Genomic DNA, 54,193 nt, shown 5'->3' with positions numbered 1-54,193 from the left:
TCCACGCTGCTGCTGGTGGGCCGGCGGGCGCGGATGGCCTCGCAGATCCGGGTGACGACGTATGTCGGCGGGGCGGTCGTCGGGCTGCTGATGTTCGGCTCGCTGGCCGTGCTCTCGGTGGAACGGGACTCACCGAACGGGAACATCCGCACACTGGGTGACGCGGTGTGGTGGTCCTTCACGACGATGACGACGGTCGGCTACGGCGACCACGCCCCGACCACCGGCCTGGGCCGCATGATCGCGGTGGGCCTGATGCTCTCCGGTATCGCCCTTCTCGGTGTCGTGACCGCGAACATCGCGGCGTGGTTCATCGAGCGCTTCGAGAAGGACGACGTGGAGGAACGCCAGCAGACGGAGGCGATCCTGGCCCTGACGGAGGAGGTCCGGGCGCTTCGCGCGGAGGTGGCGGCCCTGCGCAAGACGTCCGTCGGCGGCTGACGAACACCCCACCGGCCTGGGAACGTGAGCGGGCCCCCGGTCGTCCCAGCGAGCCAACCGCAGACGATCGCGACCGGGCCGAGGATGATGCCCAGTACGAAGAAACCGGCGATCGCGCCGATACCGACCCCTCTGGGGGACGCCCCCAGACCCCGGCGATGATTCCGAGCGTCGCGCGATCCGTCCCGCTCCGTGACCACCCCAGTCCCGGAGCCCCGCACAGCCGTCGGCAGACATGAGGCGGGCCCCCGGTCGTCCCACCGGGGGCCCTTCCCTCACGCGCCCCGGGTCAGTACAGACCGATGCCCGGGGTGGCCGCTCCCGCGATGGCGATGATCGCCAGGAGCGTGTCGATGGCGCCCAGTACGAAGGCGACCAGAGCGGGCCAGGCACGGTTGGCGCCCGACCAGGTGCGGCCCATGGCGAGCCAGCCGCAGACCATCGCGACGGGGCCCAGGATGATGCTCAGTACGAAGAGGCCCGCGACCGCGCAGATGGCTCCGACGATTCCGAGCGTCGCGCGATCCGGCCCGGTCCGTGACCACGTCCGGCCACGTGATCGGGGGTACCTGCGCGTTCCGTGTCCGAAGCCCGCCATCATCAACTCCCTGACACCCTAGGTTGGTTGGGTTCGTCTCGGGTTCAACGATGCGAGTACCCCGGGTTCCGGGGTTAATCCTCCGGCCTTGCGGCGCGCCGCCCCCCTCCGGCAGCGCGCCGCAGCGCCGTCCGCCCTCCGCGGCGTACGAGCTTGCCGTGCGGAGGACTTGACTTACTGTGACCTGCGGCGCGTACCGGGTGCGAGAAATCTTTAGCCTCTTCACCCTGATAGGGGAAGAACGCTGAAAACGCGTCAGGGGGAGGTCCCGTCAGATGTGGCCCACGCCCGCGCCCGCCTCCGCGTTCGCACCGCGCTTGGTGAACAGGGCGACCAGGATCGCGAACGCGGCGACCCCCGCGGCGACCAGGGACGCGAGGCTCATCCCGGAGATGAACGTGTCGTGGGCCACGTCGGTGATCTTCGCCGCGATCTCCGCCGGGGTCCCCTTGGCGACCGGGGCCACGCCCACCTGGACCGCCTCCGACGCCTGGTCCAGCTGAGCCGGCGTGAGCGGGGGCAGACCCGCGTCCTTCCAGTTGGCCGGGAGGTCGCCGTCCACCTTGGAGGCCATCACGGCGCCGAGGACGGCCGTACCGAGGCTGCCGCCGATCTGCATCGCGGCCTGCTGGAGACCGCCGGCCACACCGGAGAGCTCCATGGGCGCGTTGCCCACGATGACCTCGGTGGCACCGACCATGACCGGCGCGAGGCCGAGGCCGAGCAGGGCGAACCAGAGGGACATCAGGGCGCTGCCGGTGTCCGTCTGAAGCGTGGACATGCCGTACATGGCGATCGCGGTGGCCGCCATGCCGCCCGCCAGCGGGATCCGCGGGCCGAGCTTGGTGATGAGCGCGCCCGCGAGCGGGGAGCCGACGATCATCATCCCGGTGAGCGGGAGCAGGTGGAGACCGGCGTCGATCGGGCTCATGCCGTGCACGTTCTGGAGGTAGAAGGTCACGAAGAACAGGCCGCCCATGAACGCGATCGCCATGAGGACCATGAGGACCACACCCGCCGACAGCGCCACCGAGCGGAACAGCCCGAGCGGGATCAGCGGCTCCTTGACTTTCGTCTCCCACAGCGCGAACAGCGCGAAGCCCACGACGGACGCGGCGATGAAGGTCCAGGTCAGTCCGTCGCCCCAGCCCCAGGTGGGGGCCTTGATGAGCGCCCACACCAGGCAGAACATGGCGGCCGACAGCAGGGCTATGCCCAGCAGGTCGAAGGAGCGCGGGGCGTTCTCGGCACGGTGGTCGAGGAGGATCAGCACACCGAGGACGAGGGCGAGGGCACCCACCGGCACGTTGATGAAGAACACCGACTGCCAGTTGACGTGCTCGACGAGGACACCGCCGAGGATCGGGCCGCCGGCGGTGGACGCGCCGATGACCATGCCCCAGATGCCGATGGCCATGTTGAGCTTCTCGGCCGGGAAGGTGGCCCGCAGCAGACCGAGCGCGGCCGGCATCAGCAGGGCGCCGAACAGGCCCTGCAGGACGCGGAAGGTGACGACCGCGGCGATGCTGCTGGACAGCCCGATCGCGCCCGAGGCGGCGGCGAAGCCGACGACCCCGATCAGGAAGGTCTGGCGGTGGCCGAAGCGGTCACCGAGTTTGCCCGCGGTGATCAGGGCGACCGCCAGCGCGAGGAAGTAGCCGTTGGTGATCCACTGGACGTCGGCGAAGCTCGCCTTGAGGTCGGCCTGGATGGCCGGGTTGGCGATGGCCACGATGGTGCCGTCGAGGGCCACCATCATGACGCCGACGGCCACGGTCAGCAGGGTGAGCCAGGGGTGGCCGCGCAGCCCGGAGGCGGGCGGCTGATCCGACGGGGACTGTGACGCCCGGTCCCCCGGCCCCGTCGTGTCGATGGTGGTCTGACTAGTCATGTGTTCGAGGCTAGTGACAGCCGCTGACATTTGACAAACCAATTCACAAGTCGGTAACTGACACCAATGGAAACACTGCGCGAACGCAAGAAGCAGCGCACCCGTGAGGCACTGCTGCGGGTCGCGATCGAGTCGTTCACCACCCGGGGCTACGAGCAGACGACCGTCGACGACATCGCCGACGCCGTCGGCGTCTCGCAGCGCACCTTCTTCCGGTACTTCGCCGGCAAGGAGGACGCCGCGCTCGCGCTCGACGAGATGACGGTGGCCCACTTCGTCGACGCCGTACGCGCGCGTCCGGCGCACGAGCCGCCGTTGGAGGCGCTGCGCCAGGCCGTGCTCCAGGGGTGGGACACCCTGCACGAGGTGGTCGAGTCGGTGGTGTCGGTGGAGCGGTTCCTGCGCATGTACCGGGTGATCGAGTCGACGCCCGTGCTGCTCGCCGCGCATCTGCGGCGCTCCCTGGAGTCCGAGGAGGTCCTCGCGCGCGTGCTCGCCGAACGCGAGGGACTCGATCCGGAGGCCGACCCACGCCCCAGGCTGACGGTGGCCGCCTTCGGCGCGGTGATGCGGGTGACCGAGCGCCAGTGGCTGGCGGACGGGGACTTCAGCCTGGAGGCCATGCGGGAGCTGACCGTCTCCCACCTGGAACTGCTGGGGCCCGCTCTGGCGGGCAAGTGGCCCCCCTACACCAAAACGTGATCCCCGTCACTCGATTAACCCGAGACCGTCTCGTTCTCCTAGTGTGTCCTTTCAGTGACTTCCTTCGACACCTCCCCGCAACTCAACGTCTGGCGCGCACTGCTCGCGCTGGCCGTCGTGTTCGTGATGCTGGCGACCACCGGCTGGACCGCTCTGCGCAACCAGAGGGAGGCCACCCCGCTCCAGGCCTCGCTCGAGTCCTGGGCGCACGGGCGCCTCCACGGACACCGGCTGCCGGACCCGGACACCTCCCCCGCCCAGCTCACGCGATTCTTCGCCGCGCTCACCTCCCAGGACCGCGTCCGTCTCGCCCAGCGCTACCCGCTCGCGGTCGGCAACATGAACGGCGCCCCCGTCGGGCTGCGCTACCAGGCCAACCGTCTCGCGCTGCTCCAGGCCAGCGGTGTCGAGCGCACACGGATGCACGATCCCCGGCTCACGCCCGCCGGCCAGCAGGAGGCGGGCCGCCGTATGCACCGCTTCGAGTCGCTGACGGCCCCGGAGCGCCACATCCTCGCCTTCGACCCCGACGGCTCCGGCCGGGTCGCCGAGGTGTTCGGCGATCTCGGCACGGCGCGGCGGATCTCCGTCGTCGTGCCCGGCGTCGACACCGACGTGCTCACCTTCCAGCGCACCAACCGCAGTTGGTCCGCGCCGGTCGGCATGGCCAAGTCCCTCTACCAGGCCGAGCGCGAGGCGAGCCCGTCCACGCGTACGGCCGTGATCGCCTGGGCCGACTACACCGCGCCCGCCGGCCTCGGCATCGACTCGGCCACCGCGATGCGCGCCGAGAACGGCGCCGTCCGGCTGAACGCGCTGGTGCGCGCGCTGCCCGGCGCCTCGCCGGTCTCCCTGTTCTGCCACAGCTACGGCTCCGTGGTGTGCGGGGTGGCCGCGCACGCGCTGCCCGGCCGGGTGGCCGACATCGCGGTGGCCGGCAGCCCGGGGATGCGGGTCGCCAACGCCTCCCACCTGCGCACCACCGCGCGGGTGTGGGCGATGCGGGACGCCGACGACTGGATCCAGGACGTGCCGTACCTGGAGGTCGGCGGACTCGGCCACGGCGCCGACCCGGTGTCCTCCGCGTTCGGCGCACGGGTGCTGTCCGCACGGGGTGCCGACGGGCACGCCGGTTACTTCGAGCCCGGAACGGAGAGTCTGCTCAACTTCGCCGAGATCGGCATTGGCGCGTACCGCTCGGTGCACTGCGCCCACGAGGACGAAGCCTGCCGCGCCGGTTTGTCCGGCACGGCCACGGCCGGACGCGCGTAGAGACCGCAGGAACCGCGGTCTGCGCGAGGAGGGGACGAAGAAGCTCGTGCCGCATACGATGACCCGCATGGGTGACGTACTGGCCGGATTTCATGCCGCCTGGGAGTTCGAGTCCGACTCCGTGCTCATCCGCTACGAACGGGGGATTCGCACACCGAAGCTCTTCCAGGCACTGGGGGAACGGCGGATCCCCCTGGAAGCGGTCTCCGGGGTGACGCTGACTCCCGGCAAGCGGGGCACGGTGGTGCTGCGCGCCGAGCCGAGGCCCGGTGCGGACCCGCTCATGGAGGCGGCGGCGGGACAGCTGAAGGAAGGGTGCGATCCGTACCGGCTGGTGCTGCCTGCCGACAAGGAGACGCTCGCCGAGTACTACGCGGACGAGCTGCGCGCGCTGCTGAAGGAGGACGACGAACCGGCGGAACGTTTCCTGGTGCCGGCGCCCGAGGTGCCGTTGCAGTTCAAGGCGTACGACGGGAAGGCGTCCTTCGACGGGCGTTCCGTGCAGTTCCGGTGGTTCTGGACGGGAGCGTCCTCGGCGAAGTGGAAGGCCGGCGACCAGAGTTTCCCGGTGTCCGAGCTGACGGGCGTCGAGTGGCGGTCACCGGAGGTCTTCGAGGGGCATCTGCGGCTCCTCCGCGGGGAGCCGGGGCCGGTGCAGGCCGACCAGGATCCGGCGGCGGTGGTGTTCGGGCTGGGGTACGGACCCGTGCATGAGTCGTTGCCGTTCGCGGCGGCGGTCCTGGCGGCGGTACGGCAACGGGGGCCGGCGGCAGCGGTCCCGGCGGCGAGCGTGCCGCGCCGGGACCCTGCGGATATCGCCGAACGGATTCGTCATCTGGGGGAACTTCATCAGGCCGGGCTGGTCACCGATGAGGAGTTTTCCGTGAAGAAGGCGGAGTTGCTGGCGGAGTTGTAGGTGCGTTTTCGGCTTTCCGCCGGTGGGGGCTGGTCGCGCAGTTCCCCGCGCCCCTAGGTGAGTTCACTCGCGCCCTGCTGATGAGAACCGCATGTCCGCGTAACGGTCGCCCGCCACCTGACCGGCTATCGGCTCCAGCAGCTCCAGCTCCTCCTTCGTGAGCTCGATGCGCGTCGCCGTCGCGTTCTCCTCCACCCTGCTCGGCTTGCGGGTGCCCGGGATCGGGACGACCGGGAGGTCGTGGACCGTGGTCTGCTGCTGGACCCAGGCCAGGGCGATCTGGCCCAGGGAGACCCCATGCGCCTCGGCGACCGTGCGGATCGGTTCCAGCAGGGCCGCGTTCGCCGTCGCGTTGTCGCCCGTGAAGCGGGGCTGCTGGCGGCGGAAGTCGTCGGCGGTGAGGTCCTTGTCGGCGTTGGTGAAGGAGCCGGTGAGGAAGCCGCGGCCGAGCGGGGAGTACGGGACGAGCGCCACGCCCAGTTCGCGGGCCGCCGGGACCACCTGGGCCTCGATGTCCCGGCTGAACAGGGACCACTCCGACTGCACGGCGGCGATGGGGTGCACGGCCTGCGCCGCGCGCAGCTCCGCCGCGGTGACCTCGCTCAGGCCCAGGTGCTTGACCTTGCCCTCGCGCACCAGCTCGGCCATGGTGCCGACGGACTCCTCGATCGGCACGTTCACATCGCGCCGGTGCATGTAGTAGAGGTCGATCGCGTCGACGTCCAGGCGCTTCAGGCTCGCCTCGACCGCCTGGCGGATGTACGGCGGGTCGTTGCGGATGATCCGCCGGGTCGGGTCGTCCGGGGGTATCGACAGGGCGAACTTGGTGGCGATCACGACCTGGTCGCGGTGGGCCTTGAAGAACGGGGACAGGAACTTCTCGTTCTCCCCCTGGCCGTAGGCGTCCGCCGTGTCGTAGAGCGTGATGCCGAGCTCCAGGGCCCGCTCCAGGGTGGCCCGCGACGCCTCCGCGTCCACGGGGCCGTACGCGAAGCTCATGCCCATGCAGCCGAGTCCCTGGACGCCGACCTCGGGACCGGTGTCGCCGAGCCGGGCGGTGGGGATCGTGCTGTCCGTCATCCTGCCTTCTCCGTTTCGTAGGTGCGACCGGCTCCCGCGTAGAAGCTGATCTTCCGGTCGAGCACGGCGAGCGTGTCCTGGAGCTCCGCGATCCGGGACAGGACGTCCCGGCGGGTCGACTCCAGGAGCTCGAACCGGTCGGTGAACGTGTGGTCGCCCTCCCGCACCAGTTCCGCGTACCGGACCATGTCGGCGACCGGCATGCCGGTGAGCCGGAGCTTGCCGACGAAGTCGAGCCAGTCGAGGTCGCGGTTGCTGTAGCGGCGCTGGCCGGTGTGCGAGCGGTCGATGTGCGGCATCAGGCCGATGCGCTCGTACCAGCGCAGGGTGTGCGCGGTCAGGCCGGTGAAGGCGACGACCTCGCTGATCGTGTAGCTGTCCTGGCCCGCCGGACGCCGGTGGGGGTGCGGCGGGGCGGCGCAGCTGTCGGTCCTGGTACCCGTGGTCTCCATCACCGTCATGACCCCCACGCTATGACCTTGGAGTGCACTCCAAGCAAGCGTGACCGGTAAGAAATCGGCAGGACGCGAAACAGGTGCGGTCGCTAGCGTGCGGCCCATGAGTCTCGTACGCCGTGCCACGACCGAGGACGCCGGGGAAGTGCTGCGTCTGCGCCAGGTGATGATCGACGCGCTGCCCGGCGGGGACGCCTCCACAGCCTGGCACACGGAGGCGCTGCCGTCGCTGCGGAGGAAGCTCGGTGAGGCCGACGGGGACTTCGCGGCGTTCGTCGTCGACGATCCGGACCGGCCGGGGGCGCTGGCCGCCCTGGTCGTCGGGACGGTGGACTACCGGATCGGCAAGGCGGGCAACCCGCACGGGCTCGCCGGGTACGTCTTCAGCGTCGCCACCGACCCGGGCGCGCGTCGGCGCGGGTACGCACGCGCGTGCATGGACGAACTGCTGGCGTGGTTCCGCGGGCGGGGCGCCGGACAGGTCATGCTGACCGCGTCCCCGGAGGCCGAGCCGCTCTACGCCTCCCTCGGCTTCGTCCACAAGCCGGACCCCACGATGATGCTGAGGCTCTGAGCGGCTTACTCTCGACGGCATGTCCCTGCAGAGCCTCGCGTTGATCGAAAACTGGCCGGTTCCCACCGCTGCGGCGGGGGTGGTGCGCGCCGACGGCACGGTCCTCGGCACCCACGGTCCTGCCGGCCACCGCTTCCCGCTGGCCTCGGTCACCAAGCCGCTCGCCGCGTACGCCGTGCTGGTCGCGTACGAGGAGGGGGCGATCGAGCTCGACGAGCCGGCCGGGCCGAGCGGATCGACGGTGCGGCACCTGCTCGCGCACACCTCGGGGCTGGCCTTCGACGAGCACCGGGTGACGGCTGCCCCCGGTGAGCGGCGGCTGTACTCGAACGCGGGCTTCGAGCAGCTCGGTGACCATGTCACCAAGGCGACGGACATCCCGTTCGGGGAGTATCTGCGCCAGGCGGTCCTTGAGCCGCTGGGCATGGCGTCGACGTCCCTGGAGGGCTCCCCCGCGAAGGACGGCGTGTCGACGGTCGGGGACCTGCTGCGGTTCGCGGCGGAGGTGCAGGCACCGAGGCTGCTGGACCCGCGTACGGTCGCGGACGCGATGACGGTCCAGTACCCGGGCACCAAGGGCGTGCTGCCCGGCTACGGCCTCCAGAACCCCAACGACTGGGGCCTCGGCTTCGAGATCCGCGACGGCAAGTCCCCGCACTGGACGGGGAGTTCCTCGTCGCCTCGCACCCTCGGGCACTTCGGCCAGTCCGGCACGTTCCTGTGGGTCGACCCGGACGCGGGGGCGGCCTGCGTGGCGCTGACGGACCGCGCCTTCGGGCCGTGGGCGATCGAGGCGTGGCCGGCGTTCACCGACGCCGTCCTGGCCGAGCTCTAGGACATCTCCCACACCAGCAGTTCGGCCGGGGTCGCCGCCACCGCCTCCAGCTCCTTGGCGTCGGTGACCCGGGCCGCGTCTCCGGGCCCCAACTCCTCGCCGTCCAGCTCCACTTCGCCGCGCACGACATGGACGTACAGGTACCGCCCGTCCGGCACCGCGGTCCGCTCCCCCGCGGCCAGCCGCCGCACATGGAGCAGCGCGCCCGCCTCCGGGATCGCGTACGGCGTCGAGTCGGCGATCCCGCGCACGATCTCGTACGACGGCTCGCCGCCCGGCTCCAGGGGCGCCAGCCAGGTCTGCACGAAGGTCAGCGGGGCCTCGGCGTCGTTGCGCTCCACGTGCCGGACGCCCGCGGCGGCGCTGAGCCGCTGGACGTCACCGGCCCGTACGACCGTCTCGTGCCCCGTCGAGTCCCGGTGCGTCAACTCCCCCTCGACCACCCACGTGACGATCTCGGTGTGGCTGTGCGGATGCTCGTCGAACCCGGCCCCGGGCGCCAGCCGCTCCTCGTTGCAGGCGATCAGCGCGCCGAACCGGAGGTTGCCGGGGTCGTAGTGCGGCCCGAACGAGAAGGCGTGCCACGACTCGATCCCGGCTCCGGGGTCCCCGCCTGGGTAGCGCTGCGCCGCGCGCCGTACGTCCGTCACGGGACCACGGTAGCCGCGCGGCCACGTGTCGGGCGGCGACCGGACCGTCAAGCACAACCCCGGCGGCGCGCACTGACGTCCGGATAAGGCAGTCTTGTCCACGTGCCCGAACCCGAACACCGCAAGTCCGACCCCGACGCGCCCCGCGTCCACGCCCATGCCGCGACACTGAAGCGGCTGGTGAAGTCGTCCGGGTCGCTCGCGCAGCAGGCCATCGCGCGCATGGACGAGACGCTGCCGTGGTACCGGGCGATGCCCCCGGAGAACCGTTCCTGGATCGGGCTGGTCGCCCAGGCCGGTATCGCGGCCTTCACCGAGTGGTTCCGGCATCCGGACGCCCCGCAGGCCATCTCGACGGACGTGTTCGGGACGGCGCCCCGTGAGCTGACCCGGGCCATCACGCTGCGGCAGACCGTGGAGATGGTGCGGACGACCATCGAGGTCATGGAGTCGGCCATCGACGAGGTCGCCGCCCCCGGTGACGAGTCCGTGCTGCGTGAGGCCCTGCTCGTGTACGCCCGCGAGATCGCCTTCGCCACCGCGCAGGTCTACGCCCAGGCCGCCGAGGCACGCGGTGCCTGGGACGCCCGGCTGGAGTCCCTGGTCGTGAACGCCGTGCTCAGCGGGGAGGCCGACGAAGGGGCCGTGAGCAGGGCGGCGGCGCTCGGGTGGAACGCTCCCGAGCATGTGTGCGTCATCCTCGGAGCGGCTCCCGACGGTGACTCCGAGCTGACCGTCGAGGCCATCCGCCGGGCCGCCCGGCACGCCAAGCTCCAAGTGCTGACCGGGGTGCTCGGGACCCGGCTCGTCGTCATCGCGGGCGGCAGCGACGACCCGCTCGCCGTGGCGAAGTCGCTGATCGGGCCCTATGCGGCCGGGCCGGTGGTCGCCGGGCCCGTCGTACCCGATCTGCAGGCCGCGACCCGGTCCGCTCAGGCGGCCGCCGCCGGGCTCAAGGCGTGTTCCGCCTGGCAGGACGCCCCGCGCCCGGTGCTGGCGGACGACCTGCTTCCGGAACGTGCGATGGCCGGTGATCCCAGCGCGCGCGATCAGTTGGTGGAGGAGATCTACAGACCGCTGGAGGAGGCCGGTTCCGCGCTCCTGGAGACGCTCTCCGTCTACCTCGAACAGGCGTCCAGTCTGGAGGGTGCGGCCCGGATGCTCTTCGTGCATCCCAACACCGTGCGCTACCGGCTTCGACGTGTGACTGACGTCACCGGCTGGTCGCCCTCCGATGTACGTTCGGCGTTCACCCTGCGGATCGCGCTCATCCTGGGGCGTCTGGCCGACGGGGATCCCCAGCCCTAGGCTTTTGTCGGGGCCCCACAAAACCCCTCCATGTTCTTCGTCCCTGTCCCCACGGGCGGCTTGGGCCGCCCTCAAGAGAGAGTGTGAGAGTGCTCGTACTCGTCGCTCCCGGCCAGGGCGCCCAGACGCCCGGCTTCCTGACCCCCTGGCTCGAACTCCCCGGTGCCGCCGACCGCGTCGCCGCGTGGTCCGACGCCATCGGACTGGACCTCGCCCACTACGGCACACAGGCCGACGCGGACGCCATCCGCGACACCTCGGTGGCCCAGCCGCTGCTGGTCGCGGCCGGGATCCTGTCCGCCGCGGCACTCGGTGACATGGCCACGATCGCACCGGGCGCCGTCGCGGGCCACTCCGTCGGCGAGATCACCGCCGCCGCCTTCGCGGGCGTCCTTGACGACACCGCCGCCCTCACCCTCGTACGCAAGCGGGGTCTGGCCATGGCCGACGCCGCCGCGATCACCGAGACGGGCATGTCCGCGCTGCTCGGCGGCGACCCGGAGGTCTCCGTCGCGCACCTGGAGAAGCTGGGCCTGACCCCGGCGAACGTCAACGGCGCCGGACAGATCGTCGCCGCGGGCACGCTGGAGCAGCTCGCCGTCCTGAACGACGACAAGCCCGAGGGCGTCCGCAAGGTCGTCCCGCTCAAGGTCGCCGGCGCCTTCCACACGCACCACATGGCCCCCGCGGTCGACGCGCTGGCCAAGGCCGCCGCCGATCTGACGCCGGCCGACCCGAGCGTCACCTACGTCTCGAACAAGGACGGCCAGACCGTCGCCGGCGGCGCCGAGGTGCTGGAGCGACTGGTCGGCCAGGTCGCCAACCCGGTCCGCTGGGACCTGTGCATGGAGACCTTCAAGGAGCTCGGCGCCACCGCGCTCATCGAGGTCTCCCCCGGCGGCACGCTGGTCGGCCTCGCCAAGCGCGCGCTGCCCGGTGTGCAGACCCTCGCGCTGAAGACCCCCGACGACCTCGACGCCGCTCGCGAGCTCATCGCTGAGCACAGCGCCTGAAAAGGAGCACAAGAGCAATGTCGAAGATCAGGCCCAGCAAGGGCGCCCCGTACGCGCGCATCCTCGGGGTCGGCGGCTACCGCCCGACCCGGGTCGTGCCGAACGAGGTGATCCTCGAGACGATCGACTCGTCCGACGAGTGGATCCGCTCGCGCTCCGGCATCCAGACCCGGCACTGGGCGAACGCCGAGGAGACCGTCGCCGCGATGTCGATCGAGGCGTCCGGCAAGGCGATCGCCGACGCCGGGATCTCCGCCGAGCAGATCGGCGGCGTGATCGTCTCGACCGTCTCGCACTTCAAGCAGACCCCGGCCGTGGCGACGGAGATCGCCGACAAGCTGGGCACGAACAAGGCCGCCGCCTTCGACATCTCGGCGGGCTGCGCGGGCTTCGGCTACGGCCTCACCCTCGCCAAGGGCATGATCGTCGAGGGCTCGGCGGAGTACGTCCTTGTCATCGGCGTGGAGCGGCTGTCGGACCTGACCGACCTGGAGGACCGGGCCACGGCCTTCCTGTTCGGGGACGGCGCCGGCGCGGTCGTCGTGGGCCCCTCCCAGGAGCCGGCGATCGGCCCCACGGTCTGGGGCTCCGAGGGCGACAAGTCCGAGACCATCAAGCAGACCGTCGCGTGGACCGAGTACGACTCCACGGGCAAGTTCCCTGCGATCACGCAGGAGGGCCAGGCGGTGTTCCGCTGGGCCGTGTTCGAGATGGCGAAGGTCGCCCAGCAGGCGCTGGACGCGGCCGGGATCAGCCCGGACGAGCTGGACGTCTTCATTCCCCACCAGGCCAACGAGCGCATCATCGACTCGATGGTGAAGACGCTGAAGCTGCCGGAGCACGTCACGGTCGCGCGTGACGTGCGCACCACCGGCAACACCTCGGCCGCCTCGATCCCGCTCGCCATGGAGCGGCTTCTGGCGACCGGCGAGGCGAAGAGCGGCGACACCGCGCTCGTCATCGGATTCGGGGCGGGTCTCGTCTACGCCGCCACTGTCGTTACCCTCCCCTAGGCACTCCGTGCCGGATCAACCGGTCCGGGACGGGAAGCACTGCCAACCCTCTGGATAAGAAAACGAAGGAGCGCCAACATGGCCGCCACTCAGGAAGAGATCGTCGCCGGTCTCGCCGACATCGTGAACGAGATCGCCGGCATCCCGGTTGAGGACGTCCAGCTGGACAAGTCCTTCACCGACGACCTGGACGTCGACTCGCTGTCCATGGTCGAGGTCGTCGTCGCCGCCGAAGAGCGCTTCGACGTCAAGATCCCGGACGACGACGTCAAGAACCTCAAGACCGTCGGCGACGCGACCGACTACATCCTCAAGAACCAGGCCTGAGTCCACCGGGCTCCGCCAGGAGCCCCCAGGCCGGATGTTCCCGGCCCCGCCACCCGGCGGTGGCGCCGCTTAATCCTCGTAACGTTGGAGAAAGATTTCCCGTGAGCCCGACCAATCGCACCGTGGTCGTCACCGGTATCGGCGCAACCACACCGCTGGGTGGCGACGCAGCCTCTACCTGGGAGGGCCTCGTCGCCGGCAAGTCCGGCGTCAAGCCCCTCGAGCAGGAGTGGGCCGCCGAGCAGGCGGTCCGCATCGCAGCGCAGATCGCGGTCGAGCCGACCGAGGTCATCCCCCGGCCGCAGGCCCGCCGCCTCGACCGCTCGGCGCAGTTCGCGCTGATCGCGGCCAAGGAGGCGTGGGCCGACGCCGGTTTCGAGGGGAAGGCCGGTGAGGACGGCTCGGTCGGCGAGGTCGACCCCGACCGTCTCGGCGCCGTCATCGCCTCCGGCATCGGCGGTGTCACGACCCTGCTCGACCAGTACGACGTGCTCAAGGAGAAGGGCGTCCGCCGCGTCTCCCCGCACACCGTGCCGATGCTGATGCCGAACGGCCCGTCCGCCAACGTGGGTCTGCTCGTCGGCGCCCGCGCGGGTGTGCACACCCCGGTCTCCGCCTGCGCCTCGGGCGCCGAGGCCATCGGCTACGCCATCGAGATGATCCGCACCGGCCGCGCCGACGTCGTCGTCGCCGGTGGTACGGAGGCGGCGATCCACCCGCTGCCCATCGCCGCGTTCGGCAACATGATGGCGATGTCCAAGAACAACGAGAACCCCGAGGGCGCCTCGCGTCCCTACGACGTCGCCCGGGACGGTTTCGTCCTCGGCGAGGGTGCCGGTGTCGTCGTCCTGGAGTCCGCCGAGCACGCCGCCGCGCGCGGTGCGCGGGTGTACGCCGAGGCGGTCGGGCAGGGCATCTCGGCCGACGCCCACGACATCGTCCAGCCGGAGCCGGAGGGCCGCGGTATCTCGCACGCCCTGCAGCACCTGCTGGAGAGCACCGACCTGGACCCGGCGGAGATCGTGCACGTCAACGCGCACGCCACGTCGACCCCGGCCGGTGACATCGCCGAGCTCAAGGCGCTGCGGAAGGTCTTCGGGGACGACACCGACCACATGGCCGTGTCCGCCACCAAGTCGATGACCGGTCACCTGCTCGGTGGCGCGGGCGGCGTGGAGACGGTCGCGACGGTGCTCGCCCTGTACCACCGGGTGGCACCGCCGACCATCAACGTCGAGAACCTCGACCCGGAGGCGGAGGCCAACGCCGACGTCGTCCGCGGCGAGGCGCGCAAGCTGCCCGTGGAGGGCCGTATCGCCGCGCTGAACGACTCGTTCGGGTTCGGCGGCCACAACGTCGTACTGGCGTTCCGCACGGTCTGAGGCACGGTCTGAGAACCGTCTGTACGCAACGGAAGGGCCCCCACCGGTCGGTGGGGGCCCTTCCCGCGTACGGAGACGTCAGACGACCTGGTGCAGCCAGCGGACCGGGGCGCCCTCGCCCGCGTACCTGAAGGGCTCCAGTTCGTCGTCCCAGGGCTTGCCGAGGAGCTTCGCGAGCTCCGCCTCCAGGTCCGTCTCGCCGCGCTGCGAGCGGGTCAGGGCCGCCCGCAGGCGGTCCTCCGGGATCAGGATGTCGCCGTGGATGCCGGTGACGGCGTGGAAGATGCCGAGCTCGGGGGTGCAGCTGTAGCGCTCGCCCTCCGCGGTGGGGCAGGGCTCGGCGGTGACCTCGAAGCGCAGCAGGTGCCAGCCTCTGAGGGCGGAGGCGAGCTTGGACGCGGTGCCGACCTCGCCCTTCCAGGAGAACTCCGAGCGCCAGGTGCCCGGCGCGGCCGGCTGCCGGATCCAGTCGAGGCTGACGCGCGTGCCGAGCACCCCGGCGACGGCCCACTCGACGTGCGGGCACAGCGCGCGCGGCGCGGAGTGCACGTACAGAACTCCACGTGTCGTCACCGGGACCTCCGGGCAGAGCGGGACAGTCTTGCTGGCTGGCATGGCGGCGATGGCGGGCAGCCACGTTGATGGCGAGGCTACCGTGCGGCGGGGCAAGGAGTGTGACGTACCGTCGGTCCCGATGCCCCGAAACGCCCGCCATTCACCCGGCAGGACGCTAGTACGGGTGCCGATCGTTCCCTCGGGGGCACCGGGAACTCCCGTGCGTTGTTATGAGCGGACCACCATTTCACGAGGGGAACACCACGGATGCGGAAGCAGGGCCACCGCTCGCGGGCCGTCGTCGCCGTCCTGACGGCGGCTCTTGTGGGCGTCGCCGGCTGTGACGCCGTGGGGGGCGACTCGGCGGGCCCCACCCAGAAGCCGAAGCCGTCGCCGAAGCCCACCCCGGCGTGGGACAGCAGCCCGGCCTCGATAGCGGCGGTGGGCGACTCGATCACGCGCGGCTTCGACGCCTGCGGGATCCTCAAGGACTGCCCCGACGTGTCGTGGGCGACCGGCGCCAGCACCCAGGTCGACTCGCTCGCCGTACGGCTGCTGGGGCGGGCGAAGGCGACGCAGCGCAGCTGGAACTACGCGGTGTCCGGGGCGCGGATGGCCGATCTGCCCGGGCAGATGTCGCAGGCGGCCTCGCGCACACCGGCGCTGGTGACGGTGATGGTGGGCGCGAACGACGCCTGCCGGGACTCCACGGCCGCGATGACCTCGGTGTCCGACTTCCGCGCCGGCTTCGAGGACGCGCTGGGCGTGCTGCGCCGGAAGGCGCCCAAGGCGCAGGTGTACGTGGCGAGCGTGCCGAACCTCAAGCGGCTGTGGTCCGAGGGCCGGGCCAATCCGCTGGGCAAGCAGGTGTGGAAGCTGGGCGTGTGCCCGTCGATGCTCGCCGACGCGGACGCCCTGGACGCGGCGGCGACCGAGCGGCGGGACACCGTGCAGCAGCGGGTGGAGGCCTACAACACCGTACTGAAGGACGTGTGCGCCAAGGACGAGCGGTGCCGGTACGACGGGGGCGCGGTGTACGACTACCGGTTCGGCACCGAGCAGCTCAGCCACTGGGACTGGTTCCACCCGAGTGTGAACGGACAGGCGCGTCTGGCGGAGATCGCGTACCGCAAGGTCAGGTCCGTGACCTAAAGTTCCGCACATGAACGAACTCTTCGCCACACTTCCCGACGGCACACCGGTGCACCGCTGGACCCTGGAGCGCGCGGGCGTCCGCGTGCGGATCCTGTCGTACGGCGGGATCGTGCAGTCGGTCGAGGTCCCGGACCGGGACGGGCGGACGGCGGACGTGGTGCTGGGGTTCGCCGGTCTGGAGGGGTATCTGGAGCACTCCGGTCCGTATCTCGGCGCCTTCATCGGGCGGTACGCGAACCGGATCGCGGGCGCCCGCTTCGAGCTGGACGGACGGACGTACGCGCTGGCGCCCAACAACGCGCCGAACTCCCTGCACGGCGGTGACCTCGGCTTCGACAAGCGGGTGTGGGACATGGAGCCCGCGGGTGAGCACGGCGTACGGCTGAGCCGGGTCAGCCCGCACGGCGAGGAGGGCTTTCCGGGGCGCCTGGAGGTCTCGGGGACGTACAGCCTGGACGAGACGGGGGCGCTGCGGATCTCGTACGAGGCGGTCACCGACGCGCCGACCATCGTCAACCTGACCAACCACAGCTACTTCAACCTGGCCGGGACCGGGAACGCGGGCGGGCACGAACTGCGGATCGACGCCTCGCGGTTCACCCCGGTCGACGCGGATCTGATCCCGACGGGGGTCGAGGAGGTCGCGGACACCCGGTTCGACTTCCGGCAGGGGCGCAAGGCCGGCGCGGGCTACGACCACAACTTCGTGCTCGACAAGGGGATCACCGAACGGGCCGAGGAGGTCGCCGAGTTGTACGACCCCGCGTCCGGGCGGGTGATGACGGTGGCGACCACCGAGCCGGGGCTCCAGCTGTACACCGCGGACCATCTGCCCGAGCCCTTCGCGCCCGGCGACGGCATCGCGCTGGAGACCCAGCACTTCCCCGACTCCCCCAACCGCCCGGAGTTCCCGAGCACGGTGCTGCGGCCGGGCGAGGTGTACCGCTCGGAGACGGTGTACGGCTTCGGCACGCGGTAGGAACGCACGAGCCCCGGCCCAGGGGTCAGGTCCCGGGCCGGGGCTGCTTGTGCGAGGGCTGGGCCCCCTGGGATCAGACGTTAATCGGCACGGTGACCCGGCGGTCCCCGATCGAGCGACCCACCTGGATTTCGTACGAACCCTTCACATACGACCACGATGAGGTCTTCTCGTCCCAGATCTCGAAGGCCCGGCGCGGGATCTCCACCGTGACCTCGACGCTCTCGCCGGGGGCTGCCTCGGCTCCCGCGAATCCGGCGAGCCGGCGGGCCGGGCGCGCCGCGTCGGTCTCGGCGGGCGCCAGGTAGACCTGGACGACCTCGCGGCCCGCGCGGGCACCGGAGTTGCGCAGCCGGACCCGCACGGTGGTGCCCTGGACCTGGGCGGACTCGTAGGTCCAGTCGGTGTAGCCGAGGCCGTGGCCGAAGGGGTAGGCCGGGGTGCGGCCCTCCTTCTCCCAGGCCGTGTATCCGATGAAGACGCCCTCGTCGTAAGGGAGTTCGCCGCCCTCCGGAGTGACCCGGGTGACTGGGGCGTCGGCCAGGGAGCCCCAGGTGGTGGGGAGGCGGCCGCCGGGCTCGTGGGCGCCGGTCAGGACGTCGGCGAGGGCCGCGCCGCCCTCCTGGCCGGGGAACCAGCCGAGCAGGACGGCGGCGACGTCCTCGCGCCAGGGCAGCTCCACCGGCGAGCCGGCGTTGACGATCACGACGGTGTTCGGGTTGGCGGCGGCGACGGCGCGGACCAGCTCGTCCTGGCGGCCCGGCAGCGCGAGGTCCCTGCGGTCGAAGCCCTCGGACTCGACGCGCTCCGTGGTGGCGACCACGACGACGGCGGTGTCGGCGTTCCGTGCCGCCTCGACGGCCTCGGCGATCAGTGCGTCGGGGTCGCGCTGCGGGTCCTGGTGGGCGAGGGTGAAGGCGACGACCTTCATCGGGATGTTCTCGGGGAGGAGGACGACGTGGGTGAGGGAGACGTCGACCGGCTCGCCCGCGGTCAGCTGGACCTCGGCGCGGGGCTCGGGGGCGCCGAAGAAGGTGATGAAGGGGTCGTCCTCGTCGGTGCGCTGGACGTCGTCGTAGTACGTCGTGCCGTCGACGACCAGCTTGAACGCGCCGAGTCCCTTGATGCCGAAGGTGTGCCGGCCGCTCTCGCGCGGGGTGAAGGTGCCGGTCAGCTCGACGGAGTGCAGGCTGTCGTGGGTGACACCCTCGGGCAGGTCCGAACCCATCCACTGGATCAGGCCGTTGGGCACGGAGGCCGTGCCGATGACGTGGCCGTCGGCGTCCCGGCAGATCGCCGTGAGGCTGAACCCCTTGTCTGCGACGGCGAGTTCGGTGTTGGGGTCGGCGCCGACGGCATAGCTGAGGGTGCCCTCGGGGAGGGCGGCGGTGAGGCCGTCGAGCGGGGAGACGATCCGGTCCGGGAAGACGGTGGCGGAGCCGCCGCCGAGGATCCGGGCGTCGCGGGCGGCGGCGCCGATGAGGGCGACGGTGCCCTGCCGCAGGGGCAACGCCCCCTGGTTGCGGACCAGTACGAAGGAGCGGCGGGCGATCTCGCGGGCCAGCGCCTCGCCGTCGGCCGGCGGGGGCAGCTCGGTGACCACCGGCTCGGCACCCTCCAGGATGCCGACCCGGGCGGCGAGCCGCAGCACATTGCGTACGGCCGCGTCGACCGCGCCCTCCTCGACCTCGCCGTCCCTGACCGCCCGGGCGAGGGCCTCGCCGTAGACGGTCGTCGGGCCGGGCATGGCGACGTCGAGGCCGCCCTCGATGGCGCCCTTGGTGGAGCGGGCGGCCATCCAGTCGGAGACGTTGTAGCCGTCGAAGCCCCATTCGCCGCGCAGGACTTCGTCGACGAGGTGGTGGTGCTCGGTCATGGTCGTGCCGTTGACCGTGTTGTACGCGGTCATGATGCCCCACGGGTGGGCGTTCTCGACGATGTGCTCGAAGGGCGCCAAGTACAGCTCGCGCAGGGCGCGTTCGGAGACCAGGTTGTTCACCGTGAAGCGGTCGGTCTCGGCGTCGTTGGCGACGAAGTGCTTGACGGTGGTGCCGACTCCGCCCTCCTGGACACCGGTGACGTACCCGGCGCCGATCCGTCCCGTCAGGTACGGGTCCTCGCTGTAGGCCTCGAAGTGGCGGCCGCCGAGCGGGGAGCGGTGGAGGTTGACGGTGGGGGCGAGCAGGACGTGGACGCCCTTGCGGCGGGCCTCCTGGGCGAGCAGCACACCGGCGCGGCGGGCCAGTTCCGGGTCCCAGGTGGCGGCGAGGGCGGTCGGGGAGGGCAGGGCGATCGAGGGGTCGTCGGCGCTCCAGCGCACACCCCGGACGCCGATCGGGCCGTCGGACATGACGAGGGAGGGCAGTCCGATCTCGGGCAGCGCGGGCAGGGACCACATGTCCTGGCCGGCGAGGAGCCTCGCCTTGGCGTCGAGGTCGAGCCGGGCCAGCGCCGCCTCGACGGCCGCCTCGCGGGCCTGGTCGGCGGGGGTGGTGCCCCGGGGTCCCTCAGCTGCCTCGGGTGCGGCCATGGCGGTGCCTCCTCGTCGAAGTCCGTGCGGTCCTTCCATCGTGCATCCGTTACCTGGTGTGCGGTAGGTTTCGTTATTCTGCCGTTATAAATGGGGGGTCGGTATGCCGTACGGTGACGCCATGAGCGCCAGGACCAGAAGCGAGGAGCGCCGGGCCGAGATCGTCCGGGCGGCCCTGGAGGTCATCGCCGAGCGGGGCTACCGGGCCGCGAGCCTGGCCGCGGTGGCCGAGCGGGTCGGGCTGACCCAGCAGGGGCTGCTGCACCACTTCCCGACCAAGGAAGCGCTGCTGGTCGCGGTGCTGGAGGAGCGGGACAAGTGGGACGCCGTGCCGAACGGCAGCTGGCGGGTCGACCTGCTCACCTCGCTGGTCGAGTACAACGCCATGCGGCCCGGCATCATCCAGACCTTCTCGGCCCTGCTCGGCGAGAGCGTGACGGAGGGGCATCCCGCACGGGAGTACTTCACCGACCGCTACGCCCGGGTGCGCGCGTCGATGGCGGTGGCCCTGCGCGCGGAGTACGGCGACCGCCTCCCGAACGGGCTGAGCCCGGAGCGCACCGCGCCGCTGCTGGTCGCGGTCATGGACGGTCTGCAGTACCAGTGGCTGCTGGACCCCGCGTCGGTGGACATGCCGGAGGCGTTCCGGGACTTCATGCGGCTGCTGGGCGAGCCGGTGGAGTGAGGGTCACTGGCCCCAGGCCACGGCCAGCGCCTTGCTCACCACGCAGACGAGGGCGAAGGCGAACGCCCAGACCGGGGCCCCGGCGGCGAACAGGGCGAGGACGCCCGCCCCGAACCAGAGCAGCTCGAAACCGACGCGACCCGCCCCGCGCACCTTGTACTTCGCGCGCTGCGAGCCGAACAGCGCCCACAGGGCGACGAGTACGGCGGGCGCGGCGAGGCCGAGCAGCCAGGACGCGCCGAAGTCCCGGGTGAAGCCCCAGTACGCGACGGCCGTCAGGGCGCCGAGCTCGATGAGGAAGAGAACGCCCAGGTTGGCTGCCTTCATGGGCCGCAGTATCACCCGGCGGCCGGTACCGCCGCCACGATTTCGATCTCGATCAGCGCCTCGGGCCGGAACAGCCGCGACACCTCGAAGGTCATGCTGGTGGGCGGGGTGCCGGTGAGGAACTCCCGTCGTACGGCGCCGTACTGCTCCAGTTGCGAGATGTCCGTGAGGTAGGTGCGGATGTTGATCACGTCGGCCAGGCTCGCCCCGTGCGGCTCCAGGAGCGCGGCGAGGGTCTCGAAGACGCCCCGGGACTGTTCGGCGAGCGTGGCACCCTCGGCGATCTGGCCGGAGACGAACAACAGGGCGCTGCCGTCGGCCTGTTCGACGCGGGCGACCTGGGAGTAGTAGGGGCTGAGCGGCCGGGGTGCGCCGGCGGGGTTGTCGAGGGTGATCCGCATGCCGTCGACGCTAGGTCCGCCCTTGCGATGCGACAAGCGAATGTCCAGCATGGCTGCCATGCCGAACCCGCATCACCCTGATCCGCCGCCCGACCTCGCCACCGTCTGGCTGCGGGTCTTCCTGGAGGTCGCCCGGCACGAGTCGTTCACCGGGGCCGCGCGGACTCTGGGCTGGACGCAGTCGGCGGTGTCCCGGCAGATCTCGTCGCTGGAGGGGGCGCTGGGCGGGGCGCCGCTGTTCGACCGGCTGCCGCGGGGCGTCCGGCTGACGGAGGCCGGGCGGGTGCTCGTGCCGTACGCGGAGACGGTCGCCGGGGCGCTGCGGGGCGCCGTGCGCGAGCTGGCGGCGCTGCGTGAAGTGGCGGGCGGGCGGCTGCGGTTCGGGGCCTTCCCGACGGCGGACGCGGCGCTGGTGCCGCACGCCCTCGGCGTCTTCCGCACCCGCCATCCGGGCGTGCGGGTCTCCCGCGAGGAGGGCCTCACCCCGTCGCTGCTGGACCGGCTCACCGAGGGGCGGCTGGATCTCGCGGTCGTCTCCACGACCGGGGGTGCCCCGCTGTCGGCGTACGCACTCCACCATCTCCTCGACGAGTCGCTGTACGTCGCCGTCCCGGCCGGGCATCCGCTGGTGGGTGAGGGTGGCGGCCCGGTGCGGCTCGGGAGGCTGGCGGACGCGGACTGGATCTCCGGCAGCCCGCGCCCCGAGGGCACTCTTCTCGACGCGGCCCTGCGGCAGGGCTTCCGGCCGCGGATCGCGCACGTCGTCGGCGAGTGGACCGCCAAGCAGGGCTACGTCGCCGCCGGGCTCGGCGTGGCGCTGGTCCCGGCGCTCGCCGCGGCGTCCGTACGGCCGGACGTCGTGCTGCTGCCGGTGCTCGACGAGGGGGCTCCGGCGCGGGCGGTGTACGCGGCGACCCTGCGGGGACGGTCGCCCTCGCCGGCGGTGGAGGCGTTCCTGAGGACGCTGAGGGAGGCGGGGGCGCGGATTCCCCGTACGCCGCACCCCATGGCGTAGACCACTTCCGTCACGCGATACTGCCGTCGTCCGGCACCACTCGCGCCCCACAGCGACGGAAGGACCTGAACTCCCTTGACATCCCTACGTGTTCGGATCGGCATCCTCGGACTCGCCCTGCTGGCGGGGTCGGCGGCCCCGGTGAGTCCGGCGGCGGCCGCGGCCACGCCCTCGCCCACGGTGGAGGAGCTGCGGCTCGACCAGGCCGTGCCGCGGGAGATCCTCGAACGGTCCGGGTTCGACGTCGTGCCGCCGCGTTTCGGTCGGGCGCTCGGTTCGGCGCGTTCCTACGCACAGGCGCGGAAGGTCGTCGTACGGCAGGGGGCCGCACTGTGGCAGCGGGCCGTCGACCGGGCGCAGGGGCGGGGGCCGGCCGGCGGGGATCTGAGCCGGGACGACGACCGGCCGCTGTACTGGGCGCGGTTGGCGATGACGCGCGAAGTGCGGACCTGGGAGCCGTCGTTCGGGCTGACCGAGACGCAACGTGCCGCCCTGTTGCGTGAGTTGGAGCGGACCTCGCGGGGGCGGACGGCCGTGCGGTATCCGGCCGGTGACCGGGTGAAGCGGGTGCTGGTGACCGGGTTCGATCCGTTCACGCTGGACCGGGACATACGGATCTCGAACCCGTCCGGGGCGAGCGCGCTCGCGCTCGACGGGACGGTGATCGAGACGGCGAAGGGGCCGGCGCGCGTGGAGACCGTCGTGTTCCCCGTGCGGTGGCAGGACTTCACGGACCAGACCGTGGAGCGGGCGCTGCGGCCGTATCTGAAGAAGGTGGACCTCTTCACGACCGTGAGTCAGGGGCGGGTGGGGCGGTTCGACGTCGAGCGGACCAACGGGGCCTGGCGGGGCGGGTTCCCGGACAACGACAACGTCGGAGTGACGGGGGCGGTGCCGGTTTCCGATCCGGCCTCGCAGCCGCAGTGGACGACGACGACACTGCCGTACAAGGCGATCGTGGACGCGGACACCGGGCGTTTTCCCGTCTACGACAACACGAGCGTGACCGAGATCCCCGCGGGCGGGGGCGAGCCCGTCGTCCGTCCGGACGGGCCGAGCCCGGGGTCCACGGCGCGGGCCGGGGGCGGCGGGAACTATCTCTCCAACGAGATCGCCTACCGGGTCACGCTGCTGCGGGACCGGCTCGGTCTGCACGACGTGCTGCCGGGCGGGCATGTGCACACGCCTGTGCTGGAGTTCGGGGCCGGAAACAGCACAGAGGTGACGGATCCGGCGTTCGTGCGCAACCGGCTGGACATCATCGCTCAGGTGCGGGCGATCGTCTCGGTGGCGGTGGGGGCGTAGGGGGTTTCCGGGGAGCAGCTACACGCCGGCGGCCGGGACAGGCCACTTCAGGAAGGCCGCCGTCCCGGTGAAGTCCAGGCGGCGGTAGAAGTCCACGGCTCTGCGGGTCGGGACGGTGAGTTCCACGTCGGCTGCCTCGCGGGCGCGGGTCTGCATCGCCTGGACGAGGCGGGAGCCCGTGCCGTGGCCCCGCAGGGGCGTGTCCACGGCGAGTTCGAGGAGTTCGAGGACGGTGCCGCCCGCGAACAGGGTCATCGTCCGGGCCGCGTAGGCGTAGCCGATCACCTGGGAGTCGCGGACCGCCACCAGGAACTCGGCGCGGCCCTCGGCGGCGGCGTGGAGCGCGCCGGGAAAGGTGACGGTCGTGAAGCGGTCGTGGTCGGGGCGGTAGGTGGTCGCGAAGTCGCCGAGGAGGCGGAAGACGGCGTCCGCGTCCGAGGCGGTCGCCGGTCGCACCGCCGGTTCAGGTGCCGAGTTCACCGGGCACCGTCTCCTCCTCGGGCTCCTCGTCCCTGTCCCCGTCCCGGGTCTCCTCCCCCAGCAGTTCCCGGGCCATCAGCGTCGCCCCCGCCACCGCGCCCGGCATCAGGAACACCGCGACGAAGGGGACCAGGAAGGACAGGCCGAGGGGGGTGCCGAAGCCCCAGACGAGGGTCTTGCGGGAGCGCAGGAGGGTCAGGCGGGCCCGGAGGTCGATGCCCCGGCGCTGGAGGGCGACCGCGGTGAGTTCCTCGGTGAGGAAGAAGCCCGTCACGAAGAAGCCGAGCACCGGGACCACGGTCTGGCCGACGACGGGGATGAACCCCAGGGCGAAGAGCAGGACCGCCCACAGCGCGGCCCGGACCACGATCCGCAGGCTGTCCCTCGCCGAGATCCACAGCTCGCGCCAGAGGGGCAGGCCGGACTCGGGGGCCGTGCCGTCCGGGGAGACGTCCTGGTCGACCTTCTCGGAGAGGTTCTCGTAGAACGGCTGGCCGATGAGAAGGGTGACCGCCGTGAAGGTCAGGACCGCCAGGAGCAGGGCCAGCGCGAACAGGACCACCGCGAGGAAGCCCCGGAACAGGCCCTGCCACGGGCTCGACCAGTCGTCGGCGAAGGGCGTCGACCAGGACACCGCGTCCTCGCCCCAGGTCGCCAGGGCCACCAGTGCCGCCACGTACAGCACCAGGGTGATCAGACCCGGGATCAGCCCGAAGCCGTACTGCTTGCCGTGCCGGGCCACCCACCGCTGGCCCTTCAGGAGATAGTGGAAGCCCGCCCCGAGATCACGCATGGCCAGAACCCTATCGGGTGCTGTTCAGGCCGGGGATACGGCCACCACCACGCCCTGTTCCGCCGCCGGGGACACCGCCGCCGACACCCTCACCGCCACCGCACGGGCCACCCGGCCCGCCTGGGAGGCCGCGGCCATCAGCGCGGGCTGGAGCCGCTCCAGGCCCGACACGCACAGTTCCTCACCGGCGACCAGCACCGGCCGGGCCGCCTTCGCCGTGGCCGCCGCCGCGTCCGTGAGGTCGGCGAGGGGCGGGAGCGTGGCCCGGACGGCGTCGGCTCCGGCGGTGGCCGCGCGTTCGGCCAGGGCCACCTGCAAGGGCATCAGCGGGGCCAGCGCCGCCGTCAACGCGTCCGCGATCCGCCGCAGTTCGGGGGTCGACTCGTGCAGGACCCCGGTCGCCGCGCGGATCAGCGGAGTCAGCGCCAGGAGCGTCCCCGCGGCCACACCCGCCGCGGCGGGGAGCAACGGTGAGGCCGCCTCCACCAGTTCGCCCAGCGCGGTCGCGAACTCCTCGACGGCCGGCTCGACCGCGTCCAGGACGGGCAGGAGGCTGTCGCCCAGGGCCGCGAGGAGCGCCTGGGCCGGTGCGCTGACCGGGTGGACCGCCAGCGGGGCGCCCGTCGTGCCGAGCCGGGTGAGGGTGTCGACGATCCGGTAGAACGCCTCCTGGGCCTGCGGGGACGCGCTCGCCTCGGCCAGTTCCGCCGTCGTCTCGCGCAGCACCCGCAGCACCTCGGGGCCGGAACCGTCCCTCGGGTCGAAGGTGTTGAGCGCGATCCTGGTGACGTTCTGGGCCGTGTCCAGGAGCTGGCCGGTGATGTCGGTGGTGCTGCGTGCCATGCGCAGCAGGTCGTCCCTGCTGGGGAGCGAAGGGATCGTTGCCATGGGCCTCTCCTGTGGACTCGCTCGCCGCCCGCTTCCGCCGCCCTCAGCATGCCCCGTCCGGGCGCCCGAGTCCCGCCGTCCCGGGCATCCGCGTCACGAAGTCCCTCTTGTTGCGGTTGAGTCGAACGGGCACATCGCGCCGTACCGATCTCAGGAAGCTTCGGAGGAGGTCGGGTTCGGCTGCGCGGAGCTGTGGTGCACGGACCCCGGGCCGGGGTGCGGGTCGAGCGGTCGTCGAGCAGCGGCTGAGGTTGAGGAGAGCGGATGACGCAGGAGATCCACGGCACCGTCGCGGACGGCTTCGAGGCGGTGCGCGAGGAGTTCGCTTCTTTCGTGGCCGGCGAGCGGCCCGACTACGAGGGGCAGTTGAGCGCGTTTGTGCACGGCCGGCGGGTCGTCGACCTGTGGGCCGGTGAGGGCGTCGGACCGGACTCCCTCTACGGCGTGTTCTCGTCGACCAAGGGTGCCGCCCATCTGGTGGTGGCGCTCCTCGTCCAGGAGGGCACGCTGGAGCTGGACCGCAAGGTGACCTACTACTGGCCGGAGTTCGGCGCCGAGGGCAAGGGCCAGCTGACCCTGCGGGATCTGCTGGCGCACCGCGCCGGGGTGGTCGGCCTCGACTCCGGTTTCACCGCGCAGGAGCTGGCGGACGACCGGGTGGTGGCGGAACGGCTCGCGGACCAGAAGCCGTTCTGGCGCCCCGGCACCGCCTTCGGCTATCACGCGCTCGTGATCGGCGCGCTCAGCGGGGAGATCGTACGGCGGGCGACGGGCCGTACGCTCCAGGAGGTGTACGAGGAGCGGATCCGGGCGCCGTACGGACTGGACTTCCACCTGGGGCTGCCCGCGGCCCTGGAGCCCCGTTACCGCTCCGTGCAGCCGATGGTCCCGACCGCCGTCCAGCAGGCTGTGCTGGACGCGGCGCCGACGGGTCCGCACACCCTGACCGCGATCGCGTTCAACGAGCACGTGCCGGACCCGGGTGACCTGGCGGGCTACGCCAACTCCCGTGCCGTACGCGCGAAAGGGCCGGCGTCGGCGGGCGGCGTGGCGGCCGCGCGGGGGCTGGCCGGGATGTACGCGGCGGCGATCAGCGAAGTGGGCGACCGGCCGCCCCTGTTGAAGCCGGACACGATCGCGGAGGTGGGCCAGATCCACTCCTGTGGCTACGACCTGGTGGCGCGTGCCCACAGGTCCTACGGCCTGGGCTTCCAGGCCACGGCCGACGTGTGGCACCCCTTCCTCGGGGCGGGCTCCTTCGGCCACAGCGGCGCGGGCGGCTCCCAGGCCTTCGCCGACCCCCGCGGCGGCCTGGCCTACGGCTACACCCGCCGCCGGATGGCGTACCCGGGAGGGGCGGCGCCGGAGAACGAGCGGTTCGTGCGGGCCGTGCACCGGGCGGCCCTGGCCGCGTGAGAGAGCGGAGCCCGCACCCCACGTCCGGGAGTGCGGGCTCGGCGCGGTACGGCCGGCGGAACCCTAGAGCTTGACGATCATCTTTCCGGTGTTGTCGCCGCGCAGGACGCCGAGGAAGGCCTCCAGGTTGTTCTCGATGCCCTCGACGACCGTCTCGCGGTACTTGAGCTGCCCGGACGCGACCCAGGGACCGACCTCGGAGACGAACTGCGGCTGGAGGTCGTAGTGGTCGCCGACGAGGAAGCCCTCGATACGGCCGCGGGTCTGGATCAGACGGGCGAGGTTGCGCGGGCCGGGGGCGGCCTCGGTGTTGTTGTAGACGGAGATCATGCCGCACACCGCGATCCGGCCGCCCTGGTTGAGGGAGCCGATGGCTGCTTCGAGGTGGTCGCCGCCGACGTTGTCGAAGTAGATGTCGACGCCGTCCGGGGCGGCCTCGCGCAGCTGGTCGCTGACCTTGCCGTTCTTGTAGTTGAAGGCCGCGTCGAAGCCGTACTCCTCGACGAGCAGCTTCACCTTGTCGTCCGAGCCGGCCGAGCCGATGACCCGGGAGGCGCCCTTGAGCTTGGCGATCTGGCCGACCTGGCTGCCGACGGCACCCGCGGCGCCGGAGACGAAGACCGAGTCGCCCTCCTTGAAGGAGGCGGTGCGCAGGAGGCCGGCGTAGGCGGTGAGGCCGGTCATGCCGAGGACGCCGAGGTACGTCGACAGGGGCGCGGCGTCCGCGTCGACCTTGACGGCGTGCTTCGCGTCCATGACCGCGTGCTCGCGCCAGCCGAAGAAGTGCAGGACGTGGTCGCCGACGGCGATCCCCTCGGCGTTGGACTCCACGACCTCGCCGACCGCGCCGCCCTGCATGACCTTGCCGAGCTCGAAGGGCGCGGCGTACGACTTCGCGGCGCTCATGCGGCCGCGCATGTACGGGTCGACGGAGAGGTACTTGTTGCGGACCAGTACCTGGCCCGCACCGGGGGTCGGGACCTCGGCTTCGACCAGGGCGAAGTCCTCGGGCTTGGGCCAGCCGACGGGGCGGGAGACGAGGTGCCATTCGCGGTTGATCATGATGCCTGCGACCTTTCCATTTACTTCAGTGCCTTAAACAACCATGCTCTTGAATATTTCAGGTTGTCAAGTAAAGGGGTACCCTGGACTCCATGCCCACTCCTCACAAGCCCCGGCCCGACGCGCTGACCATGGAAGTCGTGGAGCTCATCGGGGACGTGGTGGCCCGCTTCCACTCGGACTACGAGGACGCGGCCGCGGAGCACGCCCTCACCGGGGCGCAGGCGCGGCTGCTGAGTCTGCTGTCCCTGGAGCCGCTGCCCATGCGCAAACTGGCCCAGAAACTGAAGTGCGAGCCGTCGAACGTCACCGGGATAGTGGACCGTCTGGAGGCACGCGGCCTGGTGGAGCGCCGGCCCGACCCGGCGGACCGGCGGGTCAAGGTCGCGGTGGCGACGGAGCCGGGCCTCGAGGTGGCCCGGGACCTGCGGGAGGGACTGCGGTTCGCCCGGGCGCCGCTGGCGGGGTTGTCCCAGACGGAGCGGGAGGCGCTGCGGGATCTGCTGCGGCGGATGCGGGACGCGTGACGCGGGGCCGCGAGCGGAGGGGTGTCCGTGGAAGAGACGTACGTGAACTCTGACGACCGGCGCGTCTGGGCGCTGCTCAGGCAGCTCGACGATCCGGAGCACATGGAGTTTCCGCGCGGCTACGACCACGCTGCCACCCGGGCGCGGTTCGAGCGGCTCGTGTCCCGTCTGGACGAGCGGTTCGGCTGCGCGTGCGACGTCGATCGGCACGTCCAGGACGCCAGCCACCACGGCACGATCGGCGTCCCGCGGAGCGCGACCGACAGCGCGGAGCACATCACCGTGACCGTCAGCAACTTCGGGAACCTGGCCGCCGTCTCGCTCGGCACCCCCGGAAGCCACGACGCCGAGGAGGAGCGCGAGCTCTTCCGGGTCACGGACCGCGAACGGGTCCACGAGGCACTCGAAGCGCTCGGCCATGTCGCCGTCTCAGGGCCCTTGCTGTGGACGGGATACGACGGCGTCAGCGAGCTCGCCTCCTACTACCCGCCCGAGTATCCCCCGACATGGTGGACCCGCTTCTTCCACTACCTGTGACCCGCGCTTCGGGCGGCGCTTCGCACGAGCGAAGCCCTTAGGTGCACCACCACAGGAAGCGTTGGCACTCCGACGGCGACGGGTCGGGACTCGGGGCCGAGGTGGTGGGGGCGGCGGTGGGGGCCGAGCCGCCGCCCGTGGAGGTGGGGGTCGCGGTCGGGGTCGACGCGCCGGGGGACTTCGGGGGCGCGGAATGCGCGGCGGGGCTCTTGCTCGCGTCGGCGTCCTCGCTCTTGGACGCGGAGGCCGACGGGGACTCGGAGGGGCCTGCCGTGGGCGAGCCCGAGGGAACGGTTCCTCTGGTGTCAGCGGTCCTCGACGCCGATTCGCTCGCCTCCGGGGAGCCGCCGCCGTCCGCCGACTCCCCGCCCGCCGCAGCCGGCTTGGGGGAGGATCCCGGGGCGTCCATCCCCAGTTCCGCGAGGCTCAGACCACCGGCCGCGAGCACGAAGCCGGCGGCGACCAGCAGGGTCCGCCGCCGACGTCGACGGTGAGCAGCCGCTTTGCGATCGCGACGACTGGCTCCACCTGTGGGGTCGTCGGGGTCCTCCTCGCCGAACTCCTCGTCGCCGGGGCGCGCGGGGGCCGCATCGCGCTCCTCGGGACTGTCCGTACGGCCGCGTGCGCGCCGCCGTGAGGCGCGGCCACCGGCCGGCTCGACAGCCGCGCTGCCGCTCGCGGCATCGGTATCAACGCCCGCGTCCGCGTCCGCCGCATCCAAGCCCTGGTCTCCGTCGGCACCGGGCCCGGGCCCCGCACCGGCCCCGGTCGGCCCGTGCCCCGCCCCGTCCTCCACCGACCCCCCGCCCACGGCATCACCCGCACCCGGGGCGACCCCGTGGCCGCCTCCGCCGTACCCCACGCCGTCCCGGCCACCGTCGCCATAGGCCACGCCACCCTGACCGCCCACGCGATACACGTCGACACCGGGGCCCGGCCCGGCACCGGCCCCCGTCGACCCGTGACCCGCCCCGTCCTCCACCGACCCCCCGCCCACGGCATCACCCGCACCCGGGGCGACCCCGTGGCCGCCTCCGCCGTACCCCACGCCGTCTCGGCCACCGTCGCCATAGGCCACGCCACCCTGACCGCCCACGTCGTACACACCGGCACCCTGACCGCCGCCGCCATGAACCCCGCCGTACAGCCCGGGCTCCTGGCCGCCGCCGCCGGCGTGCGAAGCAGTGGCCCCGTCCGGCGCGTAGGCGTCGGCGCCCGCGCCGTACGCCGCCTGGCCGCCGTATGCACCCGCAGCCATCTCATGCCCCGCGTACGCGTCCCTCGTGGCGAAACCCTCCGCCCCGACCCTGTACGTCGCGTACGCCGGCGTCACCGACGGGTCCTGCGGCCCCGCCTGGGCCGGTACGCGGGGCGGGTGCGCGCGCAGCTCTTCCATCGGGGTGCCGCACCCCGGGCAGGCGAGGGCGCCGTTGAGGTGCCTTCGGCACGGGTCGCAGTAGTCCATGACGCGGGAAGACTAAGTTCCGCTCACGTGGCTTTCATAGTCACGCCTGTGAAGGTTGTGTGTCGAACTACCCGTTTCGCCGCGGCGAGTTGAGAGACCGGTCAGGGACCGATCAGGCATCCTTCCCGATCTCACCGAAACCGGCTTCGAAAGCCGTGTCGAAAGCAGTGTCGAAACCGTTATGCGTTCGACCCATTGACACTCCCCTCACCCCCTCCTTACTGTCACGTCAGCATTTCGAACGTGTGACGAGATTTCGAACAAACGTCACTGAGCCGACGAAGCAACGAGGGGCAACCGCCGTGCGCATCACCGGAATCAGCACTCACGTGGTCGGGACGCCGTGGCGCAACCTGACCTACGTCCAGGTGCACACCGACGAAGGCATCACCGGAGTCGGCGAGACCCGGATGCTGGGACACACCGACGCGCTGATCGGCTACCTGCGGGAGGCCGAGGCCAATCACATTCTCGGCTCCGACCCGTTCGCTGTCGAGGACCTCGTCAAGAGGATGAAGTACGGCGACTACGGTCGGGCCGGCGAGATCGTGATGTCCGGCATCGCCGTCATCGAGATGGCCTGCTGGGACATCAAGGGCAAGGCCCTCGGGGTGCCGGTCTGGCAGCTCCTGGGCGGCAAGGTCACCGACAAGGTCAAGGCCTACGCCAACGGCTGGTACACCACGGAGCGGACGCCCGAGGCGTACCACAAGGCCGCCCGGGGCGTCATGGAGCGCGGGTACAAGGCGCTCAAGATCGACCCGTTCGGTACCGGCCACTTCGAGCTGGACCACGAGCAGAGCCTGTACGCCGTCTCGCTCATCGAGGCCGTCCGCGACGCCATCGGCCCGGACGCCGAGCTGATGCTGGAGATGCACGGCCGGTTCTCGCCGTCGACCGCCGTCCGGCTGGCCAAGGACCTCGCGCCCTTCAAGCCCGCGTGGCTGGAGGAGCCGGTGCCGCCGGAGAACCTGAAGGCGCTGGAGAAGGTCGCCGCCAAGGTCGACATCCCGGTCGCCACCGGTGAGCGGATCCACGACCGTATCGAGTTCCGCGAGCTCTTCGAGAGCCAGGCCGTGGACATCATCCAGCCCGACGTCGGCCACATCGGCGGCATCTGGGAGACCCGCAAGCTCGCCGCCACCGCCGAGACCCACTACATGCTGGTCGCCCCGCACAACGTGGGTGGCCCGGTGCTGACCGCCGCCTCCCTCCAGGTCGGTTTCACCTCCCCCAACTTCAAGATCCTCGAGCACTTCAACGACTTCGCCGACGCGGACATCAAGAAGGTCGTCAAGGGTGCCCCGCAGGTCGTGGACGGCTACTTCCACCTGTCCGACGCGCCCGGTCTCGGTGTCGAGCTGGACGTGGACGCGGCCGCGGAGTTCCCGCAGCAGCAGGCCCGTTTCGATCTGTGGGCCGAGGGCTGGGAGCAGCGCAAGCCCAAGGGCACCAAGTGAGTTCGCAGGTCGTCATCGAGGGGCCCGGCGAGCACCGGCTCGACGAGCACGCCCCTCGTGAGCCCGCGGCCGGCGAGGCGCTGGTGCGCGTCCACGCCGTCGGCATCTGTGGCAGCGACCGCGAGGTGTACCAGGGCAACCGGCCCGAGGGATACGTCCGTTATCCCCTCACTCCGGGCCATGAGTGGTCCGGGACGGTGGAGGCGGTGGGGGCGGGTGTGCCTTCAACTCTTGTCGGCCGCAAGGTCGTCGGCGAGGGCTTCCGCAACTGCCAGGTCTGCGACCGCTGCCACGCGGGCGAGACGACCCTGTGCACGGCCGGGTACGAGGAGACCGGGTTCACCCAGCCGGGTGCGATGGCCACCACGCTCACCCTGCCCGCACGCCTGCTGCACGTGCTGCCGGACGACGCCGATCTGACGGCCGCCGCCCTGCTGGAGCCGGCCGCCTGCATCGCGGCCGCCGCGATCAAGGCGAACGCGCTGCCCGGCGAGCGGGTGGCCGTCGTGGGCACCGGGACGCTCGGGATGTTCGCCGTTCAGTTCCTGAAGGCGGGCTCGCCCGCCGAGCTGCTGGTGGTAGGGACCCGGCCCGACCGGGCGGAGCTTTCGAAAGCTTTCGGTGCCACCGACTTCCGCACCAAGGACCAGGAGCTCCCCGACGACTTCGACGTCGTCATCGAGACCGCCGGGTCCGCGTCCGCCGCGACCACCGCCGCCTCCCTGCTCAGGCGCGGCGGCCGCCTGGTCCTGACGGGCATCCCGGCGCCGGGCGCCGCGGGCCTCGACCCGACGGACCTGGTCGTACGGCAGCTGGAGGTGCACACCGTCTTCGGGGCCCCGCCGGACGCCTGGGCGCACACGGTGCGGGTCTTCGGCGCCGGTCTGCTCGACCCGCTGCCGCTGGTCACGCACGAGCTGCCGCTCGACGGGTTCCCGGAGGCGATCGAACTGGTCGGTTCCGGTGATCCGATGGTCGGGAAGGTGCTGCTCCGCCCCTAGACGTACGCCGGTACGGGGTGACCTGACCACCCCGTACCGGCGTACACCCAAGACCCGCACGACTTGAGCCGCGAACCTTGTCCGGCATATCGAACACGAAGGACAGCTTGTGACGACCGACGCTTCCGCCACGGCGGCCCGCCGACCCGGTGAGCAGGCGCTCACCGCGCTCGGCCTCGGCGCGCCCGCCCTCGACCCCGCCGACGCCTCGCCGCACACCTTCCCCGGCGGCGGCCGCTGGCGCACCGAGATCCCCTCGTGCGAGGGGCCGGAGGCGCTGGCCGTCGTCCTGAAGGAAGCCTCGCGGCTCGACGTGCCGATCCACCGGATCAGCCAGGGCAGCGGTGTGTGGATGCTGACCGACGCCGAGATCACCGAGATGGTGGAGGCGACGGGCGAACGCGACATCGAGCTCTGCCTGTTCACCGGCCCGCGCGGCACCTGGGACATCGGCGGCTCGACGCGCACCGACTCGCGCGGCGCGGGCCTCAGGGCCCGGGGCCACGACGCTGTGGCCGGTTGTGTCGAAGACGCGGTGCGCGCGACGGAGTTGGGTGTCCAGTGCCTGCTCGTCGCCGACGAGGGCGTGCTGTGGACGCTGCACCGGGCGCGGGCCGCCGGGATCATCCCGGCCGAGACCACGCTGAAGCTGAGCGCGCTCGTCGGTCCGGTCAACCCGGCCGCGTACGCGGTCTACGAGAACCTGGGCGCCGACTCCATCAACGTGCCCAGCGATCTGACGCTCGATCACCTCACCGAGATCCGCCGGGTGTCGGCCGCTCCGATGGACATGTACATCGAGGCGCCCGACGATCTCGGCGGTTATGTGCGCATGTACGAGGTCGCCGAACTGATCAGACGCGGCGCGCCGCTCTATCTGAAGTTCGGCCTGTCGAAGGCCCCCGGGATCTACCCGTACGGGCACCACATGCGCGATCTGACCCTGAACACGGCCCGGGAACGGGTGCGCCGGGGACGGCTCGCCCTGGACCTGCTGGCACGGCATGGAGCGGACGGCGACATGGCGCCGCTCGGCTCGCGGCTGCCGGGTGCGCTGAAGCGTTTCGAAACACCCTCATAACGTTTCGGACCGACTCCCTTCACAAAAGCAGACGCAGTCACACACAATCCCACACACCTGTTCTCGGTCCCGAGCCCGCACCTCATTGCCGGAGTGTCCTCGCACCACCAGACCGAGCCCGTCCCGACATCAAGGATGATGATCATGCGTACTCGTCGAGCCGCACTCACCGCCATAGCCGGCGCCGCCTCCCTCGCCCTCACCCTCACCGCCTGCGGCCAGGACAGCGAGGGCGGCAGCAAGGCGGAGGCCGGCGACGCCAAGGGAGGCACCATCGGCATCGCGATGCCGACCAAGTCCTCCGAGCGCTGGATCGCCGACGGCAACAACGTCGTCAAGAACCTCAAGGCCAAGGGCTACAAGACCAAGCTGGTCTACGGCGAGGACGACCCCGACCAGCAGGTCTCGCAGATCGAGAACCTGATCACGCAGGGCGTCAAGGGCCTGATCGTCGCGGCCATCGACAACAAGTCCCTGAACAACGTGCTCCAGCAGGCCAAGGACGCCAAGATCCCGGTCATCGCCTACGACCGCCTGATCCTCGGCACCCCGAACGTCGACTACTACGCGTCGTTCGACAACACCAAGGTCGGTGAGCTCCAGGCCAGCTACATCGTCGACAAGCTGGGTCTGAAGAGCGGCAAGGGCCCCTTCAACATCGAGCTCTTCGCCGGCTCCAACGACGACAACAACACCAAGTACTTCTTCGGCGGCGCCATGAGCGTGCTGCAGCCGTACATCGACAGCAAGAAGCTCGTCGTCAAGTCCGGCCAGACCAAGATCAACCAGGTCACCACGCTGCGCTGGGACGGTGCCACCGCGCAGAAGCGCATGGAGGACATCCTCACCTCCACGTACGGCAGCGGAAAGGTCGACGCGGTCCTGTCGCCGTACGACGGCATCTCCATCGGCATCATCGCCGCGCTGAAGTCGGACGGCTACGGCTCCGCCAGCAAGCCGCTGCCGGTCATCACCGGCCAGGACGCCGAGCTCGCCTCGGTGAAGTCGATCATCGCGGGCCAGCAGACGCAGACCGTCTACAAGGACACCCGCAAGCTCGCCGAGGTCGCCTCGACGATGGTGGACGACGTCCTCAACGGCAAGAAGCCCCAGGTCAACGACACCAAGACGTACGACAACGGTTCCAAGGTCGTCCCCGCCTACCTGCTGCAGCCGGTGAGCGTCGACAAGAGCAACTACACCAAGGAACTGGTCGACACCGGCTACTACAAGGCCAGCGAGCTCAACTAGTCAGCCCTGTCGGCCCATTCCTCTGATTGAAAGGCACGACCATGGCGGGACCCGTCCTGGAAATGCGCTCGATCGTCAAGACCTTTCCCGGCGTCAAAGCGCTGTCGGACGTCACACTGACCGTCCGCAAGGGCGAGGTCCACGCCATCTGCGGTGAGAACGGCGCCGGGAAGTCCACCTTGATGAAGGTGCTCTCCGGCGTCCATCCGCACGGCACGTACGAGGGCGACATCCTCTTCGAGGGAGAGGTCGTCTCCTTCAAGGACATCCGGGCGAGCGAGCAGCACGGCATCGTGATCATCCACCAGGAGCTGGCCCTGGTGCCGTTCCTGTCGATCGCGGAGAACATCTTCCTCGGCAACGAACACGCCTCGGGCGGGTTCATCAACTGGAACGAGACGCTGAAGCACGCCACCGAGCTGCTGCGCCGGGTGGGTCTGACCGACCACCCGGAGACCCGGATCACCGACATCGGTGTGGGCAAGCAGCAGCTGGTGGAGATCGCCAAGGCGCTCTCGAAGAAGGTGAAGCTGCTCATCCTCGACGAGCCGACCGCGGCTCTGAACGACGAGGACAGCGGCAAACTCCTGGATCTCATCCTGGAGTTGAAGAAGCAGGGCATCACCTCGATCATCATCTCCCACAAGCTCAACGAGATCCGCCGGGTCGCCGACTCGGTCACGATCATCCGCGACGGGAAGTCGATCGAGACCCTGGACGTGAAGGCCCCGGAGACCACCGAGGACCGGATCATCTCCGGCATGGTCGGGCGCGACCTCGACCACCGCTTCCCGGAGCGCACGCCGTACGAGGGCGAGGTGGACGCGGCCCCGGCGCTCGAGATCCGCAACTGGACCGTGCACCACCCGATCGACCAGCAGCGCAAGGTCGTCGACGACGTGTCGATCCATGTGCGCCGCGGCGAGATCGTCGGCATCGCGGGCCTGATGGGCGCGGGGCGCACCGAGCTCGCGATGAGCGTGTTCGGGCGCACCTACGGCCGGCACGCGGCCGGCCAGGTCTTCAAGGACGGCAAGGAGATCCGTACGAAGACCGTCGCGGAGGCGGTCCAGCACGGGATCGCCTACGTCACCGAGGACCGCAAGCACTACGGCCTCAACCTCATCGACAACATCAACCGGAACATCTCGCTGACCGCCCTGAACAAGGTCGCCAAGCGCGGTGTGGTCGACGAGCACGAGGAGCGGAAGGTCGCCGAGCGCTTCCGCAAGTCGATGAACATCAAGGCGCCGACCGTCTTCGAGACGGTGGGCAGGCTGTCCGGCGGCAACCAGCAGAAGGTCGTCCTCAGCAAGTGGATCTTCGCGGGTCCCGAGGTGCTGATCCTGGACGAGCCCACGCGCGGTATCGACGTGGGCGCCAAGTACGAGATCTACACGGTCATCGACCAGCTGGCCGCCGAGGGCAAGGCGGTCGTCTTCATCTCCTCCGAGCTGCCGGAACTGCTCGGGATGTGCGACCGCATCTACACCATGGCCGCGGGACGGCTGACGGGTGAGGTTCCGCGGGCCGAGGCCACGCAGGAAGTGCTGATGCGCCAGATGACGAAGGACAAAGAGGTAACGCGATGAGCACCGATGTGACGAAGGTTCCGGCCGCGGCGCCGCCGGGCAAGAGCGGGGGGTCGTCCTCCGACGGGGGCCTGCTCCAGCTGATGCTGAACGGGCTGCGCCGCAACATGCGGCAGTACGGCATGCTGATCGCGCTCGGCCTGATCGTCGCGCTGTTCGCGGTGTGGACCGACGGCGACCTGCTGCTGCCGCGCAACGTCTCCAACCTGGTGCTCCAGAACAGCTACATCCTGATCCTCGCGATCGGCATGATGCTGGTGATCATCGCGGGGCACATCGACCTGTCGGTCGGTTCGCTGACCGCGTTCGTGGGCGCCTTCGCGGCCGTGCTGACCGTGCAGCACGACGTGGCCTGGCCGGTCGCGCTGGTGCTGGCCCTGGTGGTCGGCGCGGTCGCCGGCGCGGTCCAGGGCTATCTGATCGCGTATCTCGGCATCCCGTCGTTCATCGTCACCCTGGCGGGCATGCTGCTCTTCCGCGGTCTGACGGAGATCCTCCTTGAGGGCCAGACCCTCGGCCCGTTCCCGAACGGTCTGCAGAAGCTCGGCAACGGCTTCCTGCCCGAGGTCGGCCCGGACACCAACTACCACAACCTCACCCTGCTGCTGGGCTTCGCGCTGCTGGCCTTCGTGGTCTACCAGGAGGTCCGCGACCGCAAGCGCCAGCAGGAGTTCGCGCTGGACGTGCTGCCCCGCAACGCCTTCCTGCTGAAGCTCGTCGCGATCGCCGCGGCGGTCCTCGCGGTCACGATGCTGCTCGCCAGCTACCAGGGCGCGCCGATCATCCTGCTCGTCCTCGGTGTGCTGGTGGTCGGCTACGGCTACGTCATGCGCAACGCGGTCTTCGGACGGCACATCTACGCGATCGGCGGCAACCTGCCGGCCGCGAAGCTGTCCGGCGTCAAGGACAAGAAGGTCACCTTCCTTGTCTTCCTGAACATGGGCGTGCTCGCGGCCCTGGCGGGTCTGGTGGTCGCAGCCCGTCTGAACGCGGCCTCCCCGAAGGCGGGTCTGAGCTTCGAACTCGAGGCGATCGCCTCGTCGTTCATCGGTGGCGCGTCCATGAGCGGCGGTGTGGGAACCGTCCTCGGCGCGATCATCGGTGGTCTCGTCCTCGGTGTGCTGAACAACGGCATGAACCTCCTCAGCGTCGGCACCGACTGGCAACAGGTCATCAAGGGCCTCGCCCTGCTGGCCGCGGTCGGGTTCGACGTGTGGAACAAGCGCAAGTCCGGTTCGTAAGTCATCTCGGGCCCCGTCGGTGAAACCGGCGGGGCCCGCTTCCTTCACAGGAGCCGCTAGATGGAACTGAACAGACGAACGGTCATCGCCGGCGCCGCGGCCGCGGGAATCGCCGCGACGACGCTCGGGGGCACCGCTGAGGCGTCCAGCAGCAAGAACCCGACCAAGAAGCTCTTCGGCAAGCTCGCCGACGGCACCAAGGTCTACATCTGGTCGCTGGCCAACGGCGGCACGCGGATGAAGGTCCTGTCCTGGGGCGGCGTCGTGCAGTCCCTGGAGATCCCGGACCGGCACGGTCACCACGCCAACGTCTCGGCGGGCTTCGACAACCTCGATGACTACGTCGCCAAGACCCCGTACTTCGGCGCGCTGATCGGGCGTTACGGCAACCGGATCGCCAAGGGCCAGTTCACCCTGGACGGCAAGAGCTACCAGCTCTCCGTCAACGACGGGGTCAACAGCCTGCACGGCGGCACCCAGGGCTTCGACAAGCGGGTGTGGGACGTCGAGCCGTTCACCAAGGGCTCGGACGTCGGCCTGCACCTGCACTACACGTCCGTCGACGGCGAGATGGGCTACCCGGGCACCCTCAAGGTGAAGGTGACGTACACCCTCACCCGGCACGGCGACTGGCGGATCGACTACGAGGCCACCACCGACAAGGCCACCGTGGTCAACCTGACCAACCACGTGTACTGGAACCTCGGCGGCGAGGGCACCGGCACCATCGAGGACCACGAGCTGCGCATCGCCGCCTCCCGCTACACGCCCACCGACTCGGGTCTGATCCCGACGGGTGAGCTGGCGAAGGTCGCGGGCACCCCCTTCGACTTCCGCAAGGGCAAGCTGATCGGCCGGGACATCCGGGCCGGCCACCAGCAGCAGGTCCTCGCCAAGGGCTACGACCACAACTGGGTCCTGGACAAGGGCATCACCGCCAAGCCCGAGCACGTGGCGACCCTGCGCGACCCCTCGTCGGGCCGCACGCTGAAGATCTCCACCGTCGAGCCGGGGCTCCAGTTCTACTCGGGCAACTTCCTCGACGGCACGCTCACCGGCACCAGCGGTCACACCTACCGCCAGGGCGACGCGCTGTGCCTGGAGACGCAGCACTTCCCGGACTCGCCGAACCACCCGTCGTTCCCCTCGACGGTGCTGCGTCCGGGCCAGACATACCGGTCGACGACGATCCACTCGTTCGGCGCCTGACCTGGTCTGATACGGGGTTCGGGCCCGGGGTTCCCGAACTCACACTTCTTTCACACCCGTTGAACAGCGCCACGCAGGAATCCGTATGTAAGGGCGGCCCGTGCTCCCCCGCGCGGGCCACCCAATGACGACGGACCCGGTCGTCCCCGCCGGGTCCGCCCCATACGGAGGTTCGATGGCCGACAACGTCACCTCGTTGTTCCGCAGCACGGCTGCGCACAGCCCGTCCATGGCGGCGCTGGCGCGCGAAGGCGGAGACGGGACGGGGCCGGTGGACTTCTGTATCCCCTGCAATCCCTATTTCCCCACCCCGGCGATGATGGACACCATGGCCGCGCGGCTGAAGGACATCATCACCTACTACCCCAGCGGCGCCGACACGATCACCGCCGAGCTGTGCAACCTGCTCCAGCTGCCGCCGCAGGCCGTGGCGATGGGCAACGGCTCGACCGAACTGATCACCTGGATCGACCACCTGCTGGTCCGCGAGTCCCTCGCCGTCCCGGTCCCCACCTTCGGCCGCTGGACCGACCAGCCGATGGAGACCGGCAAGCGGGTCGACATGTTCCCGCTCCAGGAGTCCAGCGGATTCGCCCTGGACCTCGCGCAGTACGCCGAGTTCATCCGCACCCGGGGCACGCGGGTCGCGGTCATCTGCAACCCGAACAACCCCGACGGCGGCTTCCTCCACAAGCACGCGCTCGTGCAGTTCATGGACGCCATGGCCGACCTGGACCTCATCGTCATCGACGAGTCCTTCCTGGAGTTCGCGGACGCCGAGCAGGAACCCTCGGTGGTCCAGGAGGCGATGATCCGGCCGAACGTCATCGTGCTGCGCAGCCTCGGCAAGAACTTCGGCCTGCACGGCATCCGCTTCGGCTACATGGTCGCCAACCCCGCCCTCGCGGGCCGGGTCCGCTCGATGCTGCCCAAGTGGAACCTCAACGCCTTCGCCGAGTACGTGGTGTTCATGCTCAAGGAGCACGGCGCCGAGTACGCCCAGAGCCTCCACCAGGTCCGCCGGGACCGCCTCGACATGGCGAGCCAGCTCGCCCAGCTGCCCGGCCTGACCGTCTACCCCTCGCAGGGGAACTTCCTCTTCGTGCGCCTTCCCGTCGGCGCCGAGGGCACCGTGGTCCGGGACCGGATGCTCACCGAGCACCGGATCCTCGTCCGCGAGTGCGGCAACAAGATCGGTTCTTCCAGCCGCTTCCTGCGGCTCGTGGTGCGCCCCCAGGTGGACGTGCGTCGCCTGGTGTCCGGCCTGGAACAGGTGCTCTACGGGACCAGGAGGGGAGCCGCCGTGCCCGAGCTCGCTCAAGGGACCAGCTACAGCTCGGGTACGGCGGCAGTGGACCGTCTCGTCGGCCAGACCAACGGAGCCGGCCTCCAGGACCTCGCGGCGATGGCCGTCGGCGGGGGCGGAGGGATGAGCGCCGGCATGCCGATGCCGGCCCCCCAGCCGGTGGCGGTGGCCGCGGCGCCGCCCATGGGGACGGCGGCCTCGATGGGCACGGCCGGCTCCATGGGAGCGGCTGCCTCCATGGGAGGGACTGGCTCGATGGGAGGGACTGGCTCGATGGGGGCGGGGATGCCGATGCCGGCCCAGATGCCCGCTCCGGCTCCGATGCCGACGCCCGCCCCGATGCCGGCCCCTGTGCCCATGCCCCCCGCCCCGCCGGCCCCGGCCTCCTTCCCGCCGCCCAGCGGCCCGACCCCACCGGGAGTGCCGGCCCGCGGCGGACTCACGGCCGCACAGGTCCGCGGGATGACCGCCCCGGCGCCGGGTGCCCCGCAGGAACTGTCCCAGGCCCCGGCCACCGGGTGGCCCAACGCGCAGAGCTGGCCCAACGCGGCGGGGATGGGCCAGGCCGGCTGAGGCGCTTCGGCTACACCGGGTTCAGCCTCCACTGCTGGCAGTTGTTGGACAGCCAGGACCACTGGCGTACGTCCGCCGCGTCGGCCGTCGAGCAGTCCGCCACGTCGGCGACCTTGCCCGTGGCCTGGTTGACGATCCGCACGTAGCCGCTGTCGGTCACCAGGAACCTGAACCGCTGACAGGTGTTGTCGAGCCAGGACCACTGGCGCAGATCCGCGCCGTCGGCCGTCGAGCAGTCCGCCGTGTCCAGGACCTTCCCACTGGCCACGTTGACGAGGCGGCTGGTGTCGTCGCCCCGGTCCTCGACGCGCCAGCGCTGGTTGGTGGCGCCGTTGCAGGTGTACTGCTGGACGTTGGCGCCGTCGGCCGCGGAACCCCCGGCCACCTCCAGGCATTTGCCGCTGTTGCGGTTCGTGACGGTGTACGTCGTCGAGGCGGCCGACGGTTCACCGGACGGGCCGGTCATGCTCGCCCCGAGCCGGACCGGCGTGCCGAGGTTCGGGGTGCCGTCGGAGTTCCACGTGAACTTCTGGGCCCGTGTCGTACGGCCGTTGTCGCAGCCGTCGGAGGCGGAGTCGTTGGCGTGGTAGACGATCCAGTTCTCGGTGCCGTCGGGCGAGCTGAAGAAGCCGTTGTGGCCGGGGCCGTAGACGCCGGCGGAGTCGTTGCGCTGGAAGACCGCCGTGGACTTCTTCGTCCAGGAGGACGCGGAGAGGGGGTCGGAGCCGGTGAGGGTGAGCTGGCCGAGCTTGTAGTCGGGGGTCCAGCAGCCGCTCGCCGAGTAGATCAGGAAGGTCTTGCCGCCCCGCTGGAGGATCTCGGGGCCCTCGTTGACCGAACCGCCCGACTTCTCCCAGGAGTTGGTGGGAGTGGAGATGGTCGAGAAGCCGGTGGCGAGGGTGTACGGGTTGGACAGCCGGGCCGCGACGAGGTTCTGGGTTCCGCCGCTCGCACTGCCGAACAGGTAGAGCTGGCCGTTGATGGTGGCGACGGTGGGATCCAGCATCCAGGCGGAGTTGAGCTGGTTCTTGTAGGTGTACGGCCCCATGGGGTCGGACCCGGCGCTCTCCAGCACGTGGGTGCGCTGGGTCGGGTTGTAGTCGGAGATGTTCTGCCCGGCGACGTAGTACAGGTACCAGCGGCCGTTGATGAGGTGGATCTCGGGTGCCCAGATGTTGCAGCACCGGCTCGCGGCGTCCCCGGTCCACACCTGCACGCTCGGCGCGGTGGCGAGTCCGGCCAGGGTCGGCGACTTGCGCATGGTGATGACGTTGGTCCAACTCGTCGTCACCAGGTAGTAGTTGCCGGCGTAGTAGGAGATCCAGGGGTCGGCGCCCTTCTGCGCCTTGACCGGGTTCGAGAACGAGGCCGCGCTCGCGGAGGACTGTCCGAGCCCGAGGGCGAGGAGCAGCGCGGCCAGCAGGATCAGTAGGCGACGGGCCATCCGCTGCTCCAGTTCAGAAGGTTGATGCCGAGCTTGGGGGTGCCGTTGTCGTTGCCGTCGTAGTAGTGGTAGACGATCAGGTCGCCGTCGGAGTCGTTCATGATCGACTGGCCGCCGGGGCCGATGTACCGGCCGTGCGTCTCCAGGACCGGGGTGCCGCCGTTGTTCATCATCGAGACGCCGTTCTTGTCGACGTACGGCCCGGTGACGCTGGTGGCGCGGCCGACCTTGACCTTGTAGGTCGAGCTGGTGCCGGCGCAGCAGGTGTCGTAGGACGCGAAGAGGTAGTAGTAGCCGTTGCGCTTCACGATGTACGGCGCCTCGACGGCCTTGGTCCCGGTGGGGCGGGAGGCGATCGAGTAGCGGGTGGTGTTGGTGGAGAGCTGCTTTCCGGTGGACGGGTTGAGCTGGATCATCTTCAGGCCGGTCCACCAACTCCCGAAGGACAGCCACCACTTGCCGTCACTGTCGACGAACAGGTTCGGGTCGATGGCGTTGTAGTCGCTGGAGGTGGTGGAGGTGTACACGGTGCCCTGGTCGCTCCAGGAGCCCGGCAGGCCGGTGCTCGACGTCGCCAGGCCGATCACCGACTTGTTGGATCCGAAGGTCGAGACGGCGTAGTACAGCAGGTACTTGCCGCCCTGGTAGGAGATGTCGGGCGCCCAGGCCTCGGTGGCGTACGACGACCACCAGGCCGGCTTGGTGGAGAAGGCGTCGCTGCCGGCCGTGAACGCGGTCCGGTCGGTGGAGGTGCGGTACCCGAGGCCGCCGCCGGTGCCGTACAGGAGGTAACGGCCCGCCGAGGTACGGATCATCGTCGGGTCGTGGATGGTGGTGGCGCCGGTGACGGTTCCGGGGTTGGGGTACGCGGAGGCCGTGCCCGGGATCAGGGCCAGCAGGAAAGCCACGGGAACTGCCAGAAGTGAGGTGCGGCGCACGCTGACGCTCCTTGAGTGGGGGGATGTTCGGTATGTCGATCACCGATCAGAGCTTCGGACGGGACCGTAGAATCGAACACCTTGCGCGTCAATGGTTCGCGCACGCCTCAGTGGTGGTCGGAAGTCGTGCCATGCCGGCGGCTCAGTCGGCCAGACCCGCTCGTCGCAGCAGCTTCAGCCAGTCGTCGTACTCGACCAGTTCGTCGTCGACCAGGGCGAGCCGCTGGTACTCGTCGAACGTGGCCAGGCGCTCCAGGAAGTACGCCTCGACCCCGGGCGCGAGGTGATCGAAGCGCTCGGCGTCGACCCACTCCCAGTGCTCGTCCGGGATGCCGAGGACGCTGCCACCCGAGCGGTCGAGGAAGACCGGCGTCTGGTTCAGCATGCCGATGCAGAACAGCTTCTGCGGGGAGAGGTCCAGTGGGGAGTCGACCACGGGCCCGCAGTAGAACTGGTGCTCCTCGGCCTCCTCCAGGCCGAAGAGCTGCACTGACGGCCCGCAGCTCGCGCCGTTCAGCACCCGGCAGAAGTCCAGGAACTGCCGCGGCACCCCGCCGGCCTCCGCGGCGGCGGCCGTCTCCTCGTCGATCGTCCCGCCGAGCGTGAACGACAGCACGTCCGGACTCTCCGCCAGCGCCGTCCGCAGCGCGTCCACCGTCGCGATCAGACGGGACGACACCGGGCTCTCGCTGGTCATCTGGCCACCACTTGATGTCGATGTTGACGGGATCGCTGTCCCTGGTGAGCATCCGCAGGTTACGCCACGCGTCCGGACCAGCCCCCGCGCAGCACCCCGCGTGCCACCTCAGTCCCGTCAGGAGGCGAGCGCGTCCCGCATCGTCTTCGCGGTGACCGCCGGGTCGTATCCCTCGGGAACACCGTCTACGAGGATGATGTCGCCCTCGATGTGCCGCGAACGCAGGGGCGCGATCTCCTGGTACGCGGCGGAGTCCCACCAGGCCCGCGCCTCGGCGATCCCGGGAAACCCGATCACCACGACGTGCCCGGGCCAGCCGCCCTCCCTCACCTCGTGCTGCGCGCCGTGCACGAGGAAGCGTCCGCCGTACGGTTCGAAGGTGGCGGTGATGCGCTCGATGTACTCGGCGATCTCGGGATGCGGCGCGGCTTCCCGCAGGTGGGCTATGGCGTAGGCGGTCATGGTGTCCTCCCGGTCGGTAGGGCTCCGTACGCCGACGAGCCTGGCACGCGGGGCGAACCGGGGTCGATTACCGGCGAGGTAAGCGGGCCGGTCGCCCGGGGATCGGGCATGTGGGCTCACGTCAAGCGCAGCCTGGCCAACCTCGCCGTGGTCGCCCTGGACCGCCGGGAGGCCCCCGTCCGCAACCGGCTCGAACGACTCCCGTCCCGGTCTGAAACCCTCGACGGCTTCATGGCCGGCCCTGGGTCTCCCAGTCGGTCAGGTCCACGATGAGATCGCAGTGCGGGTCATCGAGAGACGGCTTCTGGTGCTGGTCTTCTTCGATGAGGCTGGGAAGGGAGGCGATCAGAGCGGTAGGCGTACCGGTGAGGCGAATGTCCACGCCGACGATGCCGGGGCGGTCAGGGCGTTGCACGTACAGGCGCAGCAGACTGTGCCCCAGCAGCAGGAAACCGATCAGGAAGGGGTCCTCCTCGTCGCCGGGGTCCGACAAGGCGCGCAGGACGGTGAGTGCCTGGCCCTGTTCGGGTTCCGGGTCCGGGGTGATCTCCTCGGGACTGAGGCGGATGACGGTCATCCCCATGGCTTCGCTGATGTCACTGCTGCTGTAGAGCTGGGTGCCGGCCAGGACGGTGCGCAGGATGCCGGGGATGTAGTACGGGGCGACGGTGTCGTGGGGGATCTCGTACAGGAACGTAGCGCCGTCCTCGTCGTCTCCGGCATGGACGGCGATCCGGACGGCGCCCGGGGCGGGCACGACTCCGCGCAGGCGGCAGCCCTCGGCGATGGGGGCGTTGAGGTAGTACAGCAGCAGGCGGCTGACAGCCGCCTGCTGCTCTCGGTCTTCGGAATCGATCACTGGTTCATCCATGCGGGGCACTTGTTGTTCGGCTGGTTGCGGCAGAAGGCGTTGATGACGCCGATCTTCTGTCCCCGGCCGGCGTCGTACCGGCCATCCTTAGTCTTGCGCGTGTACTGAACGATGACGACGAACTTGACCTGCGCGGGGCTGCCGCCGGTCCTGATCGCGACGCCGTCATACTCCAACCGTCCGTGGCCGTCATTGCGGTCGACTTTGTCCCTGAGGGCCGCGTTGAGGATGGCGCATTTTTTGATGTTGTGTCGGTGGGTGAAGTGGTTCCAACCGAGCTCGGAGTTGCCGTACCGGGTAACTATCTTGCGCCCGTCGGCATCGGTCGACGTGCAGTGAACCCGCATGTCGAACGGGTTGGGTACGACCGGACCGGGTCTGGCCTGCGCGGTCGGGGATGCGGACAGAAGGACCGCGGCGGTCAGGGCAGTGGCCGCCAAGGGCAGAATCTTCTTCATGGCGTGATCATGACATGCACCCAAAAGGGCGAGCCGACACTTTGGGAACACTTGGCACAACCCGGTTCGTCCCGGCCTGAAACCTCCGACGGCTTCATGGCCGGCCTTGGCGGCGAGGACGGCCGCCACCAGGCCCGACGCAGCTCATCGGTCCGGAGCAGCGGGGACACCGGTGCCCACCGGGCCGGAGATGCCGCTTGAACGCGACACGGCAGGACACATACGTGCAGTGCGGCTTGTAGGCCCTGGAACCGTTTCCGGGTGGCCGCAGACGAGGGCGTCAGCTGTCCCTCGCCCCCGCCCACCTCGCCGGCGCCGGCCACCGCGGCAGATCCACCTCCGCGCGGACCGTCTTGCCCGGCGGCGGCTCCCGGTCCAGCACCTCCCAGCGGTCGGCGAGGGCGTCGACGAGACGGAGACCGCGGCCGCCGTCGTCCAGGGGGCCTGATGGCCGTACGGCGGGAACGGGCTCGGTGCGCGTGTCGGTGACCTCGACGCGCACACTGCCGGGGACGAGGGAGAGCCGCAGCTCGAAGTCACGCCCGGGCACCCGGCCGTGCGTCACCGCGTTCGCGGCGAGTTCGGCGACGATCACCGCGACGGAGTCGGCGGCCGGGGCGTCGTGCGGGATACCCCAGTCGTGCAACTGGTTCAGGGCGAGGTGCCGGGCGAGGCGGGCACCTCTCGGGGTCGCACTGAGTCGCTGGGTGAACATACGTACGGTGACCGGGGGTTGGGGGGTGGCAGATGCTGTCATGGACCCAATCTGCCGCCCCGGAGCGGACTTCTCCAGGTCGACACCGCGTACGCCGGGGCAGAGTACGCGGTCACGGGCTGGACAGTACGTGTGACGGACCGTGACCATGGGCGCGGGAGGTGACCGACTGTGGTCGATGGTGGCGGTGAGCCGGAGTCGTCGGACAGCATGCGGACGTTCGGGGCGGTGCTGCAAGCCCTGCGGGAGCACTCGGGGTTGAGCCGGGAGGAGTTCGGGGATCTGGTCGGGTTCTCCAAGCACACGGTGGCGAGCGTGGAGTTGGGGCGCCGGATGCCGGATCTGGTGCTGGTGGAGCGGGGGGAAGAGGTACTGGGGAACACGGGGGCGTTGCGGAAGGCGTTTCCGAAGCTGGGTCGGCAGCCGGGGCTGGCGGCGTGGTTTCGGAGGTGGGCGGGCCTGGAGACGAACGCGATCACTCTGTACACGTACGAATGCCGGTTGATCCCGGGGTTGTTGCAGCCGGAGGCGTACGCGCGGACGCTGTTCACGAACCAGCTCCCCCCGCTGGACGACGAGCAGATCGAGGCTCAGTGGGTCGCGCGAGCGGAGCGTCAACGCCTGCTGCGGGAAAGGCCGAACACAGCCTTCGGCTTCATCCTGGAGGAGCACCTGTTCCGTCGGCGCACGGGCGGACCCGCGGTGACAGCGGAACTCATCGACCACGTGCTGAAGGTGGCCGAGCTGCGGAACGTCGAGATCCAGATCATGCCGACCCAGCAGGAGAACCACGCCGGACTGGACGGCCCCATGCAGCTGCTGGAGACATCGGAGACCCAGTGGTTCGCCTACTGCGAGGGTCAGCGAGCCGGACTGCTCATCTCCGACCCGAAAGAGGTCAGCGTCCTCCAACGGCGATATGCCAGGATGCGCTCACAGGCTCTCACTCTCACGGACTCGGTGAGCCTGTTGCAGCGGATGCGAGGGGACGTATGAGCAGCAGCGAACTGGACTGGTTCAAGTCGAGCTACAGCAGCGGTGGCGACGGCGACTGCGTAGAGATCGCCCTCACCCCCACCACCATCCACATCCGCGACTCCAAGAACCCCGAGGGCCCCCACCTCACCACCACCCCCACCCCCTGGACGGACTTCCTCACCCACCTCACGAAGTGACCTCGTCGTTGCGCAATCGCTGGTCGTCAAGTACGAGCGGAAGCCGGTCGCGCTGCCACTGGCATTCAAGGCGCCCTGCGGTCTCCTCGTCATCCGGTGCGGCAGCGCGTGCGGCCTTGATCGCATAGGCGGCCGCACCGAGCTCGTGCGCGGCGACGTGTGCGACGACCGCTGCCTGGCCGGCGGCCTAGGCAGTTTCGTTTGGATCAGTGGGACGTTGATCTGGGCATGTCGTTGACTGACGCCCAGTGGGCGCGGATCGAGCCGTTACTTCCGGACCGGAAGCCGAAGAGGGGTGGCCGTTGGCGGGATCACCGTGAGGTGATCGACGCGATCGCCTTCAAGTTCCGGACGGGAACCCAGTGGGTCCATCTGCCGGAGAAGTACGGGAACTGGCGAGGCGTCTACAACCGACTGCGGATGTGGGCCGTCGATGGCACTTGGGAACGGGTGTTCACGGCGCTGATGACCCAGGCCGACGCCGACAAGGAGCTTGACTGGGTCGTCTCGGTGGACTCCACAATCGTGCGCGCCCATCAGCACGCCGCCGGGGCCCGCAAAAAGGGGCCCCGGCGGCCGAGCCGCACGACCACGCCATCGGGCGGTCGCGCGGGGGACTTACAACGAAGATCCATCTTGCCGCCGACGGCCGCTGTCGTCCCCTCGCGTTTGTCCTGACCGGCGGTCAAGCGGGCGACGCACCCACCTTCATGGACGTCATGGCCAGCCTCCGTGTACCGCGTCGCCGCGGACGGCCCCGAACCAGGCCTGACGTAGTCATGGCCGACAATGCGTATTCCTCCCGCGCGATCCGCGCCCACCTGAGCAAGCGCGGCATCCGCGCGGTGATCCCCGTGCCGGCAGATCAACGTGGCCATCGGCTGCGGAGGGGCAGCCGGGGCGGGAGACCGCCAGCGTTCGACCGCGAGACCTACAAGCAGCGCAACACCGTCGAACGGTGCATCAACCGCCTGAAGCAGTGGCGCGGCATCGCCACACGCTACGAGAAGACCGCGACCATATACCTGGCCGGACTCCACATCGCTGGCATCTTCCTCTGGTCCGCCTGCTGACATAGGGAAGCTGTGCGGTGTCAGCTGACATAGATCGGTACGCCCATTGTCAGACGCTGCTGGCAGCATCCCTGCCATGAACGCCATCTTTACCACCCCGCCGCGGCTGTTCGACGTCACCGCGCTCTTCCCTCAACTGGCCCCGCTGGCGCGCACGGCGACCCGGCTGCACCCGCGGCCGGGGTCGCCGACCGTGCACGACAGTTCCGTCGGCGGGCCGCTCCTGTGGCCCGCCGACGAGCCGTGGCCCCACTGCGTAGAGCCGCACGACACTGAAGCGGCAGACGAGATGCACTCTCCGGACGAGATCCGGATCCTGCGTCGCATCCATGCAGCAGCGGCCGAGCGGCGGCTCCGCGACCCCCAGGCACCCGCGATCACGCCCGAGGAACGGGAGATCGAGCAGCGGCTCCGCGAGGGCCACCCGTGGTTCGACGGCCCGATTCCCATGATCCCCGTGGCCCAGCTCTACGCCCGCGACGTCCCTCTCCCGGCCAGACCTCCCGGAGCCGACCTTCTCCAGGTCCTGTGGTGCCCTTGCGACCACGAGGAGTTTGCACACCCCCGAACCGCCCTCTTCTGGCGTTCCTCCGCCTCCGTCACCGACGTCCTCGAGGCCCCGCCCGAGCCGCCCGTGATCCAGTTCGACTGGTACCTGCCGGAACCGTGCTTGCTCGCACCGGAACAGATCACCGAATACCCCAGCCCCCTGGAGCTGAGCAAGGAACTGCAGCAGCAGTTGGGCGACGTGAACCTGTGGGAGACAGCCGGATTCGCGTGGGACAGCACCGGCGCATTGGACCCGCAGGAGTTCTACTTCCGCAACCTGTGCCACGCCCCCGGGTGGAAGACCGGCGGCTGGACCCGCTGGGGCCTCACCGACCCCATGCCCCGCCCGTGCCCCGAATGCGGCACCGAGACGACCCCGCTCCTCACCATCGCGTCCTTGGAATGGAACTCCGGCAGCAAGAGCTGGATGCCCGACGAGGAACGGACGAACCCGACTCCGCTCCTCCTCGGCACCCCGCCCTCGAACTTCACTCTCCTCGACATCGCCGGCGCCTACAGCCTGCAACTCCACGTCTGCCCTGCATCCCCGGAGCATCCCCACATCGAACTGGTCCAGTGAGCCCTCGCGGAAGTCCTCCGCGCCGACGCGTACGCCGCGATCGGCACCGCGATCGACTCTCCAGTCAGTAGCCTTGGCCAACTACCAGATGATCCAAACGACGGGCCCTAGGCGGCGTGCCGTGCAGCGCCACGCGGGCCCTGCATCATCTTGACCTCGCCACGCGCCCAGGCGCGGGCATGCTCGATCGACTGGCTCGGCCGCGGGTCCTCGGGCCGAGCCGACTCGAACAGGCCGAGGACGTGCTCCGCGCAGGCTGCCGCCCAGAGGGCGAGGAGATGGTGATCCGCATCAGTGAGGGTCCCACCGCGGCGGATCGTCACGAAGCGAGGATCCACGAACCAAAAAGACACGCAGCCCCGCAAGCCCGTCGAAGCCCAAAGGCTCGAACACCCCCGCGGGGCCACGCCCGCCGTCCGGCGCCCGTCAGCCGGAAGCGACCGCCGGCCCGAAGTCCGCCTCCAGCCGCTCCCTCCACCCGGCGTCCGCAAGCCCCGCTCCCACCAGTACGTCCCGCCAGTCCTCCTTGGCCAGCTGGACGGCGTCGAGGATGCGGTCCACCCGGCCCTGTCCGCACAGCAGTGTCGCGGCGGCGATCCGCTCCTTGTCCTCCTGGTCGCCCCGGTCGGTGAGGTGGTTGACCAGCTCGGTGAGGAGATCGCCCACCACCTCGCCCTCCCGGCCGGGGAAGTCCTCCGCGATGCGCCGTTCGACCCGCACGGTAAGCCCCATTTACCCTCCTTGTCGGCATACGCCCCGCTACGCTACCGCGCCCACCCCGCCCGACACCGCAAGCTGTCTCGCAAGAAACTTGACGATCCCTCACTTTGCCGAACTGACAGCTCACCAACAGCAACCCCTTCTAGGGTGCCGTGTCCATGACAGACACCCCCATGAACGAGAACGAGACCCCCACGACCGGCCTCCCCGCGCGGGACGCGATCACCCGACGCACCGTCCTGGTCGCCACCGGCGCCACCGCCGCCGCCCTCGCCGTCGGCGCCGCCGCGCCGCGGACGACCGACACCGCCGACACCGCCGACACGGCCCCCGTGGCCGCCGCGGCGGTCTGCACCCTCACCAAGGAGATGACCGAAGGCCCCTACTACCTCGACGGCCAGTACGTCCGCTCCGACATCACCGAAGGCAAGACCGGCTTCCCGCTCAAGCTCTCCCTCACCGTGGTCGACGACGACACCTGCGCCACCATCAGCAACGCCCTCGTCGAGATCTGGCACTGCGACGCACTCGGCGAGTACTCCGGCTACGTCGGCAAGAACGGCCACAGCGAGCCCGACAGCGGCACCTTCCTGCGCGGCGGCGTCCTGACCGACTCCAGAGGGGTCGCCGCCATCACCACGGTCTACCCGGGCTGGTACGTCGGCCGCTGCGTGCACATCCACGTGAAGGTGCACGTGAACGTCACCCTCACCGCCGACGGCTCCTTCACCGGCGGCACCGAACTCCACACCGGCCAGCTCTTCTTCGACGAGAAGATCACCGCCAAGGTCGGCGCGCTCGCGCCGTACTCGGCCAACAAGGTCACCCGCACCACCCTCGCCCAGGACGGGATCTACGACGACGGAGGCGCCGCGTCCGGCCTCCTGACCCTGACCGCGCTGGGCAGCAGCCCCTCCGCCGGCTACTCCGGCACCCTGACCCTCGGCGTCGAACGCTGATCACGCGTCGCCCGCCGCCCACAGGAGCGGCGGGCGACACCCGTTCAATTGCCCGGGCACTCCTTCCACGCCATGTGGTACACGGTGCTGATGTCACCGTCGGTCGAGTCCATCGTCATGAAGCTGACCTTGGACGGCGACGAGCTGCCCGCGCTGACGCGGATCTCGGTGTTGATGTTGAAGTTGCGCTGAACTCCACAGGGGGCCCACACCAGTTGGGCCCAGTCGGTGGTGTCGGTCGCCTGCCAGTTGTCGTTGAGGGCGCCCGTGAAGGGGTGGGTCTTGGCGGCCGTCTGCGAGGAGCCCTGGAAGTAGTACGAGGCTCTCTGCACGGCGCTCGCACCCAACTGGAGCGAGGCGAAGCCCCGGTAGTCCGCCTCGGCGATGGCGTAGGTGAAGCCCGAGGGGACGTGCACGACCAGGTTGAGCTGGCAGTTCTTGCGGAACGCGGTGGGGTCGGAGTTGCCGCCGACCTGCGCGAGGTAGTCGCTGTAGGTGACCGTGAACGCGGTGTTGTCCTCGGAGACCGCGACGGCCGCGGTGCCCGCGGGACAGCCGGAGCCGTTCACCGTGGCGACGTTGATGACGATCTTGTCCGGGGGCGGGTCGACGAACCCGCCGGACGGGTTGTGCGCGGGCACCGCCGCGGTGACGAGAGCGGCGATGGCGCCGCCCAGAAGAAGTCCACTTGCCATGGGGGGTCTCTCCTCTGCGCTGAAGTTGAAGCGTGGAGAACCTGTGTGGTTTCTGTGAAGCACCGCGGCGATCGAATCGTAGGGAGCGCCCTGTGGCCCCACCAGGGCGAACTCCAGCCATTCCGGTGATGGCTTGACTCACGTGTAAACAGGGGAAGTTGGACCCCCGAGGTCAGGGGTTCTCCCACGCGGCCGGTTCGTCCGCGAGCCGCCGCACCGGCTCGGGGAGCGCGTCGCCCGCGATGTCGGCGATGGTGACGCCCTCCAGGATCTTGCGGACGTTGGCCCGCAGGGCGATCCACAGCGGGAGCAGCGGCTGCGCGGAGCCGGTGTACTCCAGACCGGTGGGCCGCTCGCCGCGCACCGACACGATCGGGCCGTCCACCGCGCGGATGACGTCCGCGACGGTGATGGCCGAGGCCTCGCGGGCCAGCCGGTAGCCGCCGCCCCCGCCCCGCCTGCTGTCGACGATCCCGCCGCGCCTGAGATCGCCGAGAATCCCCTCCAGGAACTTGTGCGGAATGTCCTGGACCTCGGCGATGGCCTCGGCCTTCACCGGCCCCGCCTCCGGCCTCACGGCAAGCTCCAGCACCGCCCGTACCGCGTAGTCCGCCCGTGCAGAGATCCTCATACGACAATTGTGGGGCGTTCGGACGGAGACAATGGCCACGCCACAATAGGCACACCAACCACACCCACGGACGGACTGGCGCAAGCGCGGCACGACCAGGAGGCGCTCCCTTGGAGCTGAGCAGACGTACATTCAGCGCCCTCGCCGGCACGACGGCGCTCGGCTTCGCGCTGAGTGGCAGCGGTGGGGAGACCACCCGGGCCTACGCCTCCCACAGCGTGCCCACCGGGCCCGCGCCCGGCGCGCCCGCCGCCGACCGGGTGCGGCACAAGGTCGGCTACGACAAGTACTCGCTGCTGGTCGACGGCCGCCGCCTGGTGCTGTGGTCGGGCGAGATGCACCCGTTCCGGCTGCCGAGCCCGTCGCTGTGGCGGGACGTGCTGCAGAAGATGCGCGCCCACGGCTTCAACGCGGTGAGCGTCTACGTGGCCTGGAACTACCACTCCCCCGGCCCCGGCCAGTACGACTTCACCGGCGTCCGCGACCTCGACCTGTTCCTGCGCACGGCCGCCGAGACCGGCCTGTACGTGATCCTGCGCCCGGGCCCGTACATCAACGCCGAGGTCGACGGCGGCGGTTTCCCCGGCTGGCTCACGGCGACCGCGGGCCGGGCCCGCACCTCCGACCCGGCCTATCTGTCGTACGTCGACGAGTGGCTGACCGAGGTCAACGCGATCGCCGCCCGGCACCTGTTCACCAAGGGCCGGGGCACGGTCCTGCTCTACCAGATCGAGAACGAGTACGACGCCTTCGTCGACGAGCCCCTCGGCCGGGACTACATGTCCCACCTGTACAAGAAGGTGCGCGCCGACGGGATCGACGTGCCGTTGTTCCACAACGACAAGGGCAGGAACGGCTACTGGACCCCCGGCTCCTTCAACACCGGCGGTGAGGAGCGCGGTTGGCTCTACGGCTTCGACGGGTACCCCGAGCCG

Annotated in this window: 57 protein-coding genes and 2 pseudogenes (2 of these 59 only partly in view); 33 read left to right on the top strand and 26 right to left on the bottom strand. The window is 70.3% G+C overall.

Going from position 1 to position 54,193, the window contains the following annotated elements; all coding sequences use genetic code 11:
- A protein-coding gene (locus ACFYZ8_RS04145; RefSeq protein ID WP_359032624.1) for an ion channel crosses the window boundary here: on the top strand, window positions 1–441 show its 3' portion. 297 nt of this gene lie to the left of the window's left edge; 441 of the gene's 738 nt are visible here — the last part of the coding sequence; the start codon falls outside the window, past its left edge; it ends in the stop codon at window positions 439–441.
- 289 nt (window positions 442–730) lie between these two features.
- On the opposite strand, the gene ACFYZ8_RS04140 is transcribed toward ACFYZ8_RS04145, so the two are convergent.
- Window positions 731–1,042, bottom strand: a complete 312-nt coding sequence (locus tag ACFYZ8_RS04140; RefSeq protein ID WP_359032626.1) for a small hydrophobic protein — start codon at window positions 1,040–1,042, stop codon at window positions 731–733.
- Window positions 1,043–1,310: 268 nt separating this feature from the next.
- Window positions 1,311–2,930 carry an MFS transporter gene (locus ACFYZ8_RS04135; protein WP_388538445.1) on the bottom strand — a complete coding sequence of 540 codons (1,620 nt, stop codon included), beginning with the start codon at window positions 2,928–2,930 and terminating at the stop codon, window positions 1,311–1,313.
- Window positions 2,931–2,996: 66 nt separating this feature from the next.
- On the opposite strand from ACFYZ8_RS04135, the gene ACFYZ8_RS04130 reads away from it, so the two are divergent.
- From ACFYZ8_RS04130 to ACFYZ8_RS04120, 3 genes are read left to right on the top strand one after another with little or no spacing between them, the layout of a single operon-like run.
- Window positions 2,997–3,632 (top strand): TetR family transcriptional regulator, encoded by a 636-nt coding sequence (locus ACFYZ8_RS04130; RefSeq protein ID WP_359032630.1) that lies wholly within the window; start codon window positions 2,997–2,999, stop codon window positions 3,630–3,632.
- A 54-nt stretch (window positions 3,633–3,686) separates the two neighbouring features.
- Window positions 3,687–4,904, top strand: a complete 1,218-nt coding sequence (locus tag ACFYZ8_RS04125) for an alpha/beta hydrolase (RefSeq protein ID WP_359032632.1) — start codon at window positions 3,687–3,689, stop codon at window positions 4,902–4,904.
- Between the two features lie 58 nt (window positions 4,905–4,962).
- Entirely contained in the window at window positions 4,963–5,820 is an 858-nt protein-coding gene (locus ACFYZ8_RS04120; protein WP_388538705.1) for a DUF4429 domain-containing protein, read from the top strand.
- A gap of 63 nt (window positions 5,821–5,883) precedes the next feature.
- Here the strand turns inward: ACFYZ8_RS04120 and ACFYZ8_RS04115 are convergent, their stop codons facing one another.
- Window positions 5,884–6,900: an aldo/keto reductase gene (locus ACFYZ8_RS04115; RefSeq protein WP_388538446.1), complete on the bottom strand. Its 1,017-nt coding sequence runs from the start codon at window positions 6,898–6,900 to the stop codon at window positions 5,884–5,886.
- The gene (locus tag ACFYZ8_RS04110; RefSeq protein ID WP_355737495.1) at window positions 6,897–7,361 is read right to left on the bottom strand and encodes a MerR family transcriptional regulator; all 465 of its coding nucleotides are present in this window, start codon (window positions 7,359–7,361) and stop codon (window positions 6,897–6,899) included. The genes ACFYZ8_RS04115 and ACFYZ8_RS04110 overlap by 4 nt, the downstream gene beginning before the upstream one ends.
- A gap of 97 nt (window positions 7,362–7,458) precedes the next feature.
- Between ACFYZ8_RS04110 and ACFYZ8_RS04105 the strand changes: the two genes are divergently transcribed.
- Entirely contained in the window at window positions 7,459–7,929 is a 471-nt protein-coding gene (locus tag ACFYZ8_RS04105) for a GNAT family N-acetyltransferase (RefSeq protein WP_388538448.1), read from the top strand.
- 19 nt (window positions 7,930–7,948) lie between these two features.
- A complete protein-coding gene (locus tag ACFYZ8_RS04100) occupies window positions 7,949–8,764 on the top strand; it encodes a serine hydrolase domain-containing protein (protein ID WP_359032639.1) in 816 nt (271 codons plus the stop codon).
- On the opposite strand, the gene ACFYZ8_RS04095 is transcribed toward ACFYZ8_RS04100, so the two are convergent.
- Window positions 8,761–9,414 carry a pirin family protein gene (locus ACFYZ8_RS04095; protein WP_388538449.1) on the bottom strand — a complete coding sequence of 218 codons (654 nt, stop codon included), beginning with the start codon at window positions 9,412–9,414 and terminating at the stop codon, window positions 8,761–8,763. The two genes, ACFYZ8_RS04100 and ACFYZ8_RS04095, sit on opposite strands and share 4 nt — an antisense overlap.
- Window positions 9,415–9,516: 102 nt before the next feature.
- Between ACFYZ8_RS04095 and ACFYZ8_RS04090 the strand changes: the two genes are divergently transcribed.
- The 5 genes from ACFYZ8_RS04090 (at window position 9,517) to ACFYZ8_RS04070 (ending at window position 14,457) form a co-directional block, all read left to right on the top strand.
- Window positions 9,517–10,722, top strand: coding sequence for a helix-turn-helix domain-containing protein (locus ACFYZ8_RS04090; RefSeq protein ID WP_359032643.1), 1,206 nt, complete (start codon window positions 9,517–9,519; stop codon window positions 10,720–10,722).
- Window positions 10,723–10,811: 89 nt separating this feature from the next.
- Window positions 10,812–11,735 carry an ACP S-malonyltransferase gene (locus ACFYZ8_RS04085; protein ID WP_359032645.1) on the top strand — a complete coding sequence of 308 codons (924 nt, stop codon included), beginning with the start codon at window positions 10,812–10,814 and terminating at the stop codon, window positions 11,733–11,735.
- Between the two features lie 17 nt (window positions 11,736–11,752).
- Window positions 11,753–12,748 carry a ketoacyl-ACP synthase III gene (locus ACFYZ8_RS04080; protein WP_359032647.1) on the top strand — a complete coding sequence of 332 codons (996 nt, stop codon included), beginning with the start codon at window positions 11,753–11,755 and terminating at the stop codon, window positions 12,746–12,748.
- 78 nt (window positions 12,749–12,826) lie between these two features.
- The gene (locus tag ACFYZ8_RS04075) at window positions 12,827–13,075 is read left to right on the top strand and encodes an acyl carrier protein (protein ID WP_037704453.1); all 249 of its coding nucleotides are present in this window, start codon (window positions 12,827–12,829) and stop codon (window positions 13,073–13,075) included.
- 101 nt (window positions 13,076–13,176) lie between these two features.
- Complete coding sequence (locus ACFYZ8_RS04070; protein ID WP_359032650.1) at window positions 13,177–14,457, top strand: beta-ketoacyl-[acyl-carrier-protein] synthase family protein; 1,281 nt, start codon at window positions 13,177–13,179, stop codon at window positions 14,455–14,457.
- A gap of 78 nt (window positions 14,458–14,535) precedes the next feature.
- Here ACFYZ8_RS04070 and ACFYZ8_RS04065 read toward each other — a convergent pair whose 3' ends face one another.
- Window positions 14,536–15,030 carry a DUF3145 domain-containing protein gene (locus ACFYZ8_RS04065; protein WP_359032652.1) on the bottom strand — a complete coding sequence of 165 codons (495 nt, stop codon included), beginning with the start codon at window positions 15,028–15,030 and terminating at the stop codon, window positions 14,536–14,538.
- A gap of 249 nt (window positions 15,031–15,279) precedes the next feature.
- On the opposite strand from ACFYZ8_RS04065, the gene ACFYZ8_RS04060 reads away from it, so the two are divergent.
- The gene (locus ACFYZ8_RS04060; RefSeq protein WP_359032654.1) at window positions 15,280–16,164 is read left to right on the top strand and encodes an SGNH/GDSL hydrolase family protein; all 885 of its coding nucleotides are present in this window, start codon (window positions 15,280–15,282) and stop codon (window positions 16,162–16,164) included.
- 10 nt (window positions 16,165–16,174) lie between these two features.
- Window positions 16,175–17,146, top strand: coding sequence for an aldose epimerase family protein (locus tag ACFYZ8_RS04055; RefSeq protein WP_388538453.1), 972 nt, complete (start codon window positions 16,175–16,177; stop codon window positions 17,144–17,146).
- 73 nt (window positions 17,147–17,219) lie between these two features.
- Here the strand turns inward: ACFYZ8_RS04055 and ACFYZ8_RS04050 are convergent, their stop codons facing one another.
- Window positions 17,220–19,676 carry a glycoside hydrolase family 3 protein gene (locus ACFYZ8_RS04050; RefSeq protein WP_388538455.1) on the bottom strand — a complete coding sequence of 819 codons (2,457 nt, stop codon included), beginning with the start codon at window positions 19,674–19,676 and terminating at the stop codon, window positions 17,220–17,222.
- 103 nt (window positions 19,677–19,779) lie between these two features.
- Between ACFYZ8_RS04050 and ACFYZ8_RS04045 the strand changes: the two genes are divergently transcribed.
- Window positions 19,780–20,361, top strand: coding sequence for a TetR/AcrR family transcriptional regulator (locus tag ACFYZ8_RS04045; protein ID WP_359032660.1), 582 nt, complete (start codon window positions 19,780–19,782; stop codon window positions 20,359–20,361).
- Window positions 20,362–20,364: 3 nt separating this feature from the next.
- On the opposite strand, the gene ACFYZ8_RS04040 is transcribed toward ACFYZ8_RS04045, so the two are convergent.
- Together ACFYZ8_RS04040 and ACFYZ8_RS04035 are read right to left on the bottom strand one after the other, a co-directional pair.
- On the bottom strand, window positions 20,365–20,688 hold the full coding sequence (locus ACFYZ8_RS04040; protein ID WP_388538457.1) for a YrdB family protein: 324 nt from the start codon (window positions 20,686–20,688) through the stop codon (window positions 20,365–20,367).
- Window positions 20,689–20,699: 11 nt separating this feature from the next.
- Window positions 20,700–21,089: a RidA family protein gene (locus ACFYZ8_RS04035; RefSeq protein WP_388538459.1), complete on the bottom strand. Its 390-nt coding sequence runs from the start codon at window positions 21,087–21,089 to the stop codon at window positions 20,700–20,702.
- 58 nt (window positions 21,090–21,147) lie between these two features.
- On the opposite strand from ACFYZ8_RS04035, the gene ACFYZ8_RS04030 reads away from it, so the two are divergent.
- Both ACFYZ8_RS04030 and ACFYZ8_RS04025 read left to right on the top strand, forming a co-directional pair.
- Window positions 21,148–22,104: a LysR family transcriptional regulator gene (locus ACFYZ8_RS04030; RefSeq protein WP_388538461.1), complete on the top strand. Its 957-nt coding sequence runs from the start codon at window positions 21,148–21,150 to the stop codon at window positions 22,102–22,104.
- Between the two features lie 75 nt (window positions 22,105–22,179).
- Window positions 22,180–23,409 (top strand): pyroglutamyl peptidase, encoded by a 1,230-nt coding sequence (locus tag ACFYZ8_RS04025; RefSeq protein ID WP_388538462.1) that lies wholly within the window; start codon window positions 22,180–22,182, stop codon window positions 23,407–23,409.
- 18 nt (window positions 23,410–23,427) lie between these two features.
- Here the strand turns inward: ACFYZ8_RS04025 and ACFYZ8_RS04020 are convergent, their stop codons facing one another.
- From ACFYZ8_RS04020 to ACFYZ8_RS04010, 3 genes are read right to left on the bottom strand one after another with little or no spacing between them, the layout of a single operon-like run.
- Complete coding sequence (locus tag ACFYZ8_RS04020; protein WP_388538463.1) at window positions 23,428–23,889, bottom strand: GNAT family N-acetyltransferase; 462 nt, start codon at window positions 23,887–23,889, stop codon at window positions 23,428–23,430.
- Entirely contained in the window at window positions 23,873–24,682 is an 810-nt protein-coding gene (locus ACFYZ8_RS04015) for an EI24 domain-containing protein (RefSeq protein ID WP_388538465.1), read from the bottom strand. Before ACFYZ8_RS04015 ends, ACFYZ8_RS04020 begins: the two co-directional genes overlap by 17 nt.
- Before the next feature lie 24 nt (window positions 24,683–24,706).
- Window positions 24,707–25,570: a hypothetical protein gene (locus ACFYZ8_RS04010; RefSeq protein WP_388538467.1), complete on the bottom strand. Its 864-nt coding sequence runs from the start codon at window positions 25,568–25,570 to the stop codon at window positions 24,707–24,709.
- Window positions 25,571–25,834: 264 nt separating this feature from the next.
- Between ACFYZ8_RS04010 and ACFYZ8_RS04005 the strand changes: the two genes are divergently transcribed.
- Window positions 25,835–26,986: a serine hydrolase domain-containing protein gene (locus tag ACFYZ8_RS04005; RefSeq protein WP_359032676.1), complete on the top strand. Its 1,152-nt coding sequence runs from the start codon at window positions 25,835–25,837 to the stop codon at window positions 26,984–26,986.
- A gap of 63 nt (window positions 26,987–27,049) precedes the next feature.
- Here ACFYZ8_RS04005 and ACFYZ8_RS04000 read toward each other — a convergent pair whose 3' ends face one another.
- On the bottom strand, window positions 27,050–28,048 hold the full coding sequence (locus tag ACFYZ8_RS04000) for an NADP-dependent oxidoreductase (protein ID WP_359032678.1): 999 nt from the start codon (window positions 28,046–28,048) through the stop codon (window positions 27,050–27,052).
- A 92-nt stretch (window positions 28,049–28,140) separates the two neighbouring features.
- On the opposite strand from ACFYZ8_RS04000, the gene ACFYZ8_RS03995 reads away from it, so the two are divergent.
- The gene (locus ACFYZ8_RS03995) at window positions 28,141–28,575 is read left to right on the top strand and encodes a MarR family winged helix-turn-helix transcriptional regulator (protein ID WP_388538469.1); all 435 of its coding nucleotides are present in this window, start codon (window positions 28,141–28,143) and stop codon (window positions 28,573–28,575) included.
- Window positions 28,576–28,617: 42 nt separating this feature from the next.
- Window positions 28,618–29,112 (top strand): hypothetical protein, encoded by a 495-nt coding sequence (locus tag ACFYZ8_RS03990; RefSeq protein WP_359032682.1) that lies wholly within the window; start codon window positions 28,618–28,620, stop codon window positions 29,110–29,112.
- A 37-nt stretch (window positions 29,113–29,149) separates the two neighbouring features.
- On the opposite strand, the gene ACFYZ8_RS03985 is transcribed toward ACFYZ8_RS03990, so the two are convergent.
- Window positions 29,150–30,508, bottom strand: a complete 1,359-nt coding sequence (locus ACFYZ8_RS03985) for a hypothetical protein (protein ID WP_388538470.1) — start codon at window positions 30,506–30,508, stop codon at window positions 29,150–29,152.
- Between the two features lie 371 nt (window positions 30,509–30,879).
- Here ACFYZ8_RS03985 and ACFYZ8_RS03980 point away from each other — a divergent pair, with 371 nt between their 5' ends.
- From ACFYZ8_RS03980 to ACFYZ8_RS03945, 8 genes are all read left to right on the top strand, one after another.
- Complete coding sequence (locus tag ACFYZ8_RS03980; protein ID WP_359032686.1) at window positions 30,880–32,037, top strand: mandelate racemase/muconate lactonizing enzyme family protein; 1,158 nt, start codon at window positions 30,880–30,882, stop codon at window positions 32,035–32,037.
- Entirely contained in the window at window positions 32,034–33,038 is a 1,005-nt protein-coding gene (locus tag ACFYZ8_RS03975; protein WP_359032688.1) for an alcohol dehydrogenase catalytic domain-containing protein, read from the top strand. Before ACFYZ8_RS03980 ends, ACFYZ8_RS03975 begins: the two co-directional genes overlap by 4 nt.
- 109 nt (window positions 33,039–33,147) lie before the next feature.
- Window positions 33,148–34,119, top strand: a complete 972-nt coding sequence (locus ACFYZ8_RS03970; RefSeq protein WP_359032690.1) for a hypothetical protein — start codon at window positions 33,148–33,150, stop codon at window positions 34,117–34,119.
- Between the two features lie 144 nt (window positions 34,120–34,263).
- Window positions 34,264–35,370 (top strand): multiple monosaccharide ABC transporter substrate-binding protein, encoded by a 1,107-nt coding sequence (chvE, locus tag ACFYZ8_RS03965; protein ID WP_359032692.1) that lies wholly within the window; start codon window positions 34,264–34,266, stop codon window positions 35,368–35,370.
- Window positions 35,371–35,411: 41 nt separating this feature from the next.
- Complete coding sequence (mmsA, locus tag ACFYZ8_RS03960) at window positions 35,412–36,962, top strand: multiple monosaccharide ABC transporter ATP-binding protein (RefSeq protein WP_359032694.1); 1,551 nt, start codon at window positions 35,412–35,414, stop codon at window positions 36,960–36,962.
- Window positions 36,959–38,203, top strand: coding sequence for a multiple monosaccharide ABC transporter permease (gene mmsB, locus ACFYZ8_RS03955; RefSeq protein ID WP_359032696.1), 1,245 nt, complete (start codon window positions 36,959–36,961; stop codon window positions 38,201–38,203). Before mmsA ends, mmsB begins: the two co-directional genes overlap by 4 nt.
- Before the next feature lie 60 nt (window positions 38,204–38,263).
- A complete protein-coding gene (locus tag ACFYZ8_RS03950; protein ID WP_388538473.1) occupies window positions 38,264–39,412 on the top strand; it encodes an aldose epimerase family protein in 1,149 nt (382 codons plus the stop codon).
- A gap of 175 nt (window positions 39,413–39,587) precedes the next feature.
- Window positions 39,588–41,291: a pyridoxal phosphate-dependent aminotransferase gene (locus ACFYZ8_RS03945; RefSeq protein WP_388538475.1), complete on the top strand. Its 1,704-nt coding sequence runs from the start codon at window positions 39,588–39,590 to the stop codon at window positions 41,289–41,291.
- A 10-nt stretch (window positions 41,292–41,301) separates the two neighbouring features.
- Here the strand turns inward: ACFYZ8_RS03945 and ACFYZ8_RS03940 are convergent, their stop codons facing one another.
- From ACFYZ8_RS03940 to ACFYZ8_RS03910, 7 genes are all read right to left on the bottom strand, one after another.
- Window positions 41,302–42,735: a family 43 glycosylhydrolase gene (locus tag ACFYZ8_RS03940; protein ID WP_388538477.1), complete on the bottom strand. Its 1,434-nt coding sequence runs from the start codon at window positions 42,733–42,735 to the stop codon at window positions 41,302–41,304.
- Window positions 42,717–43,673: an arabinan endo-1,5-alpha-L-arabinosidase gene (locus ACFYZ8_RS03935; RefSeq protein WP_388538478.1), complete on the bottom strand. Its 957-nt coding sequence runs from the start codon at window positions 43,671–43,673 to the stop codon at window positions 42,717–42,719. The genes ACFYZ8_RS03940 and ACFYZ8_RS03935 overlap by 19 nt, the downstream gene beginning before the upstream one ends.
- Before the next feature lie 142 nt (window positions 43,674–43,815).
- On the bottom strand, window positions 43,816–44,370 hold the full coding sequence (locus ACFYZ8_RS03930) for a hypothetical protein (RefSeq protein WP_359032706.1): 555 nt from the start codon (window positions 44,368–44,370) through the stop codon (window positions 43,816–43,818).
- 117 nt (window positions 44,371–44,487) lie between these two features.
- On the bottom strand, window positions 44,488–44,832 hold the full coding sequence (locus ACFYZ8_RS03925) for a DUF1330 domain-containing protein (RefSeq protein ID WP_359032708.1): 345 nt from the start codon (window positions 44,830–44,832) through the stop codon (window positions 44,488–44,490).
- A 229-nt stretch (window positions 44,833–45,061) separates the two neighbouring features.
- Complete coding sequence (locus tag ACFYZ8_RS03920) at window positions 45,062–45,691, bottom strand: hypothetical protein (protein WP_388538480.1); 630 nt, start codon at window positions 45,689–45,691, stop codon at window positions 45,062–45,064.
- Window positions 45,688–46,161: a hypothetical protein gene (locus tag ACFYZ8_RS03915; protein WP_359032712.1), complete on the bottom strand. Its 474-nt coding sequence runs from the start codon at window positions 46,159–46,161 to the stop codon at window positions 45,688–45,690. The genes ACFYZ8_RS03920 and ACFYZ8_RS03915 overlap by 4 nt, the downstream gene beginning before the upstream one ends.
- A gap of 280 nt (window positions 46,162–46,441) precedes the next feature.
- Window positions 46,442–46,918, bottom strand: coding sequence for an ATP-binding protein (locus ACFYZ8_RS03910; protein WP_388538482.1), 477 nt, complete (start codon window positions 46,916–46,918; stop codon window positions 46,442–46,444).
- Between the two features lie 168 nt (window positions 46,919–47,086).
- On the opposite strand from ACFYZ8_RS03910, the gene ACFYZ8_RS03905 reads away from it, so the two are divergent.
- Window positions 47,087–47,872 carry a helix-turn-helix transcriptional regulator gene (locus tag ACFYZ8_RS03905; protein WP_359032732.1) on the top strand — a complete coding sequence of 262 codons (786 nt, stop codon included), beginning with the start codon at window positions 47,087–47,089 and terminating at the stop codon, window positions 47,870–47,872.
- Complete coding sequence (locus ACFYZ8_RS03900) at window positions 47,869–48,051, top strand: DUF397 domain-containing protein (RefSeq protein ID WP_388538484.1); 183 nt, start codon at window positions 47,869–47,871, stop codon at window positions 48,049–48,051. The genes ACFYZ8_RS03905 and ACFYZ8_RS03900 overlap by 4 nt, the downstream gene beginning before the upstream one ends.
- On the opposite strand, the pseudogene ACFYZ8_RS03895 reads toward ACFYZ8_RS03900, so the two are convergent.
- Window positions 48,041–48,238, bottom strand: a pseudogene (locus ACFYZ8_RS03895) (putative immunity protein); the annotation flags it as partial. The gene ACFYZ8_RS03900 and the pseudogene ACFYZ8_RS03895 sit on opposite strands and share 11 nt — an antisense overlap.
- Window positions 48,239–48,279: 41 nt before the next feature.
- On the opposite strand from ACFYZ8_RS03895, the gene ACFYZ8_RS03890 reads away from it, so the two are divergent.
- A protein-coding gene (locus tag ACFYZ8_RS03890) for an IS5 family transposase (RefSeq protein WP_388538708.1) occupies window positions 48,280–49,124 on the top strand; the annotation gives its coding sequence in 2 pieces (ribosomal slippage) (window positions 48,280–48,636 and window positions 48,639–49,124; 843 coding nt in all).
- Between the two features lie 76 nt (window positions 49,125–49,200).
- Entirely contained in the window at window positions 49,201–50,253 is a 1,053-nt protein-coding gene (locus tag ACFYZ8_RS03885; protein ID WP_388538486.1) for a hypothetical protein, read from the top strand.
- 110 nt (window positions 50,254–50,363) lie between these two features.
- Here the strand turns inward: ACFYZ8_RS03885 and ACFYZ8_RS03880 are convergent.
- Window positions 50,364–50,606: pseudogene (locus ACFYZ8_RS03880) on the bottom strand (putative immunity protein); the annotation flags it as partial.
- Window positions 50,607–50,679: 73 nt separating this feature from the next.
- Window positions 50,680–50,985 carry a hypothetical protein gene (locus tag ACFYZ8_RS03875; protein ID WP_359038377.1) on the bottom strand — a complete coding sequence of 102 codons (306 nt, stop codon included), beginning with the start codon at window positions 50,983–50,985 and terminating at the stop codon, window positions 50,680–50,682.
- A gap of 146 nt (window positions 50,986–51,131) precedes the next feature.
- Between ACFYZ8_RS03875 and ACFYZ8_RS03870 the strand changes: the two genes are divergently transcribed.
- Window positions 51,132–51,932, top strand: coding sequence for an intradiol ring-cleavage dioxygenase (locus ACFYZ8_RS03870; RefSeq protein ID WP_388538487.1), 801 nt, complete (start codon window positions 51,132–51,134; stop codon window positions 51,930–51,932).
- A gap of 44 nt (window positions 51,933–51,976) precedes the next feature.
- Here ACFYZ8_RS03870 and ACFYZ8_RS03865 read toward each other — a convergent pair whose 3' ends face one another.
- Both ACFYZ8_RS03865 and ACFYZ8_RS03860 read right to left on the bottom strand, forming a co-directional pair.
- On the bottom strand, window positions 51,977–52,627 hold the full coding sequence (locus ACFYZ8_RS03865) for a DUF4360 domain-containing protein (protein WP_388538489.1): 651 nt from the start codon (window positions 52,625–52,627) through the stop codon (window positions 51,977–51,979).
- A gap of 172 nt (window positions 52,628–52,799) precedes the next feature.
- Complete coding sequence (locus ACFYZ8_RS03860) at window positions 52,800–53,258, bottom strand: Rrf2 family transcriptional regulator (protein WP_359038381.1); 459 nt, start codon at window positions 53,256–53,258, stop codon at window positions 52,800–52,802.
- 110 nt (window positions 53,259–53,368) lie between these two features.
- Between ACFYZ8_RS03860 and ACFYZ8_RS03855 the strand changes: the two genes are divergently transcribed.
- On the top strand, window positions 53,369–54,193 hold the start of the coding sequence (locus tag ACFYZ8_RS03855) for a beta-galactosidase (protein WP_388538491.1). The gene runs 2,163 nt beyond the window's last position; the window shows 825 of its 2,988 coding nt (coding positions 1–825); its start codon is at window positions 53,369–53,371; the stop codon falls past the right edge of the window.

The organism is Streptomyces sp. NPDC001668 (genome assembly GCF_042893155.1).
In the GTDB taxonomy this organism is placed as follows: Bacteria; Actinomycetota; Actinomycetes; order Streptomycetales; family Streptomycetaceae; genus Streptomyces.
The sequence above is the reverse complement of the archived record's forward strand: the minus strand, read 5'-3'. Positions and strand labels throughout refer to the sequence as shown.

Bases quoted from the DNA above. Each gene is read 5' to 3' on its own strand.
- ACFYZ8_RS04015 (WP_388538465.1), bottom strand. From the start codon at position 24,682: ATGCGTGATCTCGGGGCGGGCTTCCACTATCTCCTGAAGGGCCAGCGG.
- ACFYZ8_RS04140 (WP_359032626.1), bottom strand. From the start codon at position 1,042: ATGATGGCGGGCTTCGGACACGGAACGCGCAGGTACCCCCGATCACGT.
- ACFYZ8_RS03995 (WP_388538469.1), top strand. From the start codon at position 28,141: ATGCCCACTCCTCACAAGCCCCGGCCCGACGCGCTGACCATGGAAGTC.
- ACFYZ8_RS04105 (WP_388538448.1), top strand. From the start codon at position 7,459: ATGAGTCTCGTACGCCGTGCCACGACCGAGGACGCCGGGGAAGTGCTG.
- ACFYZ8_RS03940 (WP_388538477.1), bottom strand. From the start codon at position 42,735: ATGGCCCGTCGCCTACTGATCCTGCTGGCCGCGCTGCTCCTCGCCCTC.
- ACFYZ8_RS04000 (WP_359032678.1), bottom strand. From the start codon at position 28,048: ATGATCAACCGCGAATGGCACCTCGTCTCCCGCCCCGTCGGCTGGCCC.
- ACFYZ8_RS04060 (WP_359032654.1), top strand. From the start codon at position 15,280: ATGCGGAAGCAGGGCCACCGCTCGCGGGCCGTCGTCGCCGTCCTGACG.
- ACFYZ8_RS04115 (WP_388538446.1), bottom strand. From the start codon at position 6,900: ATGACGGACAGCACGATCCCCACCGCCCGGCTCGGCGACACCGGTCCC.
- mmsA (WP_359032694.1), top strand. From the start codon at position 35,412: ATGGCGGGACCCGTCCTGGAAATGCGCTCGATCGTCAAGACCTTTCCC.
- ACFYZ8_RS03985 (WP_388538470.1), bottom strand. From the start codon at position 30,508: ATGGAAGAGCTGCGCGCGCACCCGCCCCGCGTACCGGCCCAGGCGGGG.
- ACFYZ8_RS04005 (WP_359032676.1), top strand. From the start codon at position 25,835: ATGACGCAGGAGATCCACGGCACCGTCGCGGACGGCTTCGAGGCGGTG.
- ACFYZ8_RS04110 (WP_355737495.1), bottom strand. From the start codon at position 7,361: ATGACGGTGATGGAGACCACGGGTACCAGGACCGACAGCTGCGCCGCC.
- ACFYZ8_RS03950 (WP_388538473.1), top strand. From the start codon at position 38,264: ATGGAACTGAACAGACGAACGGTCATCGCCGGCGCCGCGGCCGCGGGA.
- ACFYZ8_RS03870 (WP_388538487.1), top strand. From the start codon at position 51,132: ATGACAGACACCCCCATGAACGAGAACGAGACCCCCACGACCGGCCTC.
- ACFYZ8_RS04130 (WP_359032630.1), top strand. From the start codon at position 2,997: ATGGAAACACTGCGCGAACGCAAGAAGCAGCGCACCCGTGAGGCACTG.
- ACFYZ8_RS04035 (WP_388538459.1), bottom strand. From the start codon at position 21,089: ATGCGGATCACCCTCGACAACCCCGCCGGCGCACCCCGGCCGCTCAGC.
- ACFYZ8_RS03865 (WP_388538489.1), bottom strand. From the start codon at position 52,627: ATGGCAAGTGGACTTCTTCTGGGCGGCGCCATCGCCGCTCTCGTCACC.
- ACFYZ8_RS04135 (WP_388538445.1), bottom strand. From the start codon at position 2,930: ATGACTAGTCAGACCACCATCGACACGACGGGGCCGGGGGACCGGGCG.
- ACFYZ8_RS03885 (WP_388538486.1), top strand. From the start codon at position 49,201: ATGAACGCCATCTTTACCACCCCGCCGCGGCTGTTCGACGTCACCGCG.
- ACFYZ8_RS03900 (WP_388538484.1), top strand. From the start codon at position 47,869: ATGAGCAGCAGCGAACTGGACTGGTTCAAGTCGAGCTACAGCAGCGGT.
- ACFYZ8_RS04080 (WP_359032647.1), top strand. From the start codon at position 11,753: ATGTCGAAGATCAGGCCCAGCAAGGGCGCCCCGTACGCGCGCATCCTC.
- ACFYZ8_RS03860 (WP_359038381.1), bottom strand. From the start codon at position 53,258: ATGAGGATCTCTGCACGGGCGGACTACGCGGTACGGGCGGTGCTGGAG.
- ACFYZ8_RS04050 (WP_388538455.1), bottom strand. From the start codon at position 19,676: ATGGCCGCACCCGAGGCAGCTGAGGGACCCCGGGGCACCACCCCCGCC.
- ACFYZ8_RS03905 (WP_359032732.1), top strand. From the start codon at position 47,087: ATGCGGACGTTCGGGGCGGTGCTGCAAGCCCTGCGGGAGCACTCGGGG.
- chvE (WP_359032692.1), top strand. From the start codon at position 34,264: ATGCGTACTCGTCGAGCCGCACTCACCGCCATAGCCGGCGCCGCCTCC.
- ACFYZ8_RS03875 (WP_359038377.1), bottom strand. From the start codon at position 50,985: ATGGGGCTTACCGTGCGGGTCGAACGGCGCATCGCGGAGGACTTCCCC.
- ACFYZ8_RS03945 (WP_388538475.1), top strand. From the start codon at position 39,588: ATGGCCGACAACGTCACCTCGTTGTTCCGCAGCACGGCTGCGCACAGC.
- ACFYZ8_RS03915 (WP_359032712.1), bottom strand. From the start codon at position 46,161: ATGAAGAAGATTCTGCCCTTGGCGGCCACTGCCCTGACCGCCGCGGTC.
- ACFYZ8_RS04030 (WP_388538461.1), top strand. From the start codon at position 21,148: ATGCCGAACCCGCATCACCCTGATCCGCCGCCCGACCTCGCCACCGTC.
- mmsB (WP_359032696.1), top strand. From the start codon at position 36,959: ATGAGCACCGATGTGACGAAGGTTCCGGCCGCGGCGCCGCCGGGCAAG.
- ACFYZ8_RS04010 (WP_388538467.1), bottom strand. From the start codon at position 25,570: ATGGCAACGATCCCTTCGCTCCCCAGCAGGGACGACCTGCTGCGCATG.
- ACFYZ8_RS04120 (WP_388538705.1), top strand. From the start codon at position 4,963: ATGACCCGCATGGGTGACGTACTGGCCGGATTTCATGCCGCCTGGGAG.
- ACFYZ8_RS04040 (WP_388538457.1), bottom strand. From the start codon at position 20,688: ATGAAGGCAGCCAACCTGGGCGTTCTCTTCCTCATCGAGCTCGGCGCC.
- ACFYZ8_RS04100 (WP_359032639.1), top strand. From the start codon at position 7,949: ATGTCCCTGCAGAGCCTCGCGTTGATCGAAAACTGGCCGGTTCCCACC.
- ACFYZ8_RS03930 (WP_359032706.1), bottom strand. From the start codon at position 44,370: ATGACCAGCGAGAGCCCGGTGTCGTCCCGTCTGATCGCGACGGTGGAC.
- ACFYZ8_RS04045 (WP_359032660.1), top strand. From the start codon at position 19,780: ATGCCGTACGGTGACGCCATGAGCGCCAGGACCAGAAGCGAGGAGCGC.
- ACFYZ8_RS03910 (WP_388538482.1), bottom strand. From the start codon at position 46,918: ATGACAGCATCTGCCACCCCCCAACCCCCGGTCACCGTACGTATGTTC.
- ACFYZ8_RS03925 (WP_359032708.1), bottom strand. From the start codon at position 44,832: ATGACCGCCTACGCCATAGCCCACCTGCGGGAAGCCGCGCCGCATCCC.
- ACFYZ8_RS04055 (WP_388538453.1), top strand. From the start codon at position 16,175: ATGAACGAACTCTTCGCCACACTTCCCGACGGCACACCGGTGCACCGC.
- ACFYZ8_RS04075 (WP_037704453.1), top strand. From the start codon at position 12,827: ATGGCCGCCACTCAGGAAGAGATCGTCGCCGGTCTCGCCGACATCGTG.